Below are 57,671 nucleotides of genomic sequence, written 5' to 3' on the forward strand. Positions count from 1 at the left end.
TTATTAACCTATGAAGTACTTAGTGCATTTTTCTTAGAAGCAGGATTCTTAGGAATTATGCTATTTGGTTGGGGGCGTGTAAGTAAAAAAGCACACTTCTTTGCTACCTTAATGGTGGCAATTGGAACATGTATTTCCATGTTTTGGATTTTGTCATCGAATAGTTGGATGCAAACGCCACAAGGTTTTGCTATAGAAAATGGCATTATTGTGCCTACAGACTGGTTTGCGATTGTTTTTAATCCATCATTTCCTTATCGCTTTGCACATATGGCAACGGCTGCATTTTTAGTGTCTTCTTTACTTGTTGTTGGTGTAGCTGCATGGCATTTGCTTAAAGGGCGTCGAGATGAGTTGGTTAAGAAGTCTTTTTCACTAGGACTGTGGATGGTGTTAGTCACCTCTATAGGTCAAGTATTTATTGGCGATCAGCATGGTTTAAATACCCTTAAATATCAACCTGCAAAAATTGCAGCAGTTGAGGGGCATTGGCACACAAATCATGACGAAGGTATGCCTTTACTTCTGTTTGCAATTCCAGATATGCAAAGTGAATCAAATAAGTTTGAAGTAGGTATTCCGAATTTAGGTAGCTTGATTTTGACACATAGCCTAGATGGTACTGTCAAAGGCTTAAAAGAATATCAACCACAAGATCGTCCAAATACACTTATTGTATTTTGGAGCTTTAGGGTGATGGTAGGCTTAGGAATGCTTATGGTTGCATTGTCACTCATAGCACTTTGGCTTAGAAAAAAACAAAGACTGTATACATCACATTGGTTTCATCGATTCGCTACAGTAATGGGACCAACGGGATATATCGCTTTACTTGCAGGTTGGGTTACGACTGAAGTGGGTCGTCAACCGTGGGTTGTCTATGGCGTTATACGTACTCAAGATGGTTTGTCTCATACAGTGTCTGCAGATCAGGTTGGAATTACACTTATTATTTTTGTTCTGGTCTATGCCGTAGTTTTTGGTAGTGGTATTTACTATATGTTGAAAGTCATTAGAAAAGGTCCTGAGATTGTATATTCAGACTTATCTGAGCCAGTGGGTCATGGGCATTTTAAAACACCAATGCGACCATTGAGTGCAGTGGATGATGATTTAGATACAACGAAGAAAGGAGAATAATGATGTTTGATCTTTCTTTAATTTGGGTTGTCATTATTGCCTTTGGTGTATTTACTTATGTTGTACTTGATGGTTTTGATTTGGGAATAGGCATTTTATTTCCTTTTATTAAAGATCATCAAGAACGTGATGTCATGATGAATACTGTTGCTCCAGTATGGGATGGTAATGAGACATGGATGGTTTTAGGTGGTGCGGGGTTATATGCTGCATTTCCATTGGTGTACTCCACAGTATTATCTGCACTATATATGCCTATTATTCTTATGGTCATTGCACTGATTTTTAGAGGCGTTGCATTTGAATTCCGCTTTAAAGCACATAGAACTAAATACTTGTGGGATATTGCATTTATTTGGGGTTCAATTTTTGCTAGTTTCCTTCAAGGGGTAATTTTAGGAGCATATATACAAGGTATTCGAACTGAACATGGTGTGTTTGCTGGAAATGCTTTAGATTGGGTTACACCATTTTCTCTATTTACCGGTGTTGGGGTCGTCGTCATGTATGCTGCTTTAGGCTGTGCTTGGTTAATTTTAAAGACTGAAGCCAGTTTACAGCAGATAATGTATTCGCTTATGCCTAAACTAACATGGGCATTACTGTTTATATTTTTGGCAGTTAGTGTATATACGCCATTACAACATGCCGCAATAGCCACACGTTGGTTTGCGATACCTAATATTTGGTATTTAAGTCCTATACCAATTTTGGTACTGCTTTGTAGCTATTTAATTCTTAAAGCATGTAAAGGCGAGCATGATAAAAAACCATTTATTTATACCTTAGGTTTAGTCTTTCTTGCTTTTATTGGATTTATGGTGAGCTTATATCCATATATTATTCCGCCGTCAATTACAATTTGGGAAGCAGCTTCTCCACGTTCTAGTCAGTTATTTGCTTTGGTTGGGGCAGTTATCCTTATTCCTATTATTATGATCTATACCGCAATGTCTTATTGGGTGTTTAAAGATAAAGTGAGAGTAGGAGATGAGGGATACCATTAAGGAGGTTTATATGAAGAAGTCTTTTAAACATTTTTCATCGACACAATGGTTTATTCTATTATGGCTCTTGGGATTCTTTGCCTTAGCTTTAATTGCGGGTATGTTTAAATTACTTTTATATTTTGCGTACTAGCTTATAAGAAATTGATCAATCTTGGCGAATATTGTCAGGATTGATCAAAAATTTACGTAAATTTTACGCGAAATTATTTTCCTTTATAGAAAATTTACGGGAAGACTTTAGATAATTCAGATCACATTTTTGTAAATGGTATCTGACATGTGGGAAGTTCTTTCCGTATTTGTTGTTTCATTATTGTTGGCATATCCTCTAGGCGGATATCTTGCAACGATTTTGCAAGATCGACCCATGAAAAGTGACAGTGTATTTAAATGGATTGAGAAACCTATTTATGCGCTGATGGGTGTTAAAAATAATGGAATGAATTGGAGGCAATACCTATCTGCTTTTCTCTTAAGCAATGTATGTCTGCTTAGTTTTAGTATTATTATTTTAATGACTCAAGCATGGTTACCATTAAATCCAGACCATGTTCCAAATATGAGTTGGGACTTAGCACTTCATACTTCTATTTCTTTTTTAACCAATACAGATCAACAGCATTATTCAGGCCAAGCACAATTATCATATTTTTCACAAATGACGATGATTACGGGCTTACAATTTCTTTCTCCCTTAATTGGTCTAACCCTTGTTGTTGCCGTCTTACGCGCTTTATTTTTACAATCTAATCATAACAAAAATGAAAAAACATGGGCTTCAATTAATTTAGGAAATTATTGGCGCGATATTGTTAGAGTGCTATTTAGATTTTTATTACCCATAACTTTTGCTTTTTCACTTTTACTTAATAGCCAAGGTGTACCTTCGACATTGTCTGCAGGGCCTACTGTTCAAACTATAGAAAATAATTCACAACATATTCCTCTTGGCCCTGTCGCTGCGATGGTGGCAATCAAACAATTGGGGAGTAATGGTGGTGGTTGGTATGGTCCAAACAGTGCAGCGCCTTTAGAGAACCCAACGCCATTTTCTAATTGGCTCGAAATGGTCGCAATTTTACTTATTCCACTAGCTGTTATTTTTATGGTGGCAAGGTTCGTACAGCGTAAAAAACTGATGTGGATGATTTTTGGCAGTATGTTGTTTATGTCGATTATTTCTACAAGTTTGAGTTTATGGACAGAACAATATTCATTACAACCCAATGATGCTTTATTAGAAGGAAAGGAAGTTCGTTTTGGTGCTGAATCTTCTGCATTGTGGAGTGCATTAACCACACAGGTAAATAATGGCTCTGTAAATATGATGCATGATTCGCAGTCACCTTTAACAGGATTGATCGAGATGTGTAATATGCTGATTAATGCCATTTGGGGTGGCATTGGATGTGGCTTATTACAGTTTCTTATTTACCTGTTCTTGGCTGTATTTATTGCAGGCTTAATGACAGGCAGAACACCTGAAATATTTGGCTATAAAATTGAAACGACAGAAATTAAGTTATTATCTGTGGTTATTTTACTACAGCCTATCGTCATTCTTATGTTAACAGCAATTGCATTGGCGAACCCAGCACTTACAGGGAATTCAAACCCTGCTTTTCATGCAATTTCACAAGTTTTTTATGAGTATACCTCTGCTTATGCAAACAATGGTTCGGGTTTTGCGGGACTAGGAAATAATACCGTATGGTGGAATGTATCTGCCAGTATTGCTTTGCTTGCAGGTCGTTATAGTACCTTAATAGTTCCTTTACTGATTGCTGTAAGCCTTGCATCTAAGCAAAAAGCTCAGGGCAAAGGCACATTAAATATAGAGTCAGTGACCTTTGCGCTCATGCTTATAGGTATTGTCCTTATTCTTACATTGTTGCAATTTATGCCTGTTTTAGTACTAGGCCCAATTGCAGATTTCCTATCTATTCAAGTTTAAGAGGCAAAGATATGAAACATGCGATCAGTTCTAAAGCAAATTTTTTGAATAAAGAGATTGTTCAACATACATTTATTAAATTTTTACCGCAGTACGCATTTAAAAACCCTGTGATGGCATGTGTATGGCTAGGTACAATTCTTACTATTGGGGCAACAATATTTGGTTATAGCCAACTTGGGTTAGGTATTAGTTTAAGCTTTATTCTATTTATTACCATTTGGTTTGCAAATTTTGCAGAAGCAATTGCAGAGGCAAAAGGTCGTGGACAAGCATCTTCTTTAAGACAGGCACGTGAAAATTTATTTGCCTATCGTCTTATCGATGATCAAAGTAAAACTGAAAAAATTGCAGCTCATCTTCTTAAAAAAGATGATGTTGTAATTGTAAAAGCTGGCGAACTCATTCCTGCCGATGGTGAAATTATAGAAGGTTTTGCGACGATTAATGAGTCAGCAGTGACAGGTGAGTCTGCGCCTGTGCTGCGTGAAGCTGGTACAGATAAAACGGGTGTGATTGGTGGAACAAAAGTTTTAACGGACCAAATTATTGTCAAAGTGAGTAATGAGGCTGGCAATAGCTTTTTAGACCGAATGATTGCACTTGTAGAGGGTTCAAGCCGCCAAAAAACACCCAATGAAATTGCTTTGGGTATCTTACTTAATGTCATGACAATAACGTTTATTGCAGTTGTGGTCACACTCCCTTTTATTGGATCAATCGTTCATATTCAAATAAATATTGTACTTTTGGTTGCGCTTCTTGTCTGTCTTATTCCAACTACAATTGGTGGTTTACTTCCTGCAATTGGTATTGCAGGGATGAATAGGGCACTCAAAGTAAATGTTTTAGCCAAATCGGGTAAGGCTGTAGAAGTAGCAGGCGATGTAGATGTACTACTGTTAGATAAAACGGGAACAATTACCTATGGTGATCGTCAAGCAACTGCATTTTATCCACTGACTGGAGTTGCCTCATCGCTTTTAAGACAAGCAGCGATGAGTAGTTCTTTTGCCGACCCAACACCTGAAGGAAAGTCAATTGTGAAACTTGCCCAATCTTTGGGAGAAACGCTTGAGTCTGCCTCAGATGCTGTATTTATTCCATTTAGTGCAGCTACACGTATGTCGGGTGTCGATTTGAAAGATGGTACAAACATTCGTAAAGGTTCACTTGATGCAATTTTAAAATTTACAGCAATGGATATTGCGCAACTGAGTGAATTAAAAATCAAAGTAGATGAAGTTGCATCCAAAGGTGCAACTCCATTGGTCGTGGCATTGAATCAGAGAATATTGGGTGTTATCGAATTGTCTGATGTGATTAAAGAAGGCATCAAGGCAAGGTTTGATCTCTTTAGAGAAATGGGTATAAAAACCATAATGGTTACTGGTGATAATCCACTTACAGCAGCAGCAATTGCAGCAACGGCTGGTGTAGATGACTATATTGCAGAGGCTAGACCTGAAGATAAATTGGCATGTATTCGAGCAGAGCAAAAAAAGGGTCATTTGGTTGCAATGGTTGGAGATGGAACAAATGATGCCCCTGCATTAGCACAAGCAGATATTGGCTTGGCAATGAACTCAGGAACACAAGCTGCAAAAGAAGCAGGAAATATGGTTGATCTTGACTCAGACCCTACTAAATTATTAGATATTGTTGAAATTGGTAAACAGCAATTGATTACACGAGGTGCTCTAACCACGTTCTCACTTGCAAATGACGTTTCAAAATATTTTGTTATTTTACCTGCCTTATTTGCTGTGGCTGTACCTCAATTAAATGTACTTAATTTTCTCAAGCTTTCTAGCCCAACAAGCGCAGTGTTATCAGCACTTATTTTTAATGCCTTGATTATTCCTGCACTAATTCCACTTGCATTACGTGGTGTTAAATTTAAACCTGCGAGCGCACTAAGTTTATTACGCCGTAATATGCTGATTTATGGCGTAGGTGGCGTAATTTTACCTTTTATTGTCATAAAAATGATTGACTTACTTGTAAGTTGTTTCTTATAGAGTTTGGAGAGAAAAATGAATACACATGATATGGCTTTAATCTCTGAAGAGAAACAGCCTGTAATAAGACAAAGTATTGGGTTAATGGTTTTAGGGTTTATTGGAACGGGTCTAATTTATTGTGTTTTACAAACAAATATTGCACAACTGATTTTTCCATTTCAGGCCAATGGGAGTGTTATACAACAGCAGAGTAAAGTAGTTGGTTCGTTGTTAGTTGCTCAAAACTTTCATAACCCTCGTTATTTTCAAGCACGACCGAGTGCAATTAATTATGACCCAATGGCAATGGGAGGAAGTAATTTAGCAATAAGTAATCCCGATCTACTTAAACATATTTCTGAACGTAGACAGCAGTTTGCAAAATTCAATGATGCCGATTTACAGAGTGTACCTTTAGATATGTTAACTGCTTCAGGAAGTGGAATTGATCCTGAAATTTCTCCTGAAAGTGCAGCGTTACAAATAAGTCGAGTAGCAAAACAAAGACATATCGCTATTGATGAAATACAGAAACTGGTGAATGCCTATACCTACGACAAGCAATTTGGTTTTTTAGGCATGCCTCGTGTTAATGTTTTACAGTTAAATCTTGCACTTGATGCCTTGCAACATAATCATTCATAAAGAGCAGACAAGGATGTAGTGTCATGGACATTGATCGTAATGTAAGAGCAGATGCATGGCTATCTCATAGTCAACGTGATGAGCAAGGTCGCCTTACATTATTTCTTGGCGCTGCTCCGGGTGTTGGTAAGACTTATACAATGTTAAGTCGTGCTCATGAGTTAATGGCTCAACAAATTCATATTGCTGTAGGAATTGTGGAAACAGAAGTACTTGTGGCAGGATTAAATGTGATACCCAGAAAGAGAATTTCATACAATGATTATTTCCTAGAGGAAATGGATTTAGATGAGATTTTACGGGTAAAACCACGGATTGTTTTGGTCGATGAGCTTGCACATACTAATGTAAAAACAAGTCGACATGAACATCGCTGGCAGGATGTAAATGAACTTTTAGATGCTGGAATTGACGTTTATAGTACGTTGAATATTCAGCATCTGGAAAGTTTAAATGATGTCATATATAAAATAACGGGTATACGTGTGACAGAGACCGTACCTGACGGTTTCTTTCAACGATTAAAAGACATCCGCTTAGTTGACTTACCAATTTCTGAATTATTAGAACGTTTAAAACAAGGCAAGGTTTACATTCCAGAACAAGCACAATATGCATTAAATGGCTTTTTTAAAGCCAATCATTTAACAGCATTGCGTGACCTTGCTTTACAGTTTGTTGCTGAAAATGTCGATGTTCGTTATAGAGAAAATGGGCAAATCTTAGGAAAAACGGTTCCTATTCAAAGTCATCTGATGTTAATCATGTATGATGGTCATGCATCTGAAGACTTGGTAAGAAGAGCACATCGGCTAGTGCAACATTCTAATACAATGTGGAGTGTGGTTTATATTGGGAGAACCAAAGTAAAAGGTGCTCAATCTTTATTAGTAACAAAAGTTTTAAGTCTAGCAAGACAGCTTGGTGCACAAACACACTATATTTATTCTGATGATGTTCTTTCTAGTATTCTCAATACAGCATATCACCATGGTATTTCTCAAATACTTCTTGAATATCCAGTATCATGGTCTTTAGTTTCATGGAAATATCGAAGGATGGTGCAACAGATTTTATCGAGATCACACCCTTTTGAAGTTACTTTAGTGCAAAATAAACACTCTACAAAAAATACTCAACAGTCTATAAAAAAGATGATCTTTACTTCAAAAATAACTTTAAAAGAAAGTATTGAAAGTGTCATTATTATTGCTTTAGGGGTACTGTGTGCAAGTATTTTAGATCATTATGTGGGTTACAATGATTTAGCAATTATTTTTATTTTAACAGTAATGATGATTGCTGTACGTACACAGATGCTTATGACGATCTTGAGTGTATTTTTATGTTTTATTCTTTATAACTATTTATTTATTGAACCACGATATACCTTACAGATTAGCGCTCACGAAGGTGTTATTACCATATTTTTATTTTTAGGCTGTGCTCTTATTGTCGCTAGGTTGGCGAGTCAACTAAAAGAAAAAATAAGTAGTCTAAAAACTGCAAACTCGATTGCGATGCAACTTCAAGATTTAGAACGTAAACTTTCAAACTGTTTGAGTCTAAATGATGTGATGAGTATTGCAAAAGATCATCTAGAAAGAAATTTACACGTCGATATTTGGATACGTTTCGGAGATTTCTCTCAAACAATAGATGTTTTATCTGAAAAAGAAATTATTGCAGCCGATTGGACACAAAAAAATCTTCAGCCGTGTGGTCGTTTTACAAAAACATTAAACCAATCTGATTGGTGGTTTACACCTCTTCCTTTACAAAAGGAGAGCGGTGTAATTGGTATAAGATATCATTCGCTAAAGAAAAAACTGAGTTTTGAGGAGCATCGCCTGATCGATTTAATGATCGAAGATATTATTCAAACTGCTTCACGAATACAGTTGTCGTTACAGTTAGAAGATGCTCGGGTAACCAATGAAACAGAAAAACTACGCTCAGCATTATTATCATCTGTATCACATGATTTACGTTCGCCGTTGGCAGCGATGATTGGTGCTGCAGATACGCTTCGTTATTTTGGGAAAGATATATCAGAATCTGAGTATATGGAACTGCTTGATATGATTCATAGTGAAGGGGGACGTTTAGATCGTTATATAAAAAATTTATTAGATATGACGCGATTAGGGCATGAGGGGTTAACGCTTGCAAGAACAGAAGTGTCCATTGAAAATGTGATTGATTCTGCAGTCAAACGCTTAATTTCTTATCAAGATGATTTAAAGGTCGAATGCTATATTCCTGCTTCTTTACCTCCAATGAGTATTCATCCTGCTTTAATTGAACAAGCAATTTTTAATGTTTTAGAGAATGCTGCAAAGTTTTCACCTGTAAATGTTCCTATTGTAGTCAAAGCCATTACCTTGCAAGATCGAATACTACAAATAGATATAATTGATGAAGGGCCAGGTATACCTGAAGTAGAAAGAGACGAAATTTTTAGTATGTTTTATACCATGCAACGAGGAGATCGTAATCCGACAGGGACGGGCTTAGGATTAACCATTGTTAAGGGAATTGTAGGTGCGCATATGGGAAAAATTGAGGCCTTATCTGCATTTGAAACGTATGGGACGCTTGTAAGAATACAACTTCCTTTTCATTTAGAAACGAACCATTAGGAAACATTGTGAGTAATCATAAAATTTTAGTCATAGATGATGAGCCTAAAATTAGACGTTTCATAGAAATTGCATTAAATACTCAAAGTTATGATGTGTTCTTAGCTGAAACTGGTTTGAAAGGCATTCAAATTATGATTGAGAAAACACCTGATTTAGTGATTTTAGATCTTGGTTTACCAGATATGGATGGCTATGAAGTATTAAAAGAAATTCGGAAATGGTCAGTTATACCCATTATTGTCTTATCGGCACGACCAGATGAAAATCAAAAAGTCTTATTGTTAGATGCGGGGGCAAATGATTACGTAACGAAACCATTTAATATTCAGGAACTATTTGCACGCATTCGTGTAGCAATAAGAAATAGACCTATTACTATCGATGTACCTCAAGTCTTTAACGATGGGTATCTATATATTAATGTTGCAGAGCATATTGTTAAAATTAATAACATTGTTATCAGTCTTACTAAAAAAGAATTCCAATTATTGGCTTTTCTATTGAAGTCTGAAGGTCAAATTGTAGAACAAGCAGATATTATTCGTGAACTATGGGGAAATACACATACAGAAGATACGCACTATTTAAGAATTCTTACCAAGAAACTTAGAGATAAGATAGGTGATCATGCATCAACACCAAAATACATTACTACCATCTCTGGGGTTGGACTCAGGTTTGAAAAACTGTAGAAAAGGAGTGGTTTCATTCATAAATATCACTTTAATTTTCACGGTAAATAAATATTGAAATTTAAATTAAAATTAATAAAATCATTAGCTTGTTTGTATTTTATAATTATAAAATAAGATTGATTTTACAAATTTCATACAATAGAATCACGTAAATCTTAGTTGCATAATTGGCCTGAACGTGAAATCAAAATCATTGAAACTCTTTAGCATCTTAGCCATGGCTATTTCAGTGACATCTTGTGGATACAATACTATTCAAAAACAAGATGAAGATGTAAATGCCGCTTTATCAGAAGTAAATAATCAATATCAACGTAGAGCAGATTTAATTCCGAATCTGGTAAGTGTTGTAAAGGGTTATGCAACGCATGAACGTGAAACGCTACAATCTGTGATTGAGGCAAGATCGAAGGTTGCAGGCATTAAGGTAGATAAGGGATTGTTGGATAATCCTGAACAGTTTAAGCGTTATCAAGAAGCACAAGATCAACTTTCAGGCTCATTGTCTCGTTTAATGATGATTACTGAAAGTTATCCAAACTTAAAAGCCAATGAAGGTTTTAGAGACTTACAAGCACAATTAGAAGGCACAGAAAATCGGATTACTGTTGCAAGAAACCGCTATATCAAAAGTGTTCAGTCTTACAATACTTTTATTCGCCAATTTCCAACTGTCATTACAGCCAAAATTATTCATGCTGAAGTAAAGCCTAATTTTAGTACGATTACACCAAATTCAGATCGTGCACCTCAGATCTCATTTGATAAGCACTAATGAGTATATAAAGAAAGTCTCTGCTTTTACGCAGGACTTTTTATCTAATAGAGATTGATGGCTGAAAGGTTTCTATGAAATATAGATTATTGTTAGCATGTTTTTTAACATGCTTTTTATTTGTTTTTTCTCATGTCAGAGCAGAAGAAAGTGTAGATTATAAAACGCTTGCACTGAATGAAATTCAGAAAAGTGGTACTCAATCTAGGGTATATGACTTTTCTAAAGTTTTATCTCCACAAGAAGTAATAAGCTTACAGTACAAGATAGACGCATTAAGAAAAATATCTTTAAATGTGGGTATCATTGTCGTACCAAGTACGGGAGAAGAATCTATTTTTGACTTTTCAATAGGAGTTGCTGAAAGGTGGAAATTAGGTAATGCAAAGACAGACAATGGTTTATTAATTGTATTAAGTACTCAAGATAAGAAAATCCAGATTTTAACGGGTAATGGGCTAGAGGGGGATTTACCTGATGCCAAAATTCATAGAATATTAGGAGAAACATCAAGCGAGTTTAAGAATAAAGCGTATTTCAATGGGTTATCCCTTGTTCTAGAAAAAATTAGTTTAGTAATAGATAAAAACTCTACGGTGATGCTAGAGCAAGCGCATGCTTCAAACTCAAACCACAAAATGAGTGATGAAAGTGAGCCAAAGAGTTCGTATTCTATAAAAGACTTTTTACTGTTTATTTTCTTAATATTAATTATATTTATTTCTAATAAAATTAAATATTCAAGAGTTAGCTATAGCTTTAGATTTACCCGTAACGGCATAAAAATAGATCGCAAAACAGAATTGTTCCAACGTAAAAAAGAAAAAAAGTCAGCCATAGATATCGTACTGGGAGTGATTAGTATTTTATCTTCTGCACGTGATCATAATACAAAAAGTGATGGAAGTAATGAGTCTAATTTTGGAGGAGATTTTAGTGGCGGGGGAAGTTCGAATAGCTTTGAATCATCAGAAAATGATAAAAAATAAAAAATTTTCGTCCACTTTATAATTAATAGAACGCTTGCAAGAGGCGCATGAGGCGCCTCTTAAATAGATAGATTTACTTTGCACCGCTGACGTTAACGGCAATTTTATATAATGAGCTTCCACCTGCGACATACATAATTTTCTTGCCATTTGGCAACGTCGTAAATACCATGTTTGCAACAGTGGTTGGGAATTTAAGGCTACCTAAAGCTGTTCCATTTTCTGAAAATACATGGATATACTTTCCACCTGTCACCCAGATGTTTCCTTTATCATCTACAGCAATTCCATCGGGCACGCCTGTGTCAATTTGTGCAAGCATTTTTCCATGGGTTGTTTGTTTATTTGAATCAATATCATAAACAAATAAATGTCTATGTAGCTTCTTATCTTTTTGGTCATGTGCAATTTGAGAGTCAGTTAAATATAATTTCTTCTGATCTGGACTAAATGCAATACCATTAGGTGTTTTTACTTCAGGTGTATTTAGTCGTACAATTTTGTTTGTTTTTGGCGAAAAACGATAACTAAACTCACCACCTTGCACAGGGTTTCCACCATAGCCTTCATCTGCTTTTTTAATCCCAAAAATAGGATCTGTAAACCAAATATCACCGTCTTTATCGACAATGACATCATTAGGACTATTGAGTTTATTTTTCCCATATAGATCGACTAAAACTCTCCAAGAACCATCTGCTTCTAAACGTTCAATAGCACGTTTTCCATGTGAGGCAGCAATGATTCTTCCTTCAGTATCTATGGCATGACCGTTTTGAAATTGAGCAGGCGAGAGCCAAGTGCGAACCCCTGTCTTTTCATTCCATTCTAGAACACGGTTATTCACAATATCACTCCAAAGTACCGTACCATCTTTTAATACGATAGGGCCTTCACTCCATTTTGCTTGGTCTGTAATACGCTCAATTTTCGCATTTGATGGAATAGGAAGTGTCGCTTGTGTAAGAAAACTGACAGAGCAAAGAGCTGATAAAATAAATAACTTTTTAAACTGATACATAGTAGACCTATTGGCTTATTATAGAGAGCAATTTTATCAATTTGCTTTTTGAGGTTAGGGTTATTTTTTGTTGTAAATCTATAGTGTAATCACCATGTTCGTGGTTCATATTTGTATATGTTTTTTAAGTGTTTTAAAAATATGAGGTTCTAAAGATTGTGCGACATTAAACCGCATGAATTGATCTGCATGTTTTGAGTGGCTAAAGGCTGTACCTGCTGCAAGAATTAAATGATCTTTACGGCAGTTTTCAGTTAATGCAGTCGCACTTACATTTTCAGGAAGCTGACACCATAGAAACATTCCATTTTTAGGAATCGTCCACGGAACAATTTCAAGTTGTTTTAATTCTTGAATGACAAAAGCACGTGCATGGCTGAGTCTTTGATTGATATATTCAAAATGGCGTCTGTATTGAGTATCTTTCAAAGCTTGATGTACCAAAACACTACTAAGTTGATTGCAATTAAAATTAGTTGCGATTTTAACTTGTGTCAGACGTTTTATATATTGAGTCTCTGCTGCAATATAGCCACATCTAAAAGAGGATGAAAGGGATTTAGAAAAACTACTAATTTGAATTACATTCTCAAAATTAGATAAAGAAGCATATCGTGGAGATGGAATTATTTCGAAATCACTATAAATATCATCTTCAATAATAATTACATTTGCTTCTTCTGCCATTTTTAATACTTTGTAGGCTGTACTAATGTTAAGTGATGCGCCTGTTGGATTGTGTATCCCAGAATTGGTAATGTACATTTTAGGCGAGTGTTTTAAGGCTTCTTTGAAATAATTTAAGTCAGGCCCCTGAGGGGTAAAAGGAATAGCAATAATTTGAAGCTTTAATAAATTAAATAATGTAAAAAAATTAAAATAGCATGGATCATCTACAAGAATCGTATCGCCTACATTTAGATGTGCTCTACAAATAATATCTAATGCTTGGGTGCTACTTTCTGTAAGTAAAATCTGGTCATGATGAATAGACGTACCATAATAATTGATGCGTTGAGCTATCACTTCTCTTAAAGGCTCATAGCCAAGTACAGTGCTGTAGGTAAGTAACTCTTTGGCGGGTTTATTGCTCAGTTCTTTAAGCGACTTTCTTACAATTGATTCAGGCATCCAACTGGTAGGCAACCAACCACACCCAGGTTTTAAGTGATCATCGGACGCAATTAAAGATTGATGTGCGATCCAGAAGGGATCTGTTTGCATTTTATATTGTGATGAAAGGTCTATTTTATGGTTGGTATATGGCATTTGCTTAACAAAGTATCCAGAGCCATGTCGAACTTCAATTTTATTTTCTACAACCAATCTCTCATAAGCCTCAAGTACTGTAGATACAGAAAAATTAAGTGATTTTGCCAATTTTCTTAATGAGGGAAGTTGGCCACCGGGGAGTATTTCATGGCTTTCGATACGTGCTTCAATAAGTTGAATAACTTGCTGAATCTTTGTAGTTTGTTTTTTTACCATAACAGTTGCAACTTAACACCCAAACAGTTCTTTTTGATTGTATTGGGCTGATACTCCTTTTACTAGAGATATTTTGAGATAAAAGAAGAAAATAGTTTAGGGTAGTGATGTGGTATTTATTGAAGATAGCTTGCTGGCACAAAGCCTTATATTGGGTATATTATTTTTAACATTTATTTCTTTTTTAGCAGGATATATTGACTCCATTGCAGGCGGAGCGGGGCTTGTACTTATTCCTGCTTTTATAGTGAGTGGTATTCCGCCACATGTCGCACTTGGTCAGGAAAAACTTGTCAGCACTGTAGGTACACTTGCAGCCATTAAAAATTTTGCTAAAAGTGATTCCATTATATGGAGAATTATACCCCTTGGAGCAGTAACTGCACTTGTAGGTGCATATATTGGTGCAAAGTTAATTATTAGACTTCCTTTAGAAATTTTAACCTATCTTATTATCTGTCTTTTACCAATTGGGTTAATCATGACTTTATTAAAAAGTCGTTTAGCTCGTATGGATAATCAACATCAGAATATATCGATCTCTAAATTATTATTAATGACGGTTTGTTTCTTCGTCGGTTTCTATGATGGTTTTTTCGGTCCAGGTACGGGTAGCCTCTTTATAATTGCGTTATTTTTAATAAATAAGCTTCCACTACTACAGGCAACCGCAACATCAAAAATATTTAATTTTACTTCCAATATTGGTGCTTTTATTAGTTTTTTTATCGCTGGGAAAATGTGGATTATGATTGGAATACCGATGATTTTTGCCAGTTTCTTAGGGAATCACCTGGGAAGTAAATATGCAATAAAGACACAAGGACAAGCTGTTAAAAAAGTTCTCATTATTACAGTTATGTTCATGATAACTACTTTAATTTTTCAAATAAGATAAGGAATAGCCATGTTAATTATTGTTACAGGTGCGTCATCAGGATTTGGTTATCATATTTCAAAACAACTTATTCAGCACGGACATCGTGTAATAGGAATTGCAAGAAGAGTAGAGCACCTCCAGCATTTGCAACAAGAGTTAGGACGTGATTTTTTTTCATTGGCTTTAGACCTTTCACAGCCATATGTATATCTTGAAGAGAAATTTAAGTCTATTCCTGAGCGCTTTGTTTTGGAAAATGTCGATGTTTTAATTAATAATGCGGGTTTAGCACTCGGTTTAGAGCGTGCCGATAACGCACAAATAGACGATTGGAATCAGATGGTCGATGTAAATATTAAAGGCGTATTGGCCATGACTAAACTGGTACTTCCATTTATGGTAAAAAAGAAATCTGGCTATATCATTAATATGGGTTCTATCGCAGGAAGTTATCCCTATCCTGGAGGGCATGTATATGGTGCAACCAAAGCATTTATTAAGCAGTTTAGTCTTAATTTAAGAGCAGATCTGGCTGGAATGGGTATTCGTGTATCGAATGTGGAGCCAGGTTTGTCAGCTGGAACAGAATTTTCGTATGTGCGTTTTCGTGGGGATACAGAGCGAGTAAAAGCACTATATGAAGAAGTAGATGCTATTCAACCTGAAGATATTGCAAATACTGTATTGTGGTTAATTTCACAGCCCAAACATATAAATATTAATCGTATTGAGATCATGCCAATTTCACAGTCATCTTCTGCGTTAGATGTAGTAAAAGGTTCTGTATATGCAGATAAATTTGTGAGTCCTTGATGAATGTATTCAAACGAATAACAAATTTGCTTTCGTTTTAAGCAAAGATAATATAAAATACGCGCTTCCTTACCTGCAGGCTACTTACATGGTGTAAGCAAGCTAAACAGGTGTCCAAAAGAGGTTACTATGGCTAAGCTAAAAACTCGCCGTGGTGCAGCTAAACGTTTTAAAGCGACTGCAAACGGTTTCAAGCGTAAACAAGCGTTCAAACGCCACATTTTGACCAAAAAATCTGCTAAGCGTATCCGTCAATTACGCGGCTGTGTAATGGTTCACGTTAGTGACGTTGCTTCAGTTCGTCGTATGTGCCCATACATTTAAGGAGATTATAAATGGCTCGTGTAAAACGTGGTGTAGTGGCGCATCGTCGTCACAAGAAAATTCTTGCTCGTGCTAAAGGTTACTATGGTGCTCGTTCACGCGTTTATCGCGTAGCGTTCCAAGCAGTAATCAAAGCAGGACAATATGCTTACCGTGACCGTCGTCAGAAAAAACGTCAATTCCGTGCTTTATGGATTGCGCGTATTAACGCTGGTGCACGTCAAAACGGTTTATCATACAGCCGTATGATTGCTGGCTTGAAAAAAGCACAAGTGATTGTTGACCGTCGTGTATTAGCTGACATCGCTATGCATGATTCAGTTGCATTCGCTGCTTTAGCTGAAAAGGCTAAAACTGCTCTAGCTGCATAAGTTTAGAGATTCTAAAAAGACCGCTTTTTGCGGTCTTTTTTTATTTAAAATCCAAAATAATAAACCAGTGCACCAATAATAATTGTAATTAAAATAAGTGCTATCACACTTTTAGTAGAAGCACTTGGTTTGTGCTCTGGGCTTGAGTTCTCGTTATGATCAAAAGGTGAGTTACCTAAAATAACTTTACGTTTTGCTTCCTTGTAATGGTTTGCTGTTTTCACAATAAGTTTTGAAAACAATTCATCTACTTTTTGCGAGAAGGATTGCATTTCCGCTGTTAAGCTATTTGATTCTTTTCTGTGCTTTTCAATCTGTTGATCTAATTGCTCAAGTTTAAAAAGAAACTCATGTGAAATTTCTGCGTGGTAATCTTGAGGTAAAAGAGACTGACTTTCGGGATTAGATGTTCCCGTATAATAAGCGGTATTTAGTTCATTTACCGTAAAGTTTGTAATATAGGACTGATTGAAAATCTCTTTTTCAAGGTAGTCGCTAATATTGTCCCAGTTTGGACGGTTTAAGTCTAAATTAACCTGTTTAATAACTTGTTGTGGTAACTCAAAATCCCACATTGTCATAACTTTACTTTTTAATTGCTGTGCTGTTGGGACCTCATATTCGTTATCTGCGGTATACCATTCGGCAAGCTCTTGACCAAAAAGCCAAGCTACTTTCTTTTGGGCACTGTGAGCAACAATAAAATGTGAAAATTGCAATAGCTCAATGTTTGGATTTGGGTTAGTACCCTCTTTTAATAAACTGGCTTCATGTAAACTCAGCTGTGTAACGCCTTGAGCTTTTAAATTTTCTAGCCAAATTTGAAAATGCTGTGCAAGTAAATGTTGTGTTTGTAAACTTCGAAATTGCAGTAGAACATTTTGAAAAATGTCATGGTTTACCCAAGTATTAAAGCTCAATTGATTTTTCAGAAACTCATTTCCATAAGTCACAAGTACGAGCTGTTGTTTCCAAATTGGATCTAAAGCCATAATTATTCTCTATAGTGTGCAAGTAGGGGATAAATAGTTTTGATTTTTAGATGAAATACGATCTTTTATAACTACGATTTTAACATTTTTCATAGGTACGGGTGTAGGGAAATTTTACTTACTGTGAAAACTTCATTAAGTCTATGAAAAGCTGTTAGAATAGCAAAATAATTTTTCTAATTTTTATAGATGCTTTGAGAGTAATTATGTCACTGGAAGCTTTGACCAATGAAGCACTGAGCGCAATCGCAGCCGCTCAAGACCTTGCAACCTTAGACCAAGCCCGAGTGCAATTTACTGGGAAAAAGAGTCAGCTTGCTGAGCAGTCAAAATCTTTGGGTAAAATGGATCCTGAACAACGTAAAGTTGAGGGTGCAAAAATTCATGCTGTGCGTGAAGCAATTAATAAGGCACTCACCGAAAGACAGCAAGTATTACAACAACAAGCGCTAGAAGCAAAACTAGCGAGTGAAACAATTGATATTACATTGCCGGGTCGTGGCCAGCAAATGGGTAGTATTCACCCTGTGACTCAGGTACAAGAGCGTATTTGCCAATTCTTTACTAAAGCTGGATTTACTGTGGAAACAGGCCCTGAAGTTGAAGACGATTACCATAATTTTGAAGCACTGAATATTCCGGGACACCATCCTGCACGTGCAATGCACGATACATTTTATTTCGATGCCAACCATTTGTTACGTACGCATACTTCAGGTGTGCAAATTCGTACAATGGAAAAACGTCAACCACCGATTCGTATTGTATGTCCAGGGCGTGTTTATCGTTGTGACTCAGACCAAACACACTCACCGATGTTTCATCAAATCGAAGGTTTGTATGTTGCAGAGAAGACGAGTTTTGCTGAGTTAAAAGGTTTATTGGTAAATTTACTTCAGGCCTTCTTTGAAAAAGAATTAAAAGTAAGATTTCGTCCATCATACTTCCCATTTACAGAGCCAAGTGCAGAAGTGGATATTATGGATGAGCGTGGTAAATGGCTTGAAGTACTCGGTTGTGGCATGGTACATCCAAATGTATTGAGTGCTGCTGGTATTGATCCTGAGAAATATACAGGTTTTGCTTTTGGTCTAGGTGTAGAGCGCTTCGCAATGTTGCGTTATGGCATTAATGATTTACGTATGTTCTATCAAAATGACGTGCGTTTCTTGCGCCAATTTGCTTAGTTCAATCGATATTCAAAATAGATCCAAAAAGTTTTAAGGTTATATATCAAATGAAAATTAGTGAAAATTGGTTGCGTACGTGGGTTAACCCTGCAATTGATAGCGCAACACTTGCAAATCAATTGACCATGCTTGGTCTAGAGGTCGATGAAATTGCACCTGTAGCAAAACTATTTACTGGTGTTGTTATTGGTGAAGTGCTTACAGTTGAGCAGCATCCTGATGCAGATCGCCTGCGTGTAACGACGGTTAATATAGGTGAAGGTGAGCCCTTACAAATTGTTTGTGGTGCACCGAATGTGCGTGTTGGATTGCGTGTGCCTGTTGCAACTGTTGGCGCTGTATTACCAGGCGATTTTAAAATTAAAAAAGGTAAGCTACGTGGTGTTGCCTCACATGGCATGCTATGTGGTGCTTCGGAAATTGATTTAGAAGATCAGATAGATGGTTTATTAGAATTGCCGAATGATGCACCGATTGGTGTAAATATTCGTGAGTATCTAGAACTTGATGATCAAGTGATTGATATCTCTATTACACCGAACCGTGGTGATTGTTTTAGCGTTCGAGGTATTGCTCGCGAAATTGCTGTAATTAATCAGTTAAGTATTCATGAACCTCAAATAGAAGATGTTCACAGTACTCTTCAAGAAACAAAGCAAGTCCATTTAAACACTGAAGGTGTGCCACGCTATTTAGGGCGTATCGTGCGTAATGTAAATACGCAAGCGAAAACACCAGTATGGATGGAAAAAGCCTTATCTCGTTCAGGTATTCGTTTACATAGTTTTTTGGTTGATGTGACGAATTATGTATTACTTGAATTAGGTCAACCTATGCATGCTTTTGACTTGGCAAAACTAGAAGGTGATATTCAGGTTCGTCAAGCAACAAAAGATGAAAAACTTAAGCTCTTAAATGAACAGGAAGTAGTATTAACCGACGATATCATGGTCGTTGCAGATGATGCTAAAGCACTTGCAATTGCAGGAATTATGGGTGGCCTTGCATCGAGTGTAACAGATGAAACTACTGATATTTTCTTAGAAAGTGCTTTCTTTGCACCGTTGGCTGTAGCAGGGCGTGCACGTCGCTATGGTCTACATACTGACTCTTCTCAGCGTTTTGAACGTGGTGTAGATTTTGAACTTCCACTAAAAGCACTTCAACGTGTTTCTGCTTTAATTGCAGACATTGCTGGTGGTGAGTTCGGTCCTATCGTTCAAACTGAACAACGTGAATACCTTCCACAAAGAAATACAATTCAGTTGAACAAAGGTCAAGTCGAGCGCTTACTAGGTTATGGTATTGAGTCATCCTTTATTGCTGATGCTCTAGAGCGTCTAGGTTGCAAAGTCACAGAGACGGCTACAGATGAATGGTCAGTAGTACCACCATCGCATCGTTTTGATATGGTCATTTATCAGGATCTTATTGAAGAAATTGTACGTATTCATGGTTACGATAATATTCAAATCAAATTGCCGCAAATAGATGTCGCTTTATCTCACTATAAAGATCAGTTTGAAGTTTCTCAATTACGTCAAACGATTGCAACTTTGGGATATCAAGAAGCTATTAGTTTTAGTTTCTCAGATGCTAAATTAGAAAAACAATTAAATTCTGCTGTGAAACCACTCATGTTGGCCAACCCAATATCAAGTGATTTGGCAGCGATGCGTAGTACTTTACTGTCGAGTTTAATTCCGTGTGTTCAATATAATTTAAATCGTCAGCAAAGCCGTGTACGTTTCTTCGAGTTGGGTTTGCGTTTCGATTATCAAACAGCATCGAACTTAGATGAATTAAAGCAGATTCCAACAGTTGCAATGATTGCTGTCGGTTCTCGTGTGCCTGAACAATGGCATGCAAAAACACAAGACATGGACTTCTTTGACTTTAAAGGTGAGATTGAAGAGGTTATTGCTGCAAGTCGTTTAAATGTTGAATACATTCGTTCAGAGCGTGAATGGTTGCATCCTGGTCAGTCTGCTGAAGTTATTGTAAACGGTCAATCGATTGGTTATTTGGGACGTTTACATCCATCTTTTGAATCTTCACTAGATTTAGGTGTAACTTGGGTAGCAGAACTTGATCAAAATGTCATTTTGCAATCTTATGTATCTAATTTTACAGAATTATCACGTTTTCCGTCGGTTAGACGTGATATTGCGCTTTTAATTGATGATAAGATAAGTGTAAAAGAAATTCAGCAGTTGATTGAGAAAACTGGTGGAGAGCTTCTCGACTCAACATGGTTGTTTGATGTATATACTGGACAAGGTGTTGAGGGTGGTAAACGTTCACTTGCGTTTGCACTATTGTGGCAGCATCCATCACGTACTTTAGAGGATGCTGAAATTAAAGCAGGTATGGATCAAATAATCGAAGTGCTGGAAAGCACATATCAAGCAACATTGAGGGCCTCATGACAGCATTAACAAAAGCAGAAATGGCTGATCATTTAAGCGAGCTTACAGCACTAAACCGCCGTGAAGCTAAGCAAATGGTTGAATTATTTTTTGAAGAAATTAGTCAATCACTCATTGCAGGGGAACAGGTAAAATTATCTGGTTTTGGAAACTTTGAGTTGCGTGATAAGCGCCAACGTCCTGGCCGCAACCCAAAAACAGGCGAAGAAATTCCAATTTCTGCGCGCCGTGTAGTGACCTTTAGAGCAGGTCAGAAATTTAGACAGCGTGTCGGTACAGAGCAAGATTAATTGTAAAAAAGCCTTCATATAATGAAGGCTTTTTTTATACCTGTTGCCATTGGTAAAATTTGATATCTGCGAGTGCTAGCATTGCATGATCATTTGGCGAATCACCATAAGCATAGATTTTATTATAATCGGTCAACTCATACTGCTGTTGAATACGATTTGCCTTTTCAATTCCACCGCAATCTCCATGACGGAGATGACCTGTATACAAATCATGAGTACTTTCTAACTCATTGCAGATGAGATCTAAACCATACTGTTGACACCATGGTTTTAAATAAATATCTAAAGAGGAAGAAACAACAACGACACGGTCACCTTGTGATAGATGCCATTGAATCTGCTCTAATGCATTTGAGCGTATAATCTTGTTTAAATAGTTAATTGCAAAATCATTTCCAATCTTTATTAATTTATCTTTTGGATAGTTTTTAAAAGCTGTATGACAGAGTTTCGTACGGAATGTACGATCTGTAATATATTTAAGCTTATATCCAATAAAGTAAGGACTAAGTTTGACGATGTAAAAGTATTTTTGAATAGGATTTACTGTCAAAGTTAGAAAGGGACCAAAACTGTCTTTATGTGTAATGGTTTCATCGAAGTCAAATAAGGCTAAATTCATTATTTTATTTTTTATATAATAAAAAAGAGAGCAAATGCTCTCTTTTTGTATAATTCAAAGTAATTTGAATTATTGAGCAGCTTGAGACGCAGCAGGAGCAGCATCAGTTGCTTGAGCAACAGAAGCAGCAGCGTCAGACGCAGCAACAGTAGCTTCAGAAGCAGCAGTAGTTGCTTGAGCAGCAGCATCAGATGCAGCAGCAGTAGCTTCAGATGCAGCAGAAGCAGCTTCAGATGCAGCAGCAGATGCGTCAGCAGCAGGAGCTTCTTTCTTAGCACAACCAACGAAAGCTAAAGTTGTAGCTACAGCAGCTACGATAGCGAATTTTTTGAATAACATGGCATCACTCTCATAAAATAATAGAGAAAAAAAACCAACGCTAACTTGTTTAAGCTTTTATTATCCCTATACGTTTTCGATAGGTAACAACGCACGGAGCAAGTTAACTGGCATGCGTGTATGCTATCACTGAGTTTATGGAATTACTACTAGGTATATTTAAAAAAAACGAAAAAATGATCATTTTTTGTTTGTTTTTTAACAGAAAATAACAATCAATAATGAAGAGTATATTGGAGTAATTGTCGATTAAGTTACTTAAAAATAGGTGGTTTTTCGATTATTAAAAAAGTATATATTTATATCTGATAAGTGCATCACAATCGCAGAATATACTTTGTTATTTTATGTAAAAACAAATCTTGATCTATAAATTTTAATTAAGTAATTACAAGCACTTGAGATATTTATTAAAGAAATATAAAAAAAGCCCCACAAGTTTGTGAGGCAATTTTCATTTTAATTTTATATGTGTGAATTTAAACAAATTTCTACTGTTTTCTCTTCATTTGTTCAAAGAAGTCATCATTTGTTTTGGTTTCTTTCATTCGGTCAAGTAAGAACTCAATTGCATTGAGTTCATCCATAGGATGTAAAAGTTTACGTAAGATCCAAACTTTACGTAAGCTATCTTCACCCATAAGACGCTCTTCACGACGAGTACCTGATTTTTTCATATTCATTGCAGGGAATACACGTTTTTCAGCTATACGACGGTCTAGAGTAATCTCTTGGTTACCTGTACCTTTAAATTCTTCGTAAATGACTTCATCCATTTTACTGCCAGTTTCAATAAGAGCAGTAGAAATAATTGTCAGTGAGCCACCTTCTTCAATATTACGTGCAGCACCAAAGAAACGTTTTGGTCGTTCTAGTGCATGTGCATCTACACCACCTGTAAGTACTTTACCTGATGACGGAATAACTGTGTTATATGCACGTGCAAGACGAGTAATAGAGTCAAGCAAAATAACAACATCTTTTTTATGTTCTACAAGACGTTTAGCTTTCTCGATAACCATTTCGGCAACTTGAACATGACGTGCAGGTGATTCATCAAATGTTGATGCAACAACTTCACCACGAACAGTACGCTCCATTTCTGTTACTTCTTCAGGACGTTCATCAATAAGAAGGACAATGAGGAAAACTTCAGGGTTATTGCGAACAATAGACTGTGCCATGTTTTGTAAGAGCATTGTTTTACCAGCTTTTGGCGGTGCAACAATGATAGAACGTTGGCCTTTACCAATTGGCGCAATGAGATCGACAACACGTGCTGTTAGGTCTTCACTTGAACCATTACCTAATTCCATAATGAGTTGTTCTGTAGGGAACAGTGGCGTTAGGTTCTCAAATAAAATTTTGTTACGTGAGTTTTCTGGTGTGTCGTAATTAATTTGGTTAACTTTTAATAATGCAAAGTAGCGTTCACCTTCTTTTGGTGGACGAATGGTTCCCGCAATGGTATCGCCTGTGCGTAAGTTAAAGCGACGAATTTGAGATGGACTGACATAAATATCATCAGGTCCGGCAAGGTATGATCCTGCTGCTGAACGCAAAAAGCCGAAGCCGTCAGAAAGGATCTCTAAAACACCATCGCCAAAAATCTCTTCGCCATTCATTGCATGGCGTTTTAAAATAGCAAAAATAATATCTTGTTTACGGTTACGTGCCATCCCCTCAAGGCCCATGAACTCTGCAATTTTAATGAGTTCGCCAATCGGTTTTTTCTTGAGTTCAGTTAAATTCATATGTGGTTCAATATAGATAAGAACATCGGAGTCAAAAAGAGAATAGATTTAAGATTCGACCAAATGTACAAAGCATTGAGCAGTTTCTTTTGCACAATACAAACGCAGAAATCTGGTTAATTGTTTTGAAGATAAAAGTAAACAATTGCTTTGCCGAACGGCGATCTTATGTGTTGTATCTTTTCAGAAAAAGTGTAGCTGAGTTTTGCTGCATATTTCTTGGTTTTAAAATATAAGTGACTGACGGTTAATTGTCAATTTTTTAGAAAGAAAATACGCCAAATTTATGACGTATCTTCTTATTATGAGGTTTTAAACGTTTTCATCAATAAATGAAACAAGTTTAGAGCGTGGTACAGCACCGACTTGTTGAGCCACAACTTCACCATCTTTGAATAAAAGAAGGGCAGGAATATTGCGGATGTTGTAGTTCACTGCAGTCTCTTCACAGTTAGTGACATCAACTTTTACAATTTTAACTTTACCATCATACTCGCGAGACAAATCTTCTAAAACAGGTGCAATTGCTTTACATGGACCACACCATGCTGCCCAGAAGTCGACCAGTACAGGTGTTTCAGATTCTAAGACGTCTGCTTTAAAGTCTGCATCTGTTGTGTTTACAAGGTTTGACATTGAATGACTCCAAATTAGTTTTATTACTGTGGTTGTATATAAGTATTGCACAGCAATTTTCAAGCGTATAGCTATTTAAAAGAACTTTAATCATGTCTATACAGATTGTCTAACAGAGATTAACGATATCTTTTATTGTTCCCAACAATTGAATAAATCATAAAAAACACGATTTTGAATCGTAAAAGCACTTTTCAATCTAAAGAGAGTGGATTACTCTAAGTAACAATTCATTTTGAGTTTTTTTGCACGATGTCCGATTTTCTGATAGATGAAGAATTGCTTGCAGCAATTGATATGGGGTCAAATAGTTTTCACTTAGCCATTGCAAAAGTTGATCATGGTGAGGTGAAAAAAGTTGTTTCAATGTCGGAAAAGGTACAACTGGCTGCGGGTTTAGATGAAGACGAAAATTTAACAGAAGCGGCACAGCAACGTGGACTGGCATGTCTTGCACGTTTTGTTGGGCGTTTAAGCTCTGTACAAACCAATCGGTTGCGTATAGTTGCAACGAATGCTTTGCGTCAAGCAAAGAATGGCCACGAGTTTATGCAAAAGGCTGCTGAAATATTACCAAAACCAATTGAGATTATTGCTGGACGTGAAGAAGCCAGACTCATTTATTTGGGTGTGTCGCATACTATGGCAAATGGTGGGCGTCGTTTGGTGGTTGATATTGGTGGCGGGTCAACTGAATTTATTATCGGTGAAGAGTTTGAACCCATTCATACAGAATCATTGCAAATGGGATGTGTTGTATTTACAAATCGTTTTTTCCCAAATGGCGATATTTCTCATAAAAATTTTCAAAAAGCATTTGTAGCAGCTTGTAAAGAATTAACAGCGATTGCAAATACTTATCGTGCTGAAGGATGGGACACTGCGGTAGGTTCAAGTGGTACGATTAAAGCATGTCGTCAAATTATGATTAACATGGGTTTAAGTGATGAACAAGAAAGCATCACACGTGAAGGCCTAGAAAAATTAAAAGATAAACTTTTAAAATATAAGCATGTTTCAGATTTAGATTTTGATGGACTAAAAGAAGATAGACGAGCAGTTTTGCCAGCTGGCCTTGCAATTTTATACGCTATTTTTGAAGTGATGGAAATTGATCGTCTGATGTTCTCTGATGGTGCATTACGAGAAGGCGTCATGTATGACTTGTTGGGCCGATTCAAACATGAAGATATAAGAGATCGTAGCGTACAAGCTTTGGTTGGGCGCTATGGTGCCGACGTTAAACAAGCAGATCGTGTGGTAAAAACAGCACAGCATTTGTTTGAAAATGTTGCGGATGATCTGAAATTAACGAATGAAGACAGTGACTTACTAAGAAGAGCGGCTTATTTGCATGAAGTTGGGTTAGCAATCAGTCATGGTGGCTATCATCGACATGGTGCATATTTACTGCAACACTCAGATATCCCAGGGTTCTCACAAATTGATCAAAACCATCTGTCTGAGTTGGTAGCACATCATCGACGTAAGATTAAAAGTGAAGCAAAAAATGAAACGCTTAGACATGGTGGAATGTCACTCGTTTACCTTTGTTTGCTCCTAAGGTTGGCGGTTTTATTAAATCATAGTCGTAGTGATGAGATGCTTCCTGCCATTGAATTAAAGGTACTGAATGAGCAACAATGGCAACTGACTGTTTCTGGCGATGCGAAACAATGGCCATTACTGGTTGCAGATCTGCATGATGAGCAAACGCAATTTAAGCATTGGGACATTGATTTGATCATTCAGTCGGAAAAATTTATCGATTAACTCGATTTAGTTAATTTAAGGATAATATTCGACCTATGAAAAATAAATCGGCTCAAACGAAAGCATGGAAAACAGTGCAAATTGCACGTCATCCTGAACGTCCACAGTTTTTAGACTATGCCAATGAGCTTTTTGAAGACTTTGATACCTTACACGGTGATCGCTTATTTGGTGATGATGGTGCAATGATCGGTGGCCTAGCTCGTTTTGACGGTAAACCTGTGATGGTAGTTGGCCAACATAGAGGGCGTTCTACTCGCGAGCGTTTACAGCATAACTTTGGAATGTGTAATCCAGAAGGATATCGTAAGTCACAGCGTCTTTTAGATTTAGCAGAACGTTTTAACTTACCTGTACTTACATTCATTGATACAATGGGTGCATACCCAGGTATTGGTGCAGAGGAACGTGGGCAAGCAGAAGCAATTGCAACAAGTCTTGCACAGCTTGCAAGTCTAAAGGTTCCTGTTATTGCAACAGTGCTGGGTGAAGGTGGATCTGGTGGTGCACTTGGTATTGGTGTTGCCGACCGTGTAATTATGCTGTCACACAGTATTTATTCTGTGATCTCTCCAGAGGGGTGCGCATCTATTTTGTGGAAAACAGCAGAAAAAGCAGAACAAGCCAGTGAAGCATTGGCATTAACGGCAGACAAACTTGTAAAAATGGGTATTGTTGAGCATGTTGTTGATGAAGGCGAGGGTGCCCACTTAAATACTGAGCAAGTGATGCAGCGTTTAAGAGAAGTTTTAAAAGAAGCTTTAGCAGAGCTAGAACCAATGGATGCTGATGAGAGATGCGAAGCACGTTACCAACGTTTGATGAAGTTTGGCAGCGACAATCCAGGGATTGTATCTTAGCAAGAGCAGATTCTGATTTCTCAGAACATGACTTCTTGATTGGGTGTAGCGGTGGCATGGATTCCATGCTGCTGCTTCATCTTTTTTCTACTTTATTTCCTCAGCGCGTTCGCGCGATTTATGTAGATCATCAATTACAATCTTTAAGTAAAGACTGGGCTCAGTTTGTTTTCCAATTTTGTCAAAAGATGAATATACTATGTGTTATTGAGCGAGTGGTGGTTCAGTCTGGAAACTTGGAGTTACAAGCACGTCGGGCTCGTTACGATGCATTTAAGAAAAATCTTCAAACGAATGAAATATTAGTTCTTGCACATCATCAGCAAGATCAGGCAGAAACACTTCTTCTAAGGCTGTTCTCGGGTGCAGGTGTCACAGGGCTTTCTGCTATGAGAGAAATTGACCGTCGTGCAGATTTAACAATTTGGCGTCCATTACTTGGTTTGTCTAGACAGCAGCTTCTACATTGGGTAACACAGTTTCAACTTAAGTTTGTAGATGATCCCACAAACTTTGATGAACATTATGATCGTGCTTGGGCAAGAGCAATACTGTGGCCAGTACTAGAACAAAGATTCCCAAAGATGCAAAATTCAATTGCACGTACTGCATATCTTATGCAAGATGCAGATGAAATTTTACAGGAAGTTGTTCAACAAGATATTGATGCATGTATTTTAAACGATAAATTAGACTTAGAAAAATTTCTTAAACTCTCTTTACCGAGGCAAAGGAATCTTCTTTCATTTTGGATGAAAGACACCGATGGCTATAGGCCAAGCTTGGCAATGATTGAGCGTGTCCAAAATGAGGTAATACATGCACGTCCAGATGCAAAAGCTGCATTATTTTGTTCGCCATTTTGGTATACTCGCTTTCAGGAAAAGCTGTATAAACTGGTTGAGTCTGAATATTTAGCACAGCGGTATGATGTTGTTCAATCTGAAAGCGTGTATATCAGTGAAGATGAAACATTACAGTTAAGCAGTGGTTTGTTTCGTTGTCAGATAGAAAACCAAATCGGTTTAAGTGAAGAGCTACTGCATGTAGAACTTCAAATAAGACCACGAATAGATGGCGAAAAAGTGCATTTATATGGAAGAGTCGGGCATTGGCCTCTAAAAAAAGCGATTCAATCGGCTAAAATTTTGCCTTGGCTAAGGCACAGAGTCCAAATTCTGCAATTTAAGAATGTTATTTTAGGTGTGTTTACTCCACAAGGTTTTTGGTTGGCACAGTCTAAATATTGCAAAAAAAATGGCTGGCAACCAAAGCTGATAAAAAAGCATTGAGGAAGAATTGCGCGGTATGGATATAAATGTACTATTAAATCGTAAAATTGGTTTCATTGGTGGTGGCAATATTGCTCAAGCAATTATGAATGGTTTGATCATTCAAGGCTTTCCGCGAGAGCAAATTTGTGTGACTGAATCTACTGAGAGCATACGCAAAGTTTTACAAGAAAAAGATATTAGCCTTTTTACCAACAGTGCAGATATGTTGTATTGGGTAGATGTTGTTATTCTTTGTGTGGAAGCGAGCGAATTAGTAGATACATTAAAACCATTAAAAAATCTATTTAAAGAGAAATTACTTATTTCAGTTGTTCCAAGCGCAACAATTTCAATACTTGCACAACTTACAAATACATATAATATTGTAAGGGTTATGCCGAATATACCTGCATTGGTTCAAACTGGTGCGCATGGCGTATTTGCATTAGATACGGTCAGTGAGGCTGATCAGCAGTTAAGCTCTAAAATTTTTGCAGTGACAGGATTGTGTATTTGGGTGAAATCTGAAGAGGAGCTCGATGCAGTAACTGCAATTTCTGGTTCGGGGCCAGCATATTTCTTTTATATGATGGAAAGTATGATTCGAGCTGGTAAAAATATGGGGCTTGATGAAAAAACAGCTTCAGCACTTACCTTACAAACCGCTTTAGGTGCTGCCCAAATGGCAATTAGTAGTGGCTTTTCTCCAGCAGAACTACGTAAACAAGTTGTAGTACCTCATGGAGTAACGGAGGCAGCTTTGCAAGTATTTGACCGAGAGTCTATTTCTCAAAGTATACAAACAGCACTCGCAGCTGCTCAAAAACGTAGTCAAACGCTAGCTCAAGGACTTAGCGAAAGTACCAAATCATCAAGTTAGGACATAATATTTATGGGTGCAAATAGTGCGCAAATTTTTAGCATCTTATTGAATGCTGTTATTTTATTGATATTTGGAAGGTTCTTGATACAGTTGGCTATGGTAAGTCCATATAATCCAGTTGTACTTGCAACAATGAAGGCAACAAAGTTTGTAGATACGTTTAGCCGAATTTTTCCAACAGTTGCAAAAGGCAGAGTAAATTTAGCTGCTATTGCACTTTTAATCGTGCTATGTCTATTTAAAAATTTTGGTGAAATGTATTTATCTGGCACACCACCGTATAGTGCATTGTATTTGATTGTCTATACTTTTGTGACCATGATTCAAGCACTGATTAGTATTTGTCGTTATCTTATTTTTGCAACGATTATACTAAGTTGGGTCGTATTGTTTACTCAATCTAGATCTCCATATATTGAAGTTATTCAAGAGCTTGCAGAGCCATTATTAGCTCCATTCCGTCGTATTATGCCGAATATGGGTATGATTGACCTGTCACCGATGGTTGCATTCTTAGCACTATATATGGCAGAAATTTTAATGAATGAGGTGGCGAGAGTACTATTAAGTGGGCTCTAAACATATTTATATAAAAAAAGGCTATCGCAATGATAGCCTTTTTTTATATAGAGTAAGGAATTGAATATTTATAAATTGCAAGAAAATGCGAGCCTGCACCAATTAATACAAAAATATGCCAAATTGCGTGAGTATAACGAATTTTCTTTAAAGCATAAAAAATAGCACCAATGGTATAAGCTAAGCCCCCAATAACCAATAAATTTAGGCAATCTGGAGAGAGATATTTCTTCATATCATCAAACATGAGTACAGCAAACCATCCCATAGTGATATATGCAATGAGTGATACTTTACCAAAACGATGAGCAAAGAATATTTTAAAGATTGTACCTATGGCGGTCATTGTCCAAAGTGCAATTAAAATATAATGTGCTTTGGGTGTTGGAATATTTAGATATAACAATGGAGTGTATGTACCTGCAATAAGGTAATAAATAGCAGTATGATCCAGCTTTTTATACCAACGTCTTGCTTTAGCAGTCTTTGACCAATGATAAAGTGTAGAGCTTGAGAGTACGAAAATTAAACCAAAGCAATATACCCAAATGCTTAACCAACTAAGTCCTGCAAGAAATTGTGTTTTATAAATGAGTTGAATGCTTGCAATGATTGCAATTACAGCACCTAATCCATGTGTTAAAACATTCAAGCGTTCCTCTTGTATGTCATAGTTTAAGATTTGATCTGTTGTCATCATATTCACATTATTAAAAATACACTTGTATATTAATTCAATTTTGATTTTAAAGTAAGAAGATTTAAAATGGAATTGTAACTTTATTTGGATATTGTCATGGTAGTTCAACATTTTGCTTCTGAGCAGGAAAATCAGTTTTTTTACGAGATAGAAGCATTATTGAATACAAACGCTTTTGAACGTCTTGTGTTGAGTAAGTATCAAGGTGAAGAGGAGCACCTTGAAAAAATAAGTTTTAGAATTATAGAAATTCAACAACGTATAATGATTTCATCGGTATATCGTTACCAAACCCAAGATGTGACAAAAAATTACACGGTAGATGAAGCTATTTTTCAGATAAAACAATTGCTTCCTCATGCTAAACAAGCAAATTTGTGGAGTAACAAAAATGAATGGCAACTCAAAAGAGCCAAGAAAAAAGTTATTTTGACACAAGCAAAGACACAACAAGGACGTGTATTATCGAATACAAATCATGATCGTGAAAAGCAACGATATATAGATCAACAACAAGATTATTTAATCGATTTAGGTGTTACAGATCAACAGCATAAAGTTATTCCAAGTATGGCCAGAAAATGGAAGCAAATTAATAAATTTATTGAAATTTTTTCTGGTGCTTTAGATCATATTAATATGAAAGATGAGCAGTTACATGTTGTGGACTTTGGTTCAGGTAAAGGCTATTTAACTTTTGCAATGTATGATTATTTAAATAAAAATGGATGGAATCCGCATTTGACAGGTGTTGAGTTACGAGATAATTTAGTCAATTTTTGTCAAAAAGTTGCAGATAAAAATGCGTTTAATTCACTCGATTTTTTCCAAGGCGATGTGCGTAGTTATTCACCCGAGCATTTAGATGTCATGATTGCACTACATGCATGTGATATTGCTACAGATTTTGCTATTCACTGTGGAATACGTTTAAATGCTTCTATGATTATGTGCGCACCATGTTGTCATAAAGAGTTACGCCCCCAATTGCGTGCGCCTGAAGTATTACAGCCAATGTTACAATATGGTATTCATCAAGGTCAGCAGGCAGAAATGTTAACAGATACTATTCGTGCACTTTTGTTAAATGCATATGGATATGAGACCAAAGTTTTCGAGTTTGTTGCCTTAGAACATACCAGTAAAAATAAAATGATTTTAGCTGTGAAAAAGCAATCTGATGATGTCGTGCCTAATCAAGAAATTATTAAGCAAATTCAAGAGTTAAAAGAAATGTATGGTATTCAAAACCATAGTCTAGAACGTTTATTGGCAGATGAGCAGGTAGATCGACAAAGAGAAGGATGTCGTTGTTGAGGGATTAAAGGCAGTCTAAACGACTGCCTTTAATCATTAGCTCAATCTATAGATACCAGATTGCCAAGGTGCTAATTGAACCTCAGTTGCATGCTCTTGAATAGGAGATTTTGCACTACTTTCAATAACAGTAGATGTAATTGAAAGATGATCTGGTAATGAATAGTGAACGTCATGTTCTGAGAAGTTCACAAGGATTAAATATTTATAATCGCCATCAATCCGTGTATATGCATATACTGTATCATGACTTAAATCTAAATCATGATAACTGCCATAGGTGAGGGTTGGTATTTCATGTCTGAGTTGAATGAGTGATTTATAGTAGCTAAATACGGAATCGGGATCGTTAATTTGGCGAGCTGCATTAATTTCTTTGTAGTTTGGATTCACTTTTAACCATGGTGTGCCAGTAGTAAAACCTGCATTTTCTGTATCGTCCCATTGGAAAGGTGTACGTGCATTATCGCGAGAAGTATATTTGGAAGCTTTAAGAAATTCATCTGCAGGAACTTTACCTGTTTTTACGAGGTCATCCCAAAAACCTGTAACTCCAATATCATCAAAATCTTCAATGGTTTCGAATGGATAATTGGTCATACCTAACTCTGTACCTTGATAAATAAATGGCGTAGCAGGTTGGGTTAAAATTATGGTTGCTAATGCTTTTGCAGACGCAGCACGCCATTCTGGACGGTCATCGCCAAAGTGAGAAACAACGCGTGGGTTATCATGGTTATCTAGGAAAAAGGCATTCCATCCATGCTCACCCGCTGTTTGGTGTAAGTCATGAATAATTTTTCTAAAATGAGGAAGGGTCCAGTCTTTACGACGCCACTTTTCGGCATGGTCTACATCTAATCGTACGAGATCGAATGTAAATGCCATGTTTAATTCTTTGCGACGGTGATCGGTAAACTTAATTGACTCTTCTGTGGGAACACCAAAAATTTCACCTGCAGTAACTACATCATACTCTGAAAAGACTTTTTCATTAATTTCACGAATATATTCATGAAGATGGAGCCCTTTGGTATATTCTTCATCAAAGTTAAGGACTTGTTCATGGGTAAACTCAGGAAAATCTGGAATCTTTGAAAAAGTGGCAACAGTATCTAATCTAAATCCTGATACACCTTTATTTAGCCAAAAGCGAAGCATTTCGTATAAATCTTCACGTACTTTTGGGTTGTCCCAATTTAAATCAGGCTGTTCTTTGGCGAAGTAGTGTAGGTAATATTGGCCAGTTGTATCATCTTTTGTCCAAGCAGACCCACCGAAGAAAGATGGATAGTTATTGGGTTCATCTCTCCAAAAGTAGTAATCACGATAAGGATTATCTTTACTGCTTCTACTTTGCACAAACCATTCGTGTTGATCACTAGAGTGGTTAATCACAACATCAACCATTAAACGCATACTACGTTTTTGCATTTCAGCAATCAGGCGGTCGAAGTCTTCCATGGTTCCATATTCTTCCATGATTTTTTCATAGTGACGAATATCATAACCATTGTCTTTATTTGGTGAGTCATAATGAGGATTAATCCAAATTGCATCAATACCCAAGTTTTTTAAATAGTCTAATTTTTCAATAATACCGTTAATGTCTCCAACGCCACTACCATTTGTGTTTTTAAATGAACGTGGATAAACCTGATAGAAAACGGCTTGTTTCCACCATGTTGGAAGCTGTGACGATTTTTGAATTTGAGTCATAATTTTCCCACTATATTTTTGAATATTAAATCAATTTGTATTAAAAGAATTTGCGATAACTAAAGTTATTCTATATAGAACATTCTATTTGAATTAATAATGATTGTATGATGGAGTTTGGTTATTTATTTAACAAAATATGAAGAATATGATAAAAAAGCCCTATCAAATGATAAGGCTTTTTATGATTGGGATTTAAAGATTAGTTAATTTTGTAGATTCCTGACTGCCATGGTGCAAGCTTAATTGAAGTTGCATTTGCTTTTACAGTTGATTTGGCATTGCTTTCAACGACAATAGACTGGATAGAAATTCCTTCCGGTAATTTGTAGTTAATCGCTTTTTCCTTAAAGTTTACAACCACTAAATACTTTTCATTACCATCGATACGTGTATATGCATACACATTATCATTATTTAAGTCTAGATCTTTATACTCGCCATAAGTTAAAGCAGGAATTGCATGTCTAAGTTGAATCAGCTTACGGTAGTAGTTATACACTGAATCTGGATCATTAATTTGACTTGCAGCATTTACTTCTTTGTAGTTTGGATTGATTTTTAACCATGGTGTACCCGTTGTAAAGCCTGCATTTTCATTTGCATCCCACTGAAATGGTGTACGTGCGTTATCGCGACTTGTAAAACGAGCAGCTTTTAAGAATTCTTCTTTAGACACTTGACCTGTTTCTACAAGATCTTTCCAAGAACCTTTGACACCAATATCATCAAAATCTTCTATACCTTTAAATGGGTAGTTGGTCATACCTATTTCGGTACCCTGATAAATAAATGGTGTTGCACGTTGAGTTAGAATGACTGTAGCTAATGCTTTTGCAGAAGGTACACGCCATTTTGGACGATCGTCACCAAAGTGAGAAACAACACGTGGATTATCATGGTTATCCAAGAAGAAAGCATTCCAACCATATTGGCCTGCCGTTGTATCTGCTGTATTTACTGTTTGACGGAACTTAGAAAGTGTCCAGTCCGTACGACGCCATTTTGCTTTTGGATCAACATCGATACGAATAAGATCGAACGTAAATGCCATGTTTAGCTCTTCACGACGACGGTCTGTAAATCGGATAGAGTCTGTTGCTGGAACACCAAAAATTTCACCTGCAGTGACTGCATCGCTGTAATGAGAGAAAACTTCTTGATTCATTTCATGAATGTATTTGTGCAGATTAGGGCCTTTGGTATATGCCTCATCGAAATCTTTTTTCTGATTTTCAGAAAGATCTGGAAATTCAGGTATTTTTGAGATAGTTGCAACGGTATCTATACGCATTCCAGATACACCTTTATCTAGCCAGAAACGCAGCATTTTATAAAGGTCTTGTCTAACTTTTGGGTTGTCCCAATTTAAATCTGGCTGTTGTTTTGCGAAGTAATGTAAATAGTACTGATCTGTTTTCTCATCTTTCGACCAAGCTGATCCACCAAAGAAAGATGGATAATTATTTGGTTCTTGTCCATTTTTTCCATCTTGCCAGAAATAATAGTCGCGATATGGATTATCTTTACTGCTACTACTTTGAATAAACCATGGGTGTTGGTCACTTGTGTGGTTAATAACAACATCGACCATTAGACGCATATTTCGTTTTTTCATTTCAGAAATAAGGCGATCGAAGTCTTCCATGGTGCCATATTCTTTCATGATGTCTTGGTAATCGCTGACATCGTAGCCGTTGTCTTTATTTGGTGATGCATAATGCGGATTAATCCAAATTGCATCGATCCCTAAATTCTTTAAGTAATCTAATTTCTCTATAATTCCGTTAATGTCTCCAACACCGCTTCCATTGGTGTTTTTAAATGAACGTGGATAAATTTGATAAAATACGGCTTGTTTCCACCAAGCTGGCAGTTGTTCTGACTTTTGAATATTGTCTTCGGAAACTGATGTGACTGACGCAGGCTCCGCTGCAGTTGCGGTTTGAATCCCAGAAAAAGCCATTGCTATTGCAAAAAAAGGCGCAATAGCAGAATTAAATCTGCAATTAAGCATTACGTACGCTCCATGGTCGTTATATTTAAACTGTCGAATGATCCTTATATATTTATAGTATATATTATGTAAAATAAAAATATGGCTAAAAATTGATCTTTCTGTTTAAGGAAGGCTTAAGTTATTTTTATTTAAGGAAATTTATATTAAAAAATGTGAAAACCCTCACGAAATGTGAGGGTAAAAGAGAAGTTTTTATAAAGATCCGTGTAATTGTCTATAGAGACCTGGGGTTACGCCTGTCCACTTTTTAAATGCACGGTGGAAGGTACTGGTTTCACTAAATCCAACCTGTTGAGCAACATCTTCTAATGTAAGCTTGGGCTGTAGTAATAAATGAATCGCAGCATCACGACGTAGAGCATCTTTCACGCCTTGATAACTTCTACCTTCCGAAGCAAGTCGTCTACGTAGGGTTTGTGGTGAAAGATAGAGCATGGAAGCAACATCATTTAATGTTGGCATTTCTTCGCCAATATGGCTTTTAAGCACATCACGAATACGAGAGGTTAGAGAGTTAGTATTTTTAAATTTTACAAGTAGTTGTGCAGGTGCATACTTTAAAAAGTCTTCTAGTGTATCTGCATTCTGACGGATTGGAAGATCTAAATAGTCAGCAGCAAAGGTGACTTCTGTTCTTGCCATATCGAATTGAATCACAGGTGCAAAGAATAAGGCATCATATTCATCTGCTTGTTCGGGGCGACTATAGTTAAAATGAACACGCTCTAGAGGGATTCTTCGATCAATGAGCCATGATGCGAGGCCGTGCCAAATCATAAGCATGCTTTCTGTCATGAAGTGATCTGGGTCTTCTGTTTTGGGGACAAAAGGTACAAAACGTGCTTCATGTTTATCGTGTTCTAAACCAATAAACCAATCATCGCCAAATAAACGATAGAACTGTGTAGAAAGTTCTAGTGCTTCTCGAAGAGTTTTGGCATGAATAATGAGTTGGCACATCATTGCAAATGTACCTAGGCGTCTTGGTTGTGCAGAAAAGCCTGCATGTTCGTCCTGCGTAACCATCCAGAGCATTTTAATAAATCGGGTATATTGCTCAGGAGAAATACGTGCTTTGGATTGTTTCAATAACTCTGCTTCAATGCCTACATGGGAGAGAAGCGTTTCAACATCCATACCGAGTTTTTTAACGCCTTTAAGCGCCGCATTGACAAAGTAAATGCTAATTGTATCACGACTCACGTTGAGTCCTTCAATAGCTTTTATATTCACAAATAATAAACCTAGATGATTGTTGATGAATAATAAGACAAATTATATTGCGTTATGCAAGATAAAATATGTCACTTGAGTTATTGAAAATATCTACAAGAGAATACTTCAATGTATTTAAAATCATAGCATGCTTATTGTAGCATAAAAGCTTAAAATAGAGTAAATACTTTATTATGTCGGTTATTTTTTACTTAGTAACAAAAAATATTTATTTAAACAATTATTCTTATTTTCTATAAGTTGCTATCTAATTGATTATTAAGTTTTTATTTTTTAATTTGGTAACAAATTATTTAACCTTTGTTACAAGAATAATAGTATTCTATATCATTCAACAAAACAACAAAGGTTATGTACAAGTGGATATGTCTTCATTAATCTTTCGTTTATCTATGTCTGTATTTGTGGTATCAGGATTGACCCAAGTACATGCAGAAAATGCTTTTAATGCACAAAGCCCTTATATGTTAGGTGACTGGAATGGCGAACGGACGGCATTAAAAGAGCAGGGATACGATTTTTCACTAGAATACGCAGGTGAGCTTGCCAATTTGATGGATTCAAAAACAGCATCAAATCATGGTACAGAATATTCAGATCAAATTGCTTTAGGTGCAAATCTTGATTTAAGTAAGATTTTAGGATGGAGTGATACTCAAGCACAGATTACGATTACACATCGTAGCGGCCAGAATTTAACAAACACTTCAGATGCACTTCGTGGGCAACTGAGTTCTGTTCAAGAAGTTTGGGGTCGCGGTCAGACTTGGCGTTTAACAGATTTATGGATTAAAAAACAATTTTTAGATAAAGCGCTTGATGTTAAAGTAGGGCGTTTTGGTGAAGCTGAAGATTTTAATAGTTTTGAATGTAACTTCCAAAATTTAACATTGTGTGGTGGTCAAGTCGGTAATTGGGCTGGCGATCAATGGTACAATTGGCCTGTAAGCCAATGGGCAATGCGCGTTAAATATAATGTATCTCCAGATGTGTATGTACAAGTTGGAGCATATGAGCATAACCCTGAGAATCTAAAACGTGGAAAAGGGTTTAACCTAAGTACTGACGGTTCAAATGGTGCAATTATTCCTGTAGAAGTTGTATGGCAACCTAAGCTTTTAAATGAAGCACTTCCTGGTGAATATCGTTTAGGGTATTACTACAGTACAGTAGATACAAATACAGCAAATCAGAAGATTAAAAATAAACAGGGAAGCTGGTTCTCTGCGAAGCAACAGCTTACAGCGCATCATGGTGATAAAAACCGTGGACTTACAGGATTTGTAAGCACATCATTTTTTGATCATGACGTAAATGATATAGATGATAGTCAAGTCTCCAATATGCAAAATATTGGGTTAGAATATACAGGCTTGTTTGATGCACGCCCGCTTGATGAACTGGCTTTAGGTTTAGGTCGCATTCATAAGGCAGGTGAGCAATATGATGACGAATATAATGCCGAGTTTTACTATGGTATCCATGCTACGAATTGGTTAAAAATTCGTCCAAATGTACAATATGTTCATCATGTTGGTGCATTAAAAGATGGGAATAATGCTTGGGTGGGTGGTATTAAATTCATCACAGTATTTTAATTTTGAGTCAGTACCCTTAAAATAAGTTAAGGGTACTTATTTATACAAACCTAAATCATTCTTTTTCGTAAAGACTTCGGGTGATTCAGGTTTGTTTTATTTGTATAAAATGGTTGGCTTCGGACTAAAATGGGCGTTGGTGCCTGTTGAATTAGCTCAAGCCGGAAATTAGAGGTGATTATGGATCAACCCTCAAAGAGTTCAGGAATGAGGAACTTTACTGCCTTTATATTGGTGGTATTAGGCCTTGTCGTTCTAGGCGGTGGTGCTTATCTTGCGGTACTAGGCGGCTCTCTTTACTATATTATTGCTGGTCTGATGTTGTTGGCATCAGGTATTTTGTTATTCCGTCGTTCAATCGCGTCTTATCTTGTATACGCTGTGTTAATGTTGGGCACAACCATCTGGGGGCTTTGGGAAGTCGGTTCAGATTTTTGGGCACTCGTACCGCGTCTTGATATTTTAGGCGTTATTGGCGTTTGGATGCTTATTCCTGCTGTAACGAATGGAATACAACAGCCAAAAACACCAAGCCGTATGACATTGGCTGCAACCCTTGCGTTTGCAATTATTGTCATGGTGTACTCTATTTTTAATGATCCGCAAGAAATTAACGGTGAAATTAAAACAAGTCAGCCTGCGCAAGCAACGACAACACCTGGGGTTGCAGATAGTGATTGGCCTGCATATGGACGTACACAAGATGGTCAACGTTATTCTCCATTAACACAAATTAATGATAAAAACGTTCAAAATCTAAAAGAAGCTTGGGTATTCCGTACTGGTGATTTAAAAACTGCAAATGATCCAGGCGAGATTACTAATCAGGTTACACCAATCAAAATTGGCAATAATATGTACATGTGTACAGCACACCAATTCTTGATTGCTTTAGATCCAAAAACTGGTCAAGAAAAATGGCGTTTTGATCCAAAGCTTAAATCTGATGTAACTTTCCAGCATTTAACTTGCCGTGGTGTGTCTTATTACGATGAGAACAACACTCAAGAATTTGCAACAAGCTTGAAATTCAAACAATCTTCTTCTACTCAATGTCCTCGTAAAATTATTTTACCTGTAAATGATGGCCGTTTAGTTGCAGTAAATGCAGACAATGGTAAGCCATGTACAGACTTTGGACATGATGGCGAAGTTGACTTACAAAAAGATATGCCTTTCCCTTATCCGGGCGGTTATAACCCAACATCTCCACCTGTTGTAACTGGTACAACAATCATTATTGGTGGTGCAACAACAGATAACTTCTCTACAGAAGAGCCGTCTGGTGTAATTCGTGGTTATGATGTAAATACTGGTAAACTTTTATGGGTATTTGATACAGGTGCACAAGATCCAAATGCGATTCCTGCGCCAGGTCAAACATTCGTAAATAACTCACCGAATGCGTGGGCGCCATTATCTTACGATGAAAAATTAGATATCGTTTATATTCCAACTGGTGTGGGTACGCCTGACATTTGGGGTGGAGATCGTAATGATCTTAAAGAACGTTATGCAAACTCTGTACTTGCACTAAATGCAACTACAGGTAAGTTGGTATGGCACTTCCAAACAACCCATCATGATTTATGGGATATGGATGTTCCGTCTCAACCAACATTGGCTGATGTGAAAGATAAGGACGGTAGTGTTGTTCCTGCTGTTTATGTGACTACAAAAACAGGTAGTGTCTTTGTTCTAGATCGTCGCGATGGCCGTGCAATTGTTCCAATTACTGAGCGTCCTGTACCTCAAAAAACATTAATTGGTCCTGAAACTAAGGGTGAACGTTACTCTCCAACGCAACCTTTCTCTGATTTGAATTTAGCACCAAAAGATAAATTAACTGATAAAGATATGTGGGGTGCCACAATGCTTGATCAGTTATACTGCCGTGTTTACTTCAAGACATTGAACTATCAAGGAATTTATACACCACCATCTGAAAATGGTACGTTGGTATTCCCTGGCAACTTAGGTGTGTTCGAGTGGGGTGGTATTTCTGTCAATCCTGATCGTCAGGTTGCATTGACAAATCCACTTGCATTGCCATTTGTAACACGTTTGATTCCACAAGATCCAAATCGTAAGATTGAAACAAAAGGTGCAGGGACTGAACATGGTGTTCAACCAATGTACGGTGTGCCTTATGGTGTTGAAATCTCTGCATTCTTATCTCCACTCGGTTTACCTTGTAAACAACCAGGTTGGGGTTATGTTGCAGCTGTCGATTTGAAAACGAATGAGATTGCTTGGAAAAAACGTATTGGTACAATTCGTGATAGCTTGCCGAAATTATTCCAATTACCAGCACTTAAAATTGGTGTTCCTGGTCTAGGTGGTTCAATTTCAACAGCAGGAAACGTTATGTTTGTTGCTGGTACGCAAGATAACTATATTCGCGCATACAATATTACGAACGGTGATAAGTTATGGGAAGCACGTTTACCTGCTGGTGGACAAGCTACTCCATTAACTTATGAAATTGATGGTAAGCAGTATGTTGTGATTATGGCTGGTGGTCATGGTTCATTTGGTACGAAAATGGGTGACTACTTAGTTGCTTATGCATTACCAGATGCCAAATAATAGACCTTAAATAAAAAAGCCCAGTTTAGACTGGGCTTTTTTATGCTTAATTTTCGCGTTATCAGTAAAACCGCTATTAAATATGCAAAAAAAGCATTTCGTTGATACGTTAAATCATTCTATGCTATGAACATAGAACTTGAACTTACTAGCTAAACGCCATGTATTTATATACTGATTTCGATCAGCAACTGGTAGATGAACGAGTTGCACAATTTCGTGACCAAACACAACGTTATTTAAAAGGTACGCTTACAGAAGACGAATACCGTCCTTTGCGTTTGCAAAATGGACTATATGTTCAACGGTATGCACCTATGTTACGTATTGCTGTGCCATATGGTCTAATGAATACCAAGCAATTAAGAAAAATTGCTGATATTTCAAAACAATATGACCGTGGATATGCACATATTTCTACACGTCAAAATATTCAGTTAAACTGGCCTGAGCTTGAAGATGTGCCAGATATTTTAGCTGAACTTGCGACGGTTCAGATGCATGCAATTCAAACCAGTGGAAACTGTATTCGTAATACAACAACAGACCAATATGCAGGTGTGGTTGCAGAAGAAATTGCGGACCCGCGTCCTACGTGTGAGCTTATCCGTCAGTGGAGTACATTCCATCCAGAATTTGCGTTCTTACCACGTAAATTTAAAATTGCAGTATCTGCTGTAGCAGAGACAGACCGTGCAGCTGCGTCTTTTCATGATATTGGTGTATACATTGTTAAGAATGAGCAAGGTGAAATAGGCTATAAAGTGAAAGTTGGGGGAGGTCTTGGCCGTACTCCGATGATAGGTAGCGTCATTCGTGAGTTTTTACCTCGTGAAGAGCTTATCGCCTATTTAGATGCAGTGTTACGTGTATATAACTTGCATGGTCGTCGTGATAATAAATATAAAGCACGTATTAAAATACTTGTAAAAGCAATGACACCAGAGGTGTTTGCTGAAAAAGTAGAAGCTGAGTTCTTATATACAAAAGAAAACTTAACCGTTGATCCAGCTTTACTACAAAAAATGGATGCAGTATTTACACCATTTGAGTATGAAGTACGTCAGGATGAAGACTTTGCTGAGCTATTTGCACAGTATCCAAAATTTAAGCAGTGGTTTAATGTAAATACCCACGCCCATAAAGTTTCAGGTTACCGTATTGTAAATATTAACTTGAAACGAGCAGGTATTGCACCGGGTGATATGACTACTGAAGAAATGCATTTTATTGCAGATCTAGCAGATAAATATACATTTGGTGAGTTAAGAACAACACATGAGCAAAATATTTCGCTTGTAGATGTTGCACAAGCTGAGCTTTTTGAATTGTGGCAAACGCTTGAAAATGCAAATATGGCACGTGCACATATTGGATTCTTAACAGATATTATTTGTTGCCCAGGAGGGGACTACTGCTCGCTTGCGAATGCGAAGTCTATTCCAATTTCAGAGGCAATTACCCGTCGCTTTGATGACCTAGATACCATTTATAATATTGGTAAACTTGACTTAAATATCTCTGGTTGTATGAATGCATGTGGTCATCATCATGTTGGTCATATTGGCATTTTGGGTGTAGATAAAAAAGGTGCAGAGTTCTATCAAATTACTCTAGGTGGTAATTCGAATCATGATGCGTCAATTGGTAATATTCTTGGCCCATCGTTTGCAGCAGAGGCTGTACCTGATGTGGTTGAAGAAATATTAAATACCTATTTAGACTTACGTGAGCCTGAAGAGGAATTTATTGATACTTATCGTCGTGTAGGAATTGCACCATTTAAGGAGAGAGCATATGCCTAATATTGAATTACCTGTGCTTTTAAAAAATGGTGAGATTGTTGAAAATACTTATCAGCTTATAGAGGACGATCTGATTGTTCCTGAAGGCGATGTATTGCTGACTGTTGAACAATTGGAGTTACTGGAGAGTATTTCTGGTAAGAAAGCACTTTTTATAACTGTAGATAGTTCTCCTGAAACCATAGAGTTGCCATTAAGCAAACTAGATACGATTTTTATTGAGTTTGCTGGTTTTAATGATGGACGTGGTTATTCTTTTGCAGCACTTTTACGCCGTCACGGTTTTAAAGGTGAGCTAAGAGCAATTGGAGATATCTTTAAAGATGTGCTGAACTATTTAAAGCGCTCAGGGTTTGATAGTTTTGTCATCAAAGAGGGTAAAGATGTTCATGAAGCAGCATCTGGCTTAAATGATTTCAAAGCGCCATATCAACAGTCTACGGCGGTCACTAGTGCACATTACCAAACAGGTTCTATTGTGTAATAGAAGATATGGTTTAATAAAAAGAGTTTCTTAGTTCCTAGGGAACTCTTTTTTTATGTGGTTTACATCTGTCATATTCAGTTCTATGCTTGTCTTCTAAAACGAATAAGAATGTTATTTAAAAATGTACTATAAAAGTATTCCAAAACATCCACATATCCATTGGGATGATATGTTTCAAACAAATATTAATAGCTGTAATGAACGACTTGTGAGTACAGATATTCTAAAGTCACATCGTATTTTAACACATTCAGCATATTTCTTAGCTGGTATTAGAGGTGCTTTACCTACCTGTTATGTAAGAGCGTCTTTAATAGAAAAGTTAATACAGGTTGGCAAATCTTTACCTCCAAACATATATTTAATGATCTTAGATGGTTGGAGGCCTGTAGAAGTTCAAACACGTTTAAGAGAAAGTTTTTATCTAAAAATTCAGGAAAAATATAAGCATCTAAGTACCTCCGAACAACAAGAAATATTAAATCAGTTTGTGGCATTACCAAATGAAAATCCTAATCGACCAAGCCCTCATTTAACAGGAGGATCTGTAGATGTCACGTTATGTGATGAGGATGGAAATATTTTGGATATGGGAACAGCTTTTGATGAAATTCATACTTTGAGTTTTACAGACGCTTTGGAAGGTATGCAAGAATATCAAATGGCTTGTAAGCATCGCCGTATTCTTTACTGGGCAATGACTTCAGCAGGATTTACGAATTTGCCTTCTGAGTGGTGGCATTTTGACTATGGTAATCAGTTGTGGGCATATACGACCAAACAGCAGAGTGCGCATTATGGAATAGCCTCTTTATCTAGCAAATAAAAAAGAAGCCATAGAGGCTTCTTTTTTAAGGTAATCGTCAGATGACACATAAGTTGTCATTTTCCATTTCAAAAATTCAAGAGTTTAGCAATTTTTGCGACACATAATGACAATCTCAACGACACAAAAAGTGTCATTTTCAGAGTTTTACGACACATAAGTTATCATTTTCTAAAAATTGATTTTTGTTATAACCAAATGCATAAAAAATTAAATTATTATTTATTTTGGTCTAGCCAAAAAATCGGCATGATAAAAAGCATTGAAACTATCCATTCCAATCAATTGTGATAAGAATATTAAATGAGTGTTCGTTTACTAATCTTAAGATTTATTGTTTATATTCTCACATATAAAAACTATAGTTAACCTGAGGGTTTTCATTGGAAGGAACATACTTAATGATATCGCCAACTTTTTGGGTACACTCCAAAGTAATTGGTAATCGACCATCTAGTTGAGTATTATTCCAATTCATTTTTGTTAAACCTAGAATTTCTTTACATAATTCCTCTAAAGAAGAGTCATTTTCGTGTGCTGAAACTAATATTGGGTTTGGTATATACATTCCAGGATATGTTTTATAAAAATCTATAAATCCTTTGGTATATAGAATAGCTGTATTGTCATTTAACGTCATTAAAGTCCCTCGATGAGGAGGATAATGTCCTTCTCCAAAAAGCCTAATATTTGTGTTTGTAATTGATACAAAATCTTTAGATCGGATTCCTTTTTCTTCTATAGCCTTTGAGAAGCCTTTGATTTCTGAATCTCTAAATTTACTCGATTTATGGATAACAATTCTTGTTGGCATTTGATATAAAGCACGATCATATTCTGTTAACGCATTCAGTAATAGTTCATAGGCTTGTTCTTCATTCATGAATGGACGTTTATCGTCTTTGTCTAAGGACACTGGACTCCCCCTAAGAATAACACCATGCCCAAACTCATCAAAAACTTGAGCTAAGCTTGAAGAAACGGTTTCTCTATCAAGGCTATAATAAAAACCTACACCGATATAGCATGTCTTAGGTTTGTATTTATCTTCTACTAATCGCCATGGAACAGTTCTATTGCCTTTGTAATATAGTGCAGTACAAAAATTCCAAGCTCTAGTGGCAATATCTTGTCGACCAGCTAGTTTATCTTTATCAAGACTAGTTTCTTGGATAAGTTGAAGTGGTATACCTAAATGCATACATTTAGCCTTTAGCAATCGACGAAAATTACATTCAATTTCTTCGTTTCTAATATTTTCCTCATTTTCATTCATTGGTTCTGTTGAAGATGTATCCTTAGTCAAAGCTTTATATAAATCATCGGGAATTGCACAAATAATTACATCAATTGATCGATTTTCAGATAAAAATCTAATTTGGTCATAGTAGAGTTCAACGCAACTACGTACTCTTTCATTACGAGTCGGTAATTTAATTATCTTCATAATTTCAGTACGTTGAAGTGGTCTAGAAAATTGAGGGGAACGGATTAAGCGAGTATAGAATCCATAAGTTTGATTAATCCCTCCAAAACCACGAAATAAGTTTGGATATGGGGTTTCGGCTTTACCTAGAATCGCATGAGTACAATAATCAAGCCAAACATCTAGCATATCTAGACCTTCGCCCCGACCTACCATACCAACACGCAGTTCATTGCGTCTTAGTTCATCTTTCTTATCGTAAACTCCTTGATTTTCAATACCAGCTTTCGGGCAAATATGAATACCATTTCCGAACTCAAGACTTGGTTCATCTAAAATTTTAAGTTTCATTCTATACCCTCCCAAATTTTTTCTTCTGTATCATCTGTGATTAAAAGTGCATCAGTTAAAATTGGACCTGTTTCACTTGTCATTTCTAAAAGATTTTTATAGCTAATTTCACTAGCTCTAGAAGGAGTATCATGTGCTAGAAAGTAGGCTAAAAATCTTACAAGATTTTTTACTGATTGATTATGTTCAAGACGTTTCTGTTTAGAAAGCAGATCTTCATGAAAGCGTGATTTTTTATAGCCATTATATGTATAGAGCCAACTAGGGATAATATTACAAAACCATAGATCTTCAATATTCATGAAAGATAGTGAAAAGCTAAGATGTTTGTGATGTGCAATTTTAGTAGGGTCCTTTTTAGATAGAACCTTTTCATAAACGGTACGAGTAGCTTTTTTCTTTCCTACCCAAGTTTCTGATCTATGGTTTTCTTCTGATGTAAAATAAAAGCTTTTATTTTCTTGATTCCAATATACATCTCTAAGTTTGAGCCTTTCGGTTGTTGCTTTATGAAGTAGCTGTTTAAAAATGTTTAGATTATCTATTGTAGTACTATGACAAAGGTCTTGAGACGACAAGATTTCTATATTGTTTTTATCAACTATTCCATTGAATATATTGACATCTTTTTCTAAGTTAATAAAAGTAAAAAGTTTATTTTCATAACAGACCCAAGCATCAGAAGATTTATTAGCTAATAATAAGGCAAGCTTGACGATAAGGCTTTTATTTGCTTTATATTTCTTAAAATTTAGTTGTGTTCTAGCCTCTTTAATGATTTCTTTATCATCGATAATTAAGTCAGCAACATAGATGTTTTCAGGAAATTCAACTGACACAAGATTGCTTAGTAAGGTATGAGTTTTTTCTTCATTTTCTGATAAATAGGATATTTGTGAGTCAATTTCACCCAAAATTAGCTTAAATTCACGAAGTATTCTTTCTTGAGTTGGTATTCTTAAGGCAGTGATACGTTCAAGTAAGTCTCCTAAATCAATAATGTGTTCATTTGCATAAAATTCAAAATAATCCTCCCTTATTTGGTCTATAACACTTTGGCTATAAGACGACTGCTTTTTAGTAAGCATTAAAATAAATAATTCATCAAAGGAATTATAAAAAGTTTTTTATTTGAATTGAGTTAAAGTTTTTTTTACTTTCTCTAAGTTTGTACTTGAAGTAATTTGAAATGCTACGCGATCAAATTCATCTCCGAGGTCAATTCCAGGATAATTCTTTTGTTTCCTGTTTAAGTTCGTGAGATTACTTAAATTAAAAATCGATTTGAGAATGGGAATGAAAGCATCTTCTAAGGCGAGATTAATATCATACCTATTCTGCTTAGTGGATAATTCTACTTGGGTAATAATCCGGCTTACAACATCCCTAAGTTCATTTTCTATTTCCAAAATTTTCAAAAGACACCTCTGGATATAAATAAGCATTAAGTCAAGGTTAAGCAAATATATTTTTTATATATTAGCCTCTTAAGATATTAACGGGATCTTATTATTTGTCTAGATAGAACGATGACTTAGGTAGCACTATTAAACATTAGAACGACATGTTATGTCGCAAAATTATTTCTATGAAGTTTAGAAAAAATTATAATTTTTTTAGCTATATAGGACATTGATCAGCTAAGATGAAATTTAGTTGCCTAGTTCAAATCATAACTTGATGTAATTATAGTGTGGGTAACGGATTTTTACTTTTGATAAAAAATAAGACTGAGAGACTTAACGTGACGCCTGAATCGAAAAATTTTGGTTTTTTAGCTGAGTACGATCCCTTATTCGTTGAATTGGCTGGGGCAGCAGAAAGGGCCTTTTATAGTGATCCTAATACAACATTGATTAAACTTCGCCAGTTGGGTGAGGCTATTGCACAGCATATGGCGCTAACACTTGGTATTGAATTTAATGAGCAAACTACACAGGCTGATTTAATTTATAAGTTAAGTGGTGAGCTGCGGTTAGATAAAGTTGTCCGTGATTTATTCCATACTTTAAGGATTGAGGGTAACAAAGCTACTCACCAATTTAAGACAAAACATAAAGAAGCTGTCAGTGGTTTAGTTATAGCGCGGAATCTAGCAATTTGGTTTCATCGTTCTTTTGGTAAAGCTGGGCCAGACTTTAAACCTGAACCTTTTGTGCCTCCTGTTGATCCTAGTCAACAATTGCGAGATTTACAGGCTGAAATATCGGAATTACGAAATGATCTGCAAAAAGCCAATGTTCAAATAGATTCTAGCCAGCAGTTAAATGATTTAATTGCTAAGGAAAAGTCGGAATATGAAGCATTAGCTTTAGCAATGGATGAAGCTGCTCAGAAATTTTCGGCTCAAGCTAAAGCACATGAAGAGGCGCTTGCAAAGCAACAACGAGAATACGAAGAGAAGGTTAAGGAGTTACAGCAACAACTTTCAAATCAGAATGAAAAAGAAGTTTCTGTTAAACGTCAACAAATTGGTCGTAATGCAAGGGCTGCAAGTCAATCTATTGTATTAGACGAAAAGCTAACTCGTATTTTAATTGATCAGCAATTACAAGAGGCTGGTTGGGAAGCCGATACACAAGAACTAGATTATCGTAAAGGTACTCGTCCTGAAAAAGGGCGGAATATGGCAATTGCTGAATGGCCGATGAAGGGAAATTTTAAAGGTCAACGTGCTGATTATGTGCTCTTTGTAGGATTAACGCCAATTACTGTAGTTGAGGCAAAAAAAGAAAATCTGAATGTGGCTGGCGCTATCACTCAAGCTGAACGGTACAGTCATGGAATAACGATCGAAGCTCCACTACAAGGTGCTTGGCTGCTAGAAGGATTATCACAACCTTGGTCTGATGGTGTTGATAGCTTCTATCAGATTCCTTTCGCTTATTCTTGTAATGGTCGCGAGTATTTCAAACAATCGGCAGAACAGTCTGGAACTTGGTTTAGAGATGTACGCAGTGTGAGTAACACTAGACGTCCATTACAATCCTTTCATAGTCCAGAAGGTTTATTAGATATCCTTAAACGAAGTAAAGAAGAGGCGCAGCAAAAATTAAAAGATGAGCCTTTTGGATATTTAAAAGTTCGTGATTATCAACAAAAAGCAATTATTGCAGTTGAAAATGCTTTATCTCAAGGTGTTCGTTCAGCGCTGTTAGCAATGGCAACAGGGACTGGTAAAACAAGAACAATTATTGGTTTAATGTACCGTTTTTTAAAAACAGAAAGATTTAAACGTATCTTATTTTTAGTAGATCGTACTGCTTTAGGTCAGCAAGCGCTTGATGCGTTCAACGAAGCTCCATTAGAGCAAAACTATACGTTATCTAAAATTTATAATGTAGCTGAGCTGGGTGATATGACTGCTGAAGCAGAGACACGTGTGCAAGTGGCAACGGTGCAGGCAATGGTCAATCGCATATTTAAGAGTGATAACCCACCTCCAGTTGACCAATTCGATTGTATTATTGTGGATGAAGCCCATCGGGGGTATGCCCTAGATCAGGAAATGACTGAAGGCGAAATTGCAACTCGTGATGCCGCTCAATATCTATCTAGCTATAGAAGAGTGTTGGACTATTTTGACGCAGTCAAAGTAGGTTTAACAGCAACTCCCGCAAAACATACGAGTGACATATTTGGTAAACCCGTCTATACCTATTCTTACCGAGAAGCAGTCGCAGATGATTGGCTTATAGATCATGAGCCACCGATTCGTTATGAAACTTTACTTTCTCAAAATGGGATTAAATTTTCCAAAGGGGAAAAGGTTAATTCGATCAATACACAAACAGGCTCAATCGAAAGTGCTGAACTCGATGATGAGCTTAATTTCGAAGTTGATGCTTTTAACCGTCAAGTAATTACTAAAGACTTTAATAGAGTGATCTGTGAACAATTAGCTCAAGAAATTGATCCATTTGGTGATGAGAAGACCATGATCTTCTGTGCGACCGATGCTCATGCTGATATGGTGGTACGTCTTTTAGGGGATGCTTTTAAAGATATTTACAATGGTGGGTATAATCAGGCCGCGGTCGCCAAGATTACAGGTAAAAGTGACAAGGTTGATCAACTAATTCGTCAATACAAAAATGAGAGATACCCGAGTATTGCGGTTACTGTTGACTTACTTACTACAGGGATTGATGTGCCTAAGATTTGTAATCTTGTGTTCATGCGCCGAGTGAAGTCTCGTATTTTATATGAACAGATGATTGGTCGTGCGACCCGTCGTTGTGATGAGATTGGCAAAACTGTTTTTCGTATCTATGACCCTGTGGATATTTATGCTGCTTTGCAAGATGTAAATACCATGAAGCCGTTAGTAAAAGACCCGAATGTAACTCTAGAACAACTCTTTGAAGAGTTAACAGATCCTGAAATGTTGGACAGAGCATTAAACTGCCCTGGTGAGCAATTAGGGGAAACTCATGCGCATGTTGTCCTGAGTCAGCTAAGCCAAAAACTAATGAGAGTTTTGCGTAAAGCTGAGAAAAAAGCAGAAAATAAGCCGTTATTAAAGCAAAAGTTAAATGAATTGCACGAACAGTGGGGTGTTGAGCCTAAGACACTTCATAAGTATTTACATGATCTAGGCCCTAAAAAGGCTGCTGAATTTATGATACAGCATTCAGGTTTAGTCAATCAGTTAGCTAAAGTTGATGAACTTCTTGGTTCTGACAGGAAGCCTATTATTTCAGAGCATCAGGATGAGTTGGTCAATCGAGAACAGACTTACGGTGCAAATCAAAAACCTGAAGATTATTTAGATCAATTTAATCACTTTATTAAAGAGCAGTTGAATCAGTCTGTTGCTTTGGGTGTAGTAGTGAATAGACCTAAAAATTTAACTCGAGAGCAGTTAAAAGAAGTTAAGTTGTTGTTGGATGGCAACGGGTATAATGAAGCCAATTTGCGGAGTGCAGTTCTCCAGCAAACCAATCAAGACATTGCCGCTAGTATTGTTGGGCATATACGTCGGGCAGCTTTAGGTGAAGCATTAATTCCATTTGAACAACGTGTCATGCAAGGGATGCAACGAATTTATGCTATGCATCCATGGACATTAGCCCAACGTAAATGGTTGGAACGTTTAGCAAAGCAGCTTGTACATGAAGTCATTATTGACCGTGAGTTTGTTAATAACCGCTTTAGTGATCAGGGTGGTGCTAAACAGATGGACAAAGTACTAGGTAATCAGCTAGATACTGTTTTAGATCAATTGAGCGAAGCTATTTGGCTTTCGCAAAGTGCGTAATTTTTAATTTGGATTGACCATGACAAATAATGATATTGTTCAAAAACTTTGGAATCTGTGTGATGTATTGCGCGACGACGGCATTAATTACTCAGATTATGTGACTGAACTGGTTTTATTATTATTTATTAAAATGGTTCATGAAAATACTGAAGCTGGCACTTTAAAGAGTCACCCTTTACCTGAAGGATGCCGTTGGGAAGATTTAAAAGGTAAATCTGGTCTAAATCTACTTAATGATTACAAGCGCATTTTATTGAGTCTATCAACTGGTAAAGACCATGATGGAAAGCAGATTCATGAAGACCCTCTAATTTCTGCTATCTATGCAGATGCGCAGACACGTTTGCGAGAGCCACGCCATTTAGAACAAATGATTAAGACACTAGATCAGATTGATTGGTTTAGTGCTACGAAAGATGGTTTAGGTGATTTATACGAGGGTTTATTAGAAAAGAATGCATCTGAAACAAAATCTGGCGCAGGGCAATACTTTACACCACGTCCATTAATTAACAGCATGGTACGTTGTTTAAAGCCACAGGCTGGAGAAACAATTCAAGACCCTGCCGCGGGTACTGCTGGATTTTTAATTGCTGCTGACCAATATATTAAAGAACAAACAGATGATCTATATGATCTAAATGCACAGCAACAAACATTCCAAAAGAATAAAGCTTTTATTGGTGTTGAGCTTGTTCCAAGTACTCGCCGCTTAGCACTCATGAACTGTCTATTGCATGGCATGGAAGGTGATGATGAAGGTGTGATTCACCTGGGGAACTCTTTAGGGCAAATCGGAGCAAACTTGCCGAAAGTGGATGTAATTTTAGCAAACCCTCCATTTGGTACATCAAAAGGTGGAGAAGCTAGTATTACTCGTGATGATTTAACTTATCCAACCAGTAATAAACAATTAGCATTCTTACAACATATTTATCGTGGTTTAAAACCGGGTGGGCGAGCAGCTGTTGTATTACCTGATAACGTTTTGTTTGAATCAGGTACAGGTACAGAAATTCGTCGGGATTTGATGAATAAGTGTAATCTGCATACGATTTTGCGTCTACCGACAGGGATTTTTTATGCACAAGGTGTGAAAACGAATGTCTTGTTTTTTACGAAAGGCAGTGTTGAAGACAAATACCAAGAAGAAAATTGTACCAAGCAGGTTTGGGTCTATGATTTGCGCACAAATATGCCAAGTTTTGGTAAACGAACACCGTTTACAGAGCAACATTTAAAGCCATTTGAAGCGGTATATGGTGATGACCCTAAAGGTACTAGCCCAAGACAAGAAGGTGAATATAGTTTTGATGCTTTATCAATAGAGTTAGCAAATGACGATGCAAACCGAAATGTAGATAAAGAGTTAGCTCATAGCCGTTGGCGCTGTTTTAGCCGTGAGTGGATTGCTAAGAACAAGGATGATTCATTAGATATTAGCTGGCTAAAAGATAAAGATAGTGTAGATGCTGCAAATTTACCTGAGCCTGAAGTTTTAGCGAGTGAGGCTAAAGAGGAACTGGTAGCTGCATTGGCTGAGCTAGATTCGTTATTAGCTGCTTTAGGGGTTAATTGATGAGTCAGAAAGAATGGTTGCCTAATGGATGGGTGATAGCGAAGGTCGGTGATTATTTATTTTTGAAGAATGGGTTTGCTTTTAAAAGTAATAGTTATGTTCAACCTAATGATGTGACATATCCTGTTATTCGCATTTCTGATATTGATGGCATGTATGCATCAGATGCGGATGCGATACACGTTTCGGACCCTGTGGTTGGGTTCGAAGTCTGTAAAGGCGATTTGCTGATAGCAATGTCTGGGGCAACAACCGGAAAAATTGGAGTATATAAAGGCAAAGAGCCAGCGTTCCAGAATCAGCGAGTTGGTAATTTAAAATTACGCTCAGATAAGTTAGGCAGTACGAGATTTAGGAACTATCTTATTGCTTCATTAAGCGAGAATATTCTTAAAGAGGCTTATGGTGGGGCACAGCCTAATATTTCGGGAAAAGCTATTGAGAATATGGAGATTCAACTCCCACCACTAGCCGAACAAAAAGTCATTGCAGATAAGCTTGATACCCTACTGGCTCAAGTAGAGAGCATTAAAGCTCGTTTAGAGCGGATCCCTGAGATTCTTAAACAATTCCGTCAGTCTGTGCTTGCTGCTGCTGTGAGTGGGAAGTTGACGGAGGAGTGGAGAGGGAAACAATTAGGCAGTTCACCTATAACTCGAAAGGATATTTTAGAGGCTAGGAAATCACATTGGGAGCATGCGGAGTATCAGAGACTTTGTAGACAAGATAAGGTTCCAACTAATGAAAAATGGAAGGCAAAATATAAAGATCCAGAATCTGTTCTGGATGAAGATTGCTTTGCACTACCTGCAGGCTGGTTGTGGACTAATCTCGGGGAGTTAGCTTGGAGTGTTAAAGATGGACCACACTTCAGCCCGAAATATACACAGGAAGGTGTCCCATTTATATCTGGTGGGAATATTACTGAAAAAGGAATTAATTTTACTCAATGTAAGTTTATTAGTAATGAGCTCCATGAAGAATTATCTAAAAGATGCAAGCCTGAAATAGGTGATATTCTTTACACGAAAGGGGGCACTACAGGAATTGCCTACTTTAATCAGGAAAGTAGGGATTTTAATGTATGGGTTCATGTTGCTGTCTTAAAAATAACAAACGTGATTGACGGGAATTATCTAGCGAAGGCTATGAATTCGAGTCATTGCTACCAATTGTCTCAGAGATATACTCATGGGGTGGGTAATCAGGATCTAGGTTTAACTAGGTTGATTAAAATTACAGTTCCAATTCCTCCTTTGGAGGAGCAATTGGAAATTATAAATCGAGTGGATCAGTTATTTAGCACTAGTGAGAGCATAGAGCAGCAAGTGCTGTCTGCTTTAGATCGTGTAAATAACCTTACTCAATCCATCCTTGCCAAAGCATTTCGAGGAGAACTGACTGCTGAATGGCGTGAGGCTAATCCAGAGTTAATCAGTGGTGAAAATAGTGCTGAAGCATTGTTGGAAAGAATTAAAGCAGAACGTGAATTAGTTAAACCTGCTACAAAGCGTGGTCGAGGTAAAGCATAATGCGCTTACTTTCTTTAGAGCTTATTGGGGAATATAAGGGTTTAAAAGATCAGTATTGCGATTTTCGAAATACTGAAGGAAATATACTTGCATTAATCGGTTTAAATGGATCTGGTAAGTCGCAGCTTCTTGAGTTAATAGCAGAAGCCTTTGCTTATTTAGAGCGATGGCAGCGTGAGGATTTTGTTGTACGAACTCCATTACCATTTGAAGTAAGAATGGAGTATGCAATAAAACATCAGAATCAAACTGAAGACGTGATTTTGGTGAATATTAATAAGGATGAGGTCAAGTCTTATAAGCTTACTAATGATGGTGCACGACATCTATTGCTTTTAGTAGCTCCATTACCTGATTTTATTGTGGGATATGCTTCTGGGTTGAATGAAAATCTTCAACGTGCTTTTATGAAAAATTCTTTACAATATTTTGAAATTAAAAGAATAAGTGCACAGCGTCAAAAACTATTAACTGAGAATATTGATGAAGAGCAAGTTTCTGAAATTAATAAAAAATTTCTTAAGAAATACCCTCATATATTCGATAATCTCTACTCTGAAGATTATGATCAAGAGAACTATTTAAGTCTTAGGGAAGTTAACCCACAGCCAAGTAATCTTATATATTTGGATTACGATAGCACAAGCCTTTTGTTGTTGAGTCTCGTTTTATTACCTTTAGAAAAAGTTGAACAGATATTAGGGGAGTTAGGCTTTAAATATCCTATAAAGGCTAAGATTTATTATGATTTGAGATCGGGGGTTATCGATACAGATGCGATCCGTGATGTAAAAATGCTCGTACGGTCTGTTGAGGAAAATAATATAACTCCTATTGGAAATAGAACGACTAATGATCAATTTGATCAATATGAGTTAAATTTTCTAGCTGGTATAATTGAGCTTGATTTTAGTAATTCGAGTATTTTGAATAATTTACGAGAAGCTAATTATCATGATCCTAGATCGTTTTTCCTAAGATTGTTGAAATTACAACAATTAGGGAATAAAAAATGGCCTATTACTAATAGAAGAAAGTTAGCTAAAGATGACTTTATTGAAACAGTTAAAACACCTTTGAAAACTCAGTTACCTTTAAGTATGGTTGAGCTGAGATTTCTGAACAATAAGAATCAGGAAGTATGTTTTGATGATCTTTCTGATGGTGAAGCTCAACTTATGCAGGTGTTAGCAGCTTCAACTATTTTTGGTCTTGGGCAGTCTCTCTTTTTATTTGATGAACCGGAAACACATCTTAATCCTTCATGGCGAACTTACTTCCATACTTACCTTGAAAAAGCATTGAATCTAAATGATGAGGGAGTAGAAGATTCACAAATATTTTTATCAACACATTCACCTTTTATGATTTCATCACTTAAAAAAGAAAATGTTTTCTTTTTTGAAAGAAATCATAATGGTTTGATTGATTTAAAACCAGTTAATGAAGAAACCTATGGTGCCTCTTTTGATGTGATTATTAAGAGATATTTTGGGCTGAAGTCTTTAATCTCTCATAGTGTCATTGATGAGATACGCGAGCAATTAAAGTTTGGTGATGCTCAAGCGAAGCAATGGATTGAAGATAATTTGGGTCTTTCAGCTGAACGTGCATATTTGATTAAAAAGTTGAGTGATTAATGCTTTTTAAATTACATCCAGATACCCCTAAATTTCAGGTTTTTGTACTTCTAAATCAGGAATTAATTTATTTCTTAAACAAATCTATAAATCAGCAAAGATTTGGAAGACGTCTATTTAGCTATACTCGTGTTGGTAAAGCATGTTGGGAAAATTCTAAGGCAAATGATCTCTCAGTAAAGAATGATTTAACTCGAGATAAATTTCAAAAGTTATTTGAAAATTTAAAGAGAGAGATAGAGACTAATCGTCAACAGTTACATCGAGTGGTGATTGACAATCAAGATTTGTCTTCATTTTTTTCAACACCAGATCCTGCTTTGTTGAGCTTTCTTCGACCGGAAACTTTTAAAGCATTTAAAGTGTTGGCTGCTCATTTGTATGGAGCAACTAAAGATCTACAGCCAATCATTGATGCAGCTGGTGGAGCAAATATTCATAGTCATTTTGAAGCTTTTCGTATAGATACTTTAAATGGAAATATTTGTAAGGCCTGTGGTATGGAAAAGCTTGCACCATTTAGAGCAAATATTGGTATAGAGAATCAATGGCGAGCAGATTACGATCATCAATTATGCAAATCTAAATATCCATTATTTGCAGTTCATCCTGATAATTTGATCCCACTATGTGATGTATGTAATCAAGATGCAAAAAAAGCAAAAGATTTATTTGTAGCGGAAGATACAAGTCTTAGATATAGCTTCTACCCATTTAGCGAAGAAGCTCATAGTTACGTCTTATTAGAAATTGACAACTTAAAAGATCCTAATCCTAGCGTTAAAGTGAGTTGGAATACGAGTGATAGTATTTGTATTAGTAAATTAGATACATGGGACAATATCTATGAAATTAAAAATAGAGTTGAAGGTGAGTTCCGTAATTTAGATCAGATTATAGAAAATGAAATTCAGCCTGAGAACTATACTGAGTTTGAGCATGAAATAAGCAGAAAAGCTAGGGCTATATCGGATTCAATTCTTAAGAGCAAAACTTGGGCATATTGGTATCATAAATTTTTTTGTGTATTAGATTCAATTGATAAAGATGCTTTTTGGGAAAGAAGTAAATTTGTTCAAAGTATGGCAATGGATGGTGGGGATTATATTTTATTAGGATAAATATAATTTATTAATTGTGAATTCTAGCATTTTTCCTAACATCATGATTCTATTTAACTATGAGCGATCTAGGCCTATAAAATCA

General features: G+C 36.6%; 44 protein-coding genes and 1 pseudogene. 32 read left to right on the forward strand and 13 right to left on the reverse strand.

Annotated elements, in window-relative coordinates; translation table 11 throughout:
- The 9 genes from I2F23_RS04905 to I2F23_RS04945 all read left to right on the forward strand — a co-directional run.
- Positions 1–1,140, forward strand: a 1,140-nt coding sequence (locus I2F23_RS04905) for a cytochrome ubiquinol oxidase subunit I (protein WP_195771452.1), incomplete at its 5' end; no start/stop codon positions are given.
- 2 nt (positions 1,141–1,142) lie between these two features.
- The gene (gene cydB, locus I2F23_RS04910) at positions 1,143–2,147 is read left to right on the forward strand and encodes a cytochrome d ubiquinol oxidase subunit II (RefSeq protein ID WP_195771511.1); all 1,005 of its coding nucleotides are present in this window, start codon (positions 1,143–1,145) and stop codon (positions 2,145–2,147) included.
- A gap of 280 nt (positions 2,148–2,427) precedes the next feature.
- Positions 2,428–4,104 (forward strand): potassium-transporting ATPase subunit KdpA, encoded by a 1,677-nt coding sequence (kdpA, locus tag I2F23_RS04915; protein ID WP_195771453.1) that lies wholly within the window; start codon positions 2,428–2,430, stop codon positions 4,102–4,104.
- An 11-nt stretch (positions 4,105–4,115) separates the two neighbouring features.
- Entirely contained in the window at positions 4,116–6,125 is a 2,010-nt protein-coding gene (gene kdpB, locus I2F23_RS04920; RefSeq protein ID WP_195771454.1) for a potassium-transporting ATPase subunit KdpB, read from the forward strand.
- A 15-nt stretch (positions 6,126–6,140) separates the two neighbouring features.
- The gene (gene kdpC / locus I2F23_RS04925) at positions 6,141–6,752 is read left to right on the forward strand and encodes a potassium-transporting ATPase subunit KdpC (RefSeq protein WP_195771455.1); all 612 of its coding nucleotides are present in this window, start codon (positions 6,141–6,143) and stop codon (positions 6,750–6,752) included.
- 23 nt (positions 6,753–6,775) lie between these two features.
- On the forward strand, positions 6,776–9,394 hold the full coding sequence (locus I2F23_RS04930; protein WP_195771456.1) for a DUF4118 domain-containing protein: 2,619 nt from the start codon (positions 6,776–6,778) through the stop codon (positions 9,392–9,394).
- Between the two features lie 5 nt (positions 9,395–9,399).
- Positions 9,400–10,089 carry a response regulator transcription factor gene (locus I2F23_RS04935; protein ID WP_195771512.1) on the forward strand — a complete coding sequence of 230 codons (690 nt, stop codon included), beginning with the start codon at positions 9,400–9,402 and terminating at the stop codon, positions 10,087–10,089.
- Between the two features lie 175 nt (positions 10,090–10,264).
- Entirely contained in the window at positions 10,265–10,867 is a 603-nt protein-coding gene (locus I2F23_RS04940; RefSeq protein WP_195771513.1) for a LemA family protein, read from the forward strand.
- Positions 10,868–10,941: 74 nt separating this feature from the next.
- Positions 10,942–11,856: a TPM domain-containing protein gene (locus I2F23_RS04945; RefSeq protein WP_195771457.1), complete on the forward strand. Its 915-nt coding sequence runs from the start codon at positions 10,942–10,944 to the stop codon at positions 11,854–11,856.
- Between the two features lie 73 nt (positions 11,857–11,929).
- Here I2F23_RS04945 and I2F23_RS04950 read toward each other — a convergent pair whose 3' ends face one another.
- Positions 11,930–12,877: an SMP-30/gluconolactonase/LRE family protein gene (locus I2F23_RS04950; RefSeq protein WP_195771458.1), complete on the reverse strand. Its 948-nt coding sequence runs from the start codon at positions 12,875–12,877 to the stop codon at positions 11,930–11,932.
- 105 nt (positions 12,878–12,982) lie between these two features.
- Positions 12,983–14,365, reverse strand: a complete 1,383-nt coding sequence (locus I2F23_RS04955; protein WP_195771459.1) for an aminotransferase-like domain-containing protein — start codon at positions 14,363–14,365, stop codon at positions 12,983–12,985.
- A gap of 109 nt (positions 14,366–14,474) precedes the next feature.
- On the opposite strand from I2F23_RS04955, the gene I2F23_RS04960 reads away from it, so the two are divergent.
- The 4 genes from I2F23_RS04960 (at position 14,475) to rplT (ending at position 16,753) form a co-directional block, all read left to right on the forward strand.
- Complete coding sequence (locus I2F23_RS04960) at positions 14,475–15,263, forward strand: sulfite exporter TauE/SafE family protein (protein ID WP_195771460.1); 789 nt, start codon at positions 14,475–14,477, stop codon at positions 15,261–15,263.
- Between the two features lie 9 nt (positions 15,264–15,272).
- Positions 15,273–16,058 (forward strand): SDR family NAD(P)-dependent oxidoreductase, encoded by a 786-nt coding sequence (locus tag I2F23_RS04965; RefSeq protein WP_195771461.1) that lies wholly within the window; start codon positions 15,273–15,275, stop codon positions 16,056–16,058.
- Positions 16,059–16,187: 129 nt separating this feature from the next.
- Positions 16,188–16,382, forward strand: a complete 195-nt coding sequence (gene rpmI, locus I2F23_RS04970; protein ID WP_001096359.1) for a 50S ribosomal protein L35 — start codon at positions 16,188–16,190, stop codon at positions 16,380–16,382.
- A gap of 11 nt (positions 16,383–16,393) precedes the next feature.
- Positions 16,394–16,753, forward strand: coding sequence for a 50S ribosomal protein L20 (rplT, locus tag I2F23_RS04975; protein ID WP_195771462.1), 360 nt, complete (start codon positions 16,394–16,396; stop codon positions 16,751–16,753).
- A 44-nt stretch (positions 16,754–16,797) separates the two neighbouring features.
- Here rplT and I2F23_RS04980 read toward each other — a convergent pair whose 3' ends face one another.
- Positions 16,798–17,745, reverse strand: coding sequence for a hypothetical protein (locus I2F23_RS04980; RefSeq protein ID WP_195771463.1), 948 nt, complete (start codon positions 17,743–17,745; stop codon positions 16,798–16,800).
- Positions 17,746–17,951: 206 nt separating this feature from the next.
- Here I2F23_RS04980 and pheS point away from each other — a divergent pair, with 206 nt between their 5' ends.
- Genes pheS through I2F23_RS04995 form a run of 3 tightly spaced genes read left to right on the forward strand, consistent with a single transcriptional unit; the run spans position 17,952 to position 21,654 of the window.
- Positions 17,952–18,932, forward strand: a complete 981-nt coding sequence (gene pheS, locus I2F23_RS04985; RefSeq protein ID WP_195771464.1) for a phenylalanine--tRNA ligase subunit alpha — start codon at positions 17,952–17,954, stop codon at positions 18,930–18,932.
- A 50-nt stretch (positions 18,933–18,982) separates the two neighbouring features.
- Positions 18,983–21,364 carry a phenylalanine--tRNA ligase subunit beta gene (pheT, locus tag I2F23_RS04990; RefSeq protein ID WP_195771465.1) on the forward strand — a complete coding sequence of 794 codons (2,382 nt, stop codon included), beginning with the start codon at positions 18,983–18,985 and terminating at the stop codon, positions 21,362–21,364.
- On the forward strand, positions 21,361–21,654 hold the full coding sequence (locus I2F23_RS04995) for an integration host factor subunit alpha (RefSeq protein ID WP_195771466.1): 294 nt from the start codon (positions 21,361–21,363) through the stop codon (positions 21,652–21,654). Before pheT ends, I2F23_RS04995 begins: the two co-directional genes overlap by 4 nt.
- A 34-nt stretch (positions 21,655–21,688) precedes the next feature.
- Here the strand turns inward: I2F23_RS04995 and I2F23_RS05000 are convergent, their stop codons facing one another.
- From I2F23_RS05000 to trxA, 4 genes are all read right to left on the reverse strand, one after another.
- Positions 21,689–22,279: an HAD-IB family hydrolase gene (locus tag I2F23_RS05000; protein WP_195771467.1), complete on the reverse strand. Its 591-nt coding sequence runs from the start codon at positions 22,277–22,279 to the stop codon at positions 21,689–21,691.
- A gap of 69 nt (positions 22,280–22,348) precedes the next feature.
- Positions 22,349–22,618, reverse strand: a complete 270-nt coding sequence (locus I2F23_RS05005) for a hypothetical protein (protein ID WP_195771468.1) — start codon at positions 22,616–22,618, stop codon at positions 22,349–22,351.
- 491 nt (positions 22,619–23,109) lie between these two features.
- Positions 23,110–24,372, reverse strand: a complete 1,263-nt coding sequence (gene rho / locus I2F23_RS05010; RefSeq protein WP_195771469.1) for a transcription termination factor Rho — start codon at positions 24,370–24,372, stop codon at positions 23,110–23,112.
- 312 nt (positions 24,373–24,684) lie between these two features.
- Positions 24,685–25,008 (reverse strand): thioredoxin, encoded by a 324-nt coding sequence (trxA, locus tag I2F23_RS05015; RefSeq protein WP_195771470.1) that lies wholly within the window; start codon positions 25,006–25,008, stop codon positions 24,685–24,687.
- 252 nt (positions 25,009–25,260) lie between these two features.
- Between trxA and ppx the strand changes: the two genes are divergently transcribed.
- Genes ppx through I2F23_RS05040 form a run of 5 tightly spaced genes read left to right on the forward strand, consistent with a single transcriptional unit; the run spans position 25,261 to position 30,377 of the window.
- Positions 25,261–26,781 carry an exopolyphosphatase gene (gene ppx / locus I2F23_RS05020; RefSeq protein ID WP_195771471.1) on the forward strand — a complete coding sequence of 507 codons (1,521 nt, stop codon included), beginning with the start codon at positions 25,261–25,263 and terminating at the stop codon, positions 26,779–26,781.
- 35 nt (positions 26,782–26,816) lie between these two features.
- Positions 26,817–27,641 (forward strand): acetyl-CoA carboxylase carboxyltransferase subunit alpha, encoded by an 825-nt coding sequence (locus I2F23_RS05025; protein WP_195771472.1) that lies wholly within the window; start codon positions 26,817–26,819, stop codon positions 27,639–27,641.
- Positions 27,578–28,933, forward strand: coding sequence for a tRNA lysidine(34) synthetase TilS (gene tilS / locus I2F23_RS05030; protein WP_195771473.1), 1,356 nt, complete (start codon positions 27,578–27,580; stop codon positions 28,931–28,933). Before I2F23_RS05025 ends, tilS begins: the two co-directional genes overlap by 64 nt.
- 22 nt (positions 28,934–28,955) lie before the next feature.
- The gene (proC, locus tag I2F23_RS05035; RefSeq protein WP_195771514.1) at positions 28,956–29,795 is read left to right on the forward strand and encodes a pyrroline-5-carboxylate reductase; all 840 of its coding nucleotides are present in this window, start codon (positions 28,956–28,958) and stop codon (positions 29,793–29,795) included.
- A 12-nt stretch (positions 29,796–29,807) separates the two neighbouring features.
- Positions 29,808–30,377 carry a YggT family protein gene (locus I2F23_RS05040; protein WP_195771474.1) on the forward strand — a complete coding sequence of 190 codons (570 nt, stop codon included), beginning with the start codon at positions 29,808–29,810 and terminating at the stop codon, positions 30,375–30,377.
- Between the two features lie 43 nt (positions 30,378–30,420).
- Here I2F23_RS05040 and trhA read toward each other — a convergent pair whose 3' ends face one another.
- Positions 30,421–31,074: a PAQR family membrane homeostasis protein TrhA gene (trhA, locus tag I2F23_RS05045; RefSeq protein WP_195771475.1), complete on the reverse strand. Its 654-nt coding sequence runs from the start codon at positions 31,072–31,074 to the stop codon at positions 30,421–30,423.
- Between the two features lie 99 nt (positions 31,075–31,173).
- Between trhA and I2F23_RS05050 the strand changes: the two genes are divergently transcribed.
- A complete protein-coding gene (locus I2F23_RS05050) occupies positions 31,174–32,394 on the forward strand; it encodes a class I SAM-dependent methyltransferase (protein ID WP_195771476.1) in 1,221 nt (406 codons plus the stop codon).
- A 36-nt stretch (positions 32,395–32,430) separates the two neighbouring features.
- On the opposite strand, the gene I2F23_RS05055 is transcribed toward I2F23_RS05050, so the two are convergent.
- The 3 genes from I2F23_RS05055 to I2F23_RS05065 all read right to left on the reverse strand — a co-directional run bounded on the left by I2F23_RS05055 (position 32,431) and on the right by I2F23_RS05065 (position 37,336).
- Positions 32,431–34,113, reverse strand: coding sequence for a glycoside hydrolase family 13 protein (locus tag I2F23_RS05055; RefSeq protein ID WP_195771477.1), 1,683 nt, complete (start codon positions 34,111–34,113; stop codon positions 32,431–32,433).
- A gap of 202 nt (positions 34,114–34,315) precedes the next feature.
- Complete coding sequence (locus I2F23_RS05060) at positions 34,316–36,130, reverse strand: glycoside hydrolase family 13 protein (protein ID WP_195771478.1); 1,815 nt, start codon at positions 36,128–36,130, stop codon at positions 34,316–34,318.
- A 195-nt stretch (positions 36,131–36,325) separates the two neighbouring features.
- Positions 36,326–37,336: an AraC family transcriptional regulator gene (locus I2F23_RS05065; RefSeq protein WP_195771515.1), complete on the reverse strand. Its 1,011-nt coding sequence runs from the start codon at positions 37,334–37,336 to the stop codon at positions 36,326–36,328.
- A 398-nt stretch (positions 37,337–37,734) separates the two neighbouring features.
- Here I2F23_RS05065 and I2F23_RS05070 point away from each other — a divergent pair, with 398 nt between their 5' ends.
- The 5 genes from I2F23_RS05070 (at position 37,735) to I2F23_RS05090 (ending at position 44,674) form a co-directional block, all read left to right on the forward strand.
- Entirely contained in the window at positions 37,735–38,967 is a 1,233-nt protein-coding gene (locus I2F23_RS05070) for a carbohydrate porin (protein ID WP_195771479.1), read from the forward strand.
- A 180-nt stretch (positions 38,968–39,147) separates the two neighbouring features.
- On the forward strand, positions 39,148–41,556 hold the full coding sequence (locus I2F23_RS05075) for a glucose/quinate/shikimate family membrane-bound PQQ-dependent dehydrogenase (RefSeq protein WP_195771480.1): 2,409 nt from the start codon (positions 39,148–39,150) through the stop codon (positions 41,554–41,556).
- 161 nt (positions 41,557–41,717) lie between these two features.
- Positions 41,718–43,361 (forward strand): nitrite/sulfite reductase, encoded by a 1,644-nt coding sequence (locus I2F23_RS05080; protein ID WP_195771481.1) that lies wholly within the window; start codon positions 41,718–41,720, stop codon positions 43,359–43,361.
- Positions 43,354–43,845, forward strand: a complete 492-nt coding sequence (locus I2F23_RS05085) for a DUF934 domain-containing protein (RefSeq protein ID WP_195771482.1) — start codon at positions 43,354–43,356, stop codon at positions 43,843–43,845. Before I2F23_RS05080 ends, I2F23_RS05085 begins: the two co-directional genes overlap by 8 nt.
- Positions 43,846–43,969: 124 nt before the next feature.
- Positions 43,970–44,674 (forward strand): M15 family metallopeptidase, encoded by a 705-nt coding sequence (locus tag I2F23_RS05090; RefSeq protein WP_195771483.1) that lies wholly within the window; start codon positions 43,970–43,972, stop codon positions 44,672–44,674.
- Positions 44,675–45,020: 346 nt separating this feature from the next.
- Here the strand turns inward: I2F23_RS05090 and I2F23_RS05095 are convergent, their stop codons facing one another.
- Positions 45,021–46,451 carry an argonaute/piwi family protein gene (locus I2F23_RS05095; protein ID WP_195771484.1) on the reverse strand — a complete coding sequence of 477 codons (1,431 nt, stop codon included), beginning with the start codon at positions 46,449–46,451 and terminating at the stop codon, positions 45,021–45,023.
- Positions 46,448–47,896 (reverse strand): annotated as a pseudogene (locus I2F23_RS05100) (SMEK domain-containing protein). The gene I2F23_RS05095 and the pseudogene I2F23_RS05100 overlap by 4 nt, the downstream one beginning before the upstream one ends.
- Positions 47,897–48,195: 299 nt before the next feature.
- Here I2F23_RS05100 and hsdR point away from each other — a divergent pair.
- Genes hsdR through I2F23_RS05130 form a run of 5 tightly spaced genes read left to right on the forward strand, consistent with a single transcriptional unit; the run spans position 48,196 to position 57,586 of the window.
- The gene (gene hsdR, locus I2F23_RS05110; RefSeq protein ID WP_195771487.1) at positions 48,196–51,711 is read left to right on the forward strand and encodes a type I restriction-modification system endonuclease; all 3,516 of its coding nucleotides are present in this window, start codon (positions 48,196–48,198) and stop codon (positions 51,709–51,711) included.
- A gap of 19 nt (positions 51,712–51,730) precedes the next feature.
- Positions 51,731–53,293 carry a class I SAM-dependent DNA methyltransferase gene (locus I2F23_RS05115; protein ID WP_195771488.1) on the forward strand — a complete coding sequence of 521 codons (1,563 nt, stop codon included), beginning with the start codon at positions 51,731–51,733 and terminating at the stop codon, positions 53,291–53,293.
- Positions 53,293–54,825, forward strand: coding sequence for a restriction endonuclease subunit S (locus I2F23_RS05120; protein ID WP_195771489.1), 1,533 nt, complete (start codon positions 53,293–53,295; stop codon positions 54,823–54,825). The genes I2F23_RS05115 and I2F23_RS05120 overlap by 1 nt, the downstream gene beginning before the upstream one ends.
- The gene (locus I2F23_RS05125; protein WP_195771490.1) at positions 54,825–56,465 is read left to right on the forward strand and encodes an AAA family ATPase; all 1,641 of its coding nucleotides are present in this window, start codon (positions 54,825–54,827) and stop codon (positions 56,463–56,465) included. The genes I2F23_RS05120 and I2F23_RS05125 overlap by 1 nt, the downstream gene beginning before the upstream one ends.
- Entirely contained in the window at positions 56,465–57,586 is a 1,122-nt protein-coding gene (locus I2F23_RS05130) for a hypothetical protein (protein WP_195771491.1), read from the forward strand. The genes I2F23_RS05125 and I2F23_RS05130 overlap by 1 nt, the downstream gene beginning before the upstream one ends.
- Positions 57,587–57,671: the final 85 nt, after the last annotated feature.

The organism is Acinetobacter pollinis, from assembly GCF_015627175.1.
Taxonomy (GTDB): domain Bacteria; phylum Pseudomonadota; class Gammaproteobacteria; order Pseudomonadales; family Moraxellaceae; genus Acinetobacter; species Acinetobacter pollinis.

Bases quoted from the DNA above. Each gene is read 5' to 3' on its own strand.
- I2F23_RS05130 (WP_195771491.1), top strand. From the start codon at position 56,465: ATGCTTTTTAAATTACATCCAGATACCCCTAAATTTCAGGTTTTTGTA.
- I2F23_RS05055 (WP_195771477.1), bottom strand. From the start codon at position 34,113: ATGACTCAAATTCAAAAATCGTCACAGCTTCCAACATGGTGGAAACAA.
- I2F23_RS04995 (WP_195771466.1), top strand. From the start codon at position 21,361: ATGACAGCATTAACAAAAGCAGAAATGGCTGATCATTTAAGCGAGCTT.
- I2F23_RS04950 (WP_195771458.1), bottom strand. From the start codon at position 12,877: ATGTATCAGTTTAAAAAGTTATTTATTTTATCAGCTCTTTGCTCTGTC.
- I2F23_RS05050 (WP_195771476.1), top strand. From the start codon at position 31,174: ATGGTAGTTCAACATTTTGCTTCTGAGCAGGAAAATCAGTTTTTTTAC.
- I2F23_RS05125 (WP_195771490.1), top strand. From the start codon at position 54,825: ATGCGCTTACTTTCTTTAGAGCTTATTGGGGAATATAAGGGTTTAAAA.
- kdpC (WP_195771455.1), top strand. From the start codon at position 6,141: ATGAATACACATGATATGGCTTTAATCTCTGAAGAGAAACAGCCTGTA.
- rpmI (WP_001096359.1), top strand. From the start codon at position 16,188: ATGGCTAAGCTAAAAACTCGCCGTGGTGCAGCTAAACGTTTTAAAGCG.
- pheT (WP_195771465.1), top strand. From the start codon at position 18,983: ATGAAAATTAGTGAAAATTGGTTGCGTACGTGGGTTAACCCTGCAATT.
- kdpB (WP_195771454.1), top strand. From the start codon at position 4,116: ATGAAACATGCGATCAGTTCTAAAGCAAATTTTTTGAATAAAGAGATT.
- I2F23_RS04955 (WP_195771459.1), bottom strand. From the start codon at position 14,365: ATGGTAAAAAAACAAACTACAAAGATTCAGCAAGTTATTCAACTTATT.
- ppx (WP_195771471.1), top strand. From the start codon at position 25,261: ATGTCCGATTTTCTGATAGATGAAGAATTGCTTGCAGCAATTGATATG.
- trxA (WP_195771470.1), bottom strand. From the start codon at position 25,008: ATGTCAAACCTTGTAAACACAACAGATGCAGACTTTAAAGCAGACGTC.
- trhA (WP_195771475.1), bottom strand. From the start codon at position 31,074: ATGACAACAGATCAAATCTTAAACTATGACATACAAGAGGAACGCTTG.
- I2F23_RS05115 (WP_195771488.1), top strand. From the start codon at position 51,731: ATGACAAATAATGATATTGTTCAAAAACTTTGGAATCTGTGTGATGTA.
- I2F23_RS05085 (WP_195771482.1), top strand. From the start codon at position 43,354: ATGCCTAATATTGAATTACCTGTGCTTTTAAAAAATGGTGAGATTGTT.
- I2F23_RS04930 (WP_195771456.1), top strand. From the start codon at position 6,776: ATGGACATTGATCGTAATGTAAGAGCAGATGCATGGCTATCTCATAGT.
- I2F23_RS05005 (WP_195771468.1), bottom strand. From the start codon at position 22,618: ATGTTATTCAAAAAATTCGCTATCGTAGCTGCTGTAGCTACAACTTTA.
- I2F23_RS05025 (WP_195771472.1), top strand. From the start codon at position 26,817: ATGAAAAATAAATCGGCTCAAACGAAAGCATGGAAAACAGTGCAAATT.
- I2F23_RS04980 (WP_195771463.1), bottom strand. From the start codon at position 17,745: ATGGCTTTAGATCCAATTTGGAAACAACAGCTCGTACTTGTGACTTAT.
- tilS (WP_195771473.1), top strand. From the start codon at position 27,578: ATGCGAAGCACGTTACCAACGTTTGATGAAGTTTGGCAGCGACAATCC.
- rho (WP_195771469.1), bottom strand. From the start codon at position 24,372: ATGAATTTAACTGAACTCAAGAAAAAACCGATTGGCGAACTCATTAAA.
- I2F23_RS05075 (WP_195771480.1), top strand. From the start codon at position 39,148: ATGGATCAACCCTCAAAGAGTTCAGGAATGAGGAACTTTACTGCCTTT.
- I2F23_RS05070 (WP_195771479.1), top strand. From the start codon at position 37,735: ATGTCTTCATTAATCTTTCGTTTATCTATGTCTGTATTTGTGGTATCA.
- I2F23_RS05000 (WP_195771467.1), bottom strand. From the start codon at position 22,279: ATGAATTTAGCCTTATTTGACTTCGATGAAACCATTACACATAAAGAC.
- I2F23_RS05060 (WP_195771478.1), bottom strand. From the start codon at position 36,130: ATGCTTAATTGCAGATTTAATTCTGCTATTGCGCCTTTTTTTGCAATA.
- rplT (WP_195771462.1), top strand. From the start codon at position 16,394: ATGGCTCGTGTAAAACGTGGTGTAGTGGCGCATCGTCGTCACAAGAAA.
- I2F23_RS05040 (WP_195771474.1), top strand. From the start codon at position 29,808: ATGGGTGCAAATAGTGCGCAAATTTTTAGCATCTTATTGAATGCTGTT.
- I2F23_RS05080 (WP_195771481.1), top strand. From the start codon at position 41,718: ATGTATTTATATACTGATTTCGATCAGCAACTGGTAGATGAACGAGTT.
- cydB (WP_195771511.1), top strand. From the start codon at position 1,143: ATGTTTGATCTTTCTTTAATTTGGGTTGTCATTATTGCCTTTGGTGTA.
- I2F23_RS04965 (WP_195771461.1), top strand. From the start codon at position 15,273: ATGTTAATTATTGTTACAGGTGCGTCATCAGGATTTGGTTATCATATT.
- I2F23_RS05090 (WP_195771483.1), top strand. From the start codon at position 43,970: ATGTACTATAAAAGTATTCCAAAACATCCACATATCCATTGGGATGAT.
- I2F23_RS05095 (WP_195771484.1), bottom strand. From the start codon at position 46,451: ATGAAACTTAAAATTTTAGATGAACCAAGTCTTGAGTTCGGAAATGGT.
- kdpA (WP_195771453.1), top strand. From the start codon at position 2,428: ATGTGGGAAGTTCTTTCCGTATTTGTTGTTTCATTATTGTTGGCATAT.
- I2F23_RS05120 (WP_195771489.1), top strand. From the start codon at position 53,293: ATGAGTCAGAAAGAATGGTTGCCTAATGGATGGGTGATAGCGAAGGTC.
- pheS (WP_195771464.1), top strand. From the start codon at position 17,952: ATGTCACTGGAAGCTTTGACCAATGAAGCACTGAGCGCAATCGCAGCC.
- I2F23_RS04945 (WP_195771457.1), top strand. From the start codon at position 10,942: ATGAAATATAGATTATTGTTAGCATGTTTTTTAACATGCTTTTTATTT.